Below are 56,049 nucleotides of genomic sequence, written 5' to 3' on the forward strand. Positions count from 1 at the left end.
ATGTCGACCTTGGGGATGACGGGATCGTCCCTGACCACGACAGGAGCAGCCGGACGGCGGCGCACGACCGGCGCGACACGCTGGCGCTGCGGCTGGGCGGCCGGCTGCTGCGGCTGCTGCCAGAACAGCTGGAACAGGCTGCGCTGCTGCGGGGCGCGCTGCTGGGGCGCCTGCGCGAGCGAGGACGGCCCGCCGGTCAGGAGGAGCAGGCCGGCCGCCGTCAGAAGCATGAGGAGGGAGCGCAAACGCATCGGGCTCTCGATCCCGCGCCGGAGTCCGGCATGCCGACCATATAGTGCAAAACGGCCCGAACGTCAGCGCCCGGCGCGCATCTTCGCGAGCAAGGCGGGTGTCGGCCAGCCATCGGCGATCTCGCCGTTGCGGAGCTGGTATTGCCGCACCGCCTCGCGCGTGCCAGTGCCGATGCGGCCGTCGGCGTCATGGTTGTAGAGGCCCTGTGCCTTCAGCCGGCGCTGGACGTCCTGCATGCCCGCCTTGTCGAGGCGCGGTGCCTGGATCGGCCAGTCGGCCTGGATCGCGGGGCGGCCCATGATCCGGTCGCCGAGATGGCCGACGGCCAGCGCATAGGCGTCGGAGGAGTTGTATTTCTTGATGACGTCGAAATTCTCGGTCAGCAGCATCACCGGGCCGCGATGGCCGGCGGGGTAGAACAGCCTTGCCTCTCCCGAGGAGGGCAGGCTGCGGCCGTCAGCGCGGCGGACACCGGCCGAGGCGAAGGCGGAGAAGCTCGCCTTGTGGAACTTGTGGTCGAAGCCTTCGGGCAAGGTCACTTCGAGACCCCAGGGCAGGCCCTGCACCCAGCCATAGCCCTTGAGGTAATTGGCTGTGGAGGCGAGCGCGTCGGCGGTCGAGCTCCAGATGTCTGCATGACCGTCGCCGGTGAAGTCGACAGCGTATTTCTTGTAGCTCGACGGCATGAACTGGGTGTGGCCCATGGCACCGGCCCAGGAGCCGCGCAGCTCGCGGCGCTCGACATGGCCTTCCTCGATCAGTTCGAGGGCGGTCAGCAATTCGTCGCGGAAGAAGTCGCCGCGATAGTGCAGATGGGCGAGCGTCGCGAGCGAGCGGATCGTATCCTTGTCGCCCTTGAACGAGCCGTAATTGGTCTCCATCCCCCAGACGCCGAGCACGATCTCGCGCGGCACGCCGTAGCGCGCCTCGACCTGCGCCAGAATGGCGGCATTGTCCGAAGCCGCGTCACGCCCGCGCGGGATGCGCGTGCCGCCGACGGCGCTGTTGAGATAGCCCCAGATCGGCGCGGTGAACTCGGACTGCTTGCGTGTCAGCGCGGCGATCTGGGGATCCGGCGTCACGCCGCGCAGCGCGGCGTCGAAGGTCGCGCGAGATACCCCGCGCGCCTGGGCCAGCGGCCAGAGCCGCTGCAGGAATGCGTCGAAGGAGGCATTGGCAGGTGTCGCGACATTGGCAGGGCGCGCGATGGGGGCCGGCTTGGCTTCCCTGGCGCGGGCGGCCGAACTGCTGATCGAGCCCGTGGTCTGCGCCAGCGCCGGCGCGAGGCTGATCAGGGCCGTGGCGGCGATGACGGACAGGCGCATGGGACACTCTGACAAGGCTGGAGAGAGGTCGCACCAGAGCGCCTGAACAAGATTAACCAAAGGTTAAGCGCGGCGGCAATGCCGACGACGCACCGGGCGCGCGAGCTGTCCGATTTGACAAAGCGGAGCGCTTGGCCGAGCCTTGCGGCCATGGACAGCCATCTCCGTTTCTGCCGCGGTCTGCACCGCTCGGGCAATCTCATCGCGGGCCACTAGCCCCGCGCCCGTCGCATCGCGCGCTCCGGGCTCGGGGCAGGCGCTTCGCGCTTTCGGCCGCTCAGCCTTTGTTACCCCCTAATCTCTTCGGACAGTCGCGCGACGCAGCGGTCGATGGACCCTGCCGCCGGCTGCCGTCTGCTTTTCAGGATATGTCATGACCCAGTCTTCGAAGCGCATGTCGCGCCCGGCCATCGTGCTCACGGCCGAGGATCACCTTCTGCTGAGCCGCACCGTCTCGGGTGCCGGCGACGGGCTGGCCGATCTCGCGGCCGAACTCGCCCGCGAACTCGACCGCGCCCGGATCCTGCCGGAGGGGCGCAGTTCGGCGGATCACGTCCGCATCGGGAGCCGCGTGAGCTTCCGGGACGAGGCGACCGGCAAGGCTTCCACGATCACGCTGGTCCGGCCGGAGGAGGCCGATGTCGATGCCGGCCGGATCTCGGTGATGACGCCGATCGGCGTGGCGCTGATCGGCATGGCGGCCCAGAAGTCGATCAACTGGGCGACACGCTCGGGCGAAATCCGCCGCCTGACGGTGACGGAGGTCACCGATCCGGCCAATCTCGTGCTGGCGGACTGAGGCGAGACCGCGATCAGACGGCGTTGCGCGTCCTGAGCTTGTCCTCCCAGTCGAGGGCCTGCTGGACGATCTGTTCGAGGTCGTCATGCTGGGGCTGCCAGGCGAGTTCGGCGCGGATGCGGTCTGCCCTGGCGACGAGGGCGGCCGGGTCTCCGGCGCGGCGACCGGAATAGACCACCGGGAAGTCGACGCCGGAGACCTTCTTCACCATGGCGACGACCTCGTTGACGGAATAGCCGCGGCCATAGCCGCAGTTCAGGGTCAGGCTGGCGCCGTCGGCGCGGAGATGGTCGAGGGCGGCCAGATGGGCGCGGGCGAGGTCGGTGACGTGGATGTAGTCGCGGATGCCGGTGCCGTCGGGCGTCGGATAGTCGGTGCCGAAGACCTCCAGCGCGGCGCGCTGGCCGAGCGCGGCCTGGCCGGCGACCTTGATCAGATGGGTGGCGTGGGGCGAGGACTGGCCGGAGCGGCCCTTGGGATCGGCGCCGGCGACGTTGAAGTAGCGCAGCACGACGAAGTTCAGGCCATGGGCGCGGGCGACGTCGGAGAGCATCCACTCGCTCATCAGCTTGGAGCGGCCATAGGGGTTGATCGGCTCGAGCGCGATCTCCTCCGGCACCGGGCTGACCGCGGGCTCGCCATAGACCGCCGCGGTCGAGGAGAAGATGATGCGCTTGACGCCGCCGCGCACGGCGCTCTCCAGCAGGCTGCGGGTCTTGACCGTGTTGTTGAGATAATAGCCGAGCGGGTCGGCAACCGATTCCGGAACCACGATCCGGGCGGCGAAATGCGCGATCTCGGTGATGGCGTGCTCGGCGATGATGCGTTCGACCAGCGCCTGGTCGCCGATGTCGCCCTGGATCAGAACCGCCTCCTTCGGAACAGCCCACCAGAACCCGGTCGAAAGATTGTCCAGAACCACCACGCTCTCGCCACGGTCCAGAAGTTCAAGCACCATGTGGCTGCCGATGTAACCCGCGCCACCCGAAACAAGTACAGCCATGGTCGAATATCCACTCCCGTCACCTGGAACTGCCGTTACGCAAAATGCGTTGACGGGTTCTCAAGGTCGTCCTGCTATTAGTACGTCGTGACCGGCTCCAGACAAGCCGCGAGCCGGCCGCTTTTCCACCCGCTCCGCCACAGGCATGCAAGGCCGAGGCGCCAATTGGACCTTCCATGACGAAACGTATCCGCAAGGCCGTCTTCCCCGTCGCCGGTCTCGGCACCCGCTTCCTGCCCGCGACCAAAGCGATTCCGAAGGAGATGCTGACCATCGTCGACCGCCCGGTCGTCCAGCATGTCGTCGATGAGGCGCGCGCCGCCGGGATCGAGCATTTCGTCTTCATCACCGGGCGCAACAAGACCGTGATCGAGGACCATTTCGACCTCGCCTACGAGCTCGACGACACGCTGCGCAAGCGCAACAAGACCAGGGAGCTCGAAGCGCTCCTGGCCGATCTGCCGGCCGCTGGTGCGACCAGCTTCACACGCCAGCAGGCTCCGCTCGGGCTTGGCCATGCGGTTTGGTGCGCGCGCGACATCATCGGCGACGACGAGCCCTTCGCGCTGCTGCTGCCCGACATGCTGCACCACACTCATGGCAGGGGCTGCCTCGCCGAGATGATGGACGCCTACAACAAGCATGGCGGCAACCATATCGCGGTCGCGCCGGTGCCTGAGGACCAGACACATCAATACGGCATCGTCGGCGTCGAGAACCGCGACGCCAAGGTCTCGAAGGTGACCAAGATGGTCGAGAAGCCGGCCAAGGGCACGGCGCCTTCGAACCTGCACATCACCGGCCGCTACATCCTGCAGCCGACGATCTTCAACCTGCTCGCCAACCAGGAGCCCGGCGCCGGCGGCGAGATCCAGCTGACGGATTCGATGATCGCGCTGTCGCGGCTCGAGCCGTTCCATGCCGTGCGCTTCGATGGCGACATCTACGACACCGGCTCAAAGATCGGCTTCCTGACAGCGAACATCGCCTATGCGCTCGATCGCAGCGATCTCGGTCCGCAGATTCGCCAGGAGATCGAGCGGCTGCTGGAACGCTGATGGGCTGCGCCGTGCGGGAGCCGCGCGGGTGAGCGAGGGCAGCATCGTCTTCGACCGCGCGCTCGGCCGACAGCGCCTGACGCGGGCGCTGGCGGCCGGCTATCCGGATTTCCTGCTCGAACGCGCGACGCAGGATCTGGATGAGCGGCTGTCGGCGGTGCTGCGGCAGTTCGGGGTGGCGGCCGATCTCGGCACGCCGCTGCCGCTGGCGGCGCCCGTGCTGCGCGCCAGGGCCGGCACCGCGCTGCGCATGGCCGAGACGGCGGGCGCGGCGGCCGATCTCGTCGGCGATCTCGAACGCCTGCCGCTGGGACCGGAAAGCCTCGACCTCGCAGCCTCGCTGCTCGCCTTGCAAGGCGTCAACGACCTGCCGGGCGCACTGATCCAGATCCGCCGGGCCTTGCGGCCAGACGGGCTCTTCATCGGCTGCCTGCTCGGCGGCCGAACGTTGCAGGAACTGAGGCAGGTTCTGCTCGAGGCGGAGGCCGAGACCGCGGGCGGCGCCAGTCCGCGCATCGCGCCCTTCGCCGATCTGCGCGACCTCGGCAGCCTCCTGCAGCGAGCGGGCTTCGCGCTGCCGGTCGTCGACAGCGAGGTCGTGATCGTGCGCTATCGCGACCTGTTCGGATTGCTGCGCGATCTGCGCGCTATGGGCTGGGGCAATGCGCTCACTGCCCGCCGCAGAGCCGGCATGAGGCGCGACACGCTGATGCGGGCGGCGGCGCTTTATGTCGAGCGCTTCGCCGACGCGGACGGGCGGCTGCGGGCGACTTTCGAGATCGTCTGGCTCTCGGGCTGGGCGCCGCATGAAAGCCAGCAGAAGCCGCTGAGGCCGGGCTCGGCCAAGGCCAGGCTGGCGGATGCGCTCGGCGTGGCGGAGCATGGCACGGGCGACAAGGCGGGCGGTTAGCGGGGGGACGGGTTGGTCTGCAACCCTGATCTTGATGGTCGAAACAGGGGACGGTTCGTGAGTGAGCGCAAGGAGCGGCTGGGCCGCGATGCCTTCGGCCTGTTCCGCACGGTGCCGACACGCTGGGCCGACAACGACGTCTACGGCCACGTCAACAATGTCGTCTATTATGCTTGGTTCGACACGGTGGTGAATGCTTGGCTGGTCGAACGCGGCTTTCTCGACATCGCGGGAAGCGCGATCGTCGGCCTCGTCGTCGAGACGACCTGCAGCTATTTCGAGAGCCTCGCCTTTCCCGAGCCCGTCGAGGTCGGGCTCGGTGTCGAGCGGCTGGGCAACAGCTCGGTGACCTACCGGATCGGCGTCTTCCGCGCGGGCGGCGAACGGGCGGCCGCACAGGGCCGCTTCACCCATGTCTATGTCGACCGCGCCACGCAGCGACCCGTGCCGATTCCAGCCGAGCTGCGCGCGGCGCTTCAGGCCCTCACATCGTCAGGCGGATCTGGCTGATCTCGCGGGCGATCTGCTGGAAGATCGGTGCGAGCTGCGAGGCGTTGGAGACCTCGTAATACATGCCGGTCTCGCTGGCGCAGCCGCGCAGCAGGTTGCGGTTACCGTCGATCACGCGGATCGAAAAGATGCGGATTCCCGCTACCTTGGCGTTGCTGCAGGCGGCCTCGGTGCGAGCGTCCATGGTGCTCTGGTTGTCGCTGAAGCGGTTCTGGGTGTTGTCGCCGTCGGTGAGCAGGATCATGTATTTCGTCAGGCGTGGCGTGTTGGCAGGGGCGGCTTCCGGGAGCGGCGCGATCGGGGTCAGGCTGGCCGTGCCCCAGGCGGCACCGATGGCGACGTTGGTGTTGCCGACAGGCGTCATGGCGTTGATCGTGCTCGTCAGCGCGGTCCAGTCGCTGGTCAGCGGGCGGATCGGCGTCAAAGTCGACTGGGCGCAGAAGTCGGCCGGGTAGAGCGTGGCGTTCTGGCCCGTCACCGCGCCGGCGTCGCTGACGTCATAGGGTTTGTCACGGTCGCTGATGCAGCCTTCCCAGGTCGCCTTGGTGATCGTCTTCTTGTTCGAGCCGGTGCCCTTGGTCAGGTCGTAGCGCAGCCAGGGCGCGTCCTTGTAGGTCGTCGGCAGGCGCACCTGCGTTGCGAAGGGCACGATCGAGATCCTGATCTGGTCGGTCGCGGTCGATGCGTCCTTCATGATCTTGAGGAGGTCGAGCGAGGCCTTCTTCAGCTCGGTCAGCTTGTCGGACGATGCCATCGAGCCGGTGTTGTCGAGCACGAGCGCGAGTTCGACCGTGTTGGTGCCCCAGGCGGACTGCGCGGTGGAGGAGACAGGGATCGTGTCGACGCCGATGACCTTGGTCAGACTGGTCTCGACCGCGGTGGTGGCGGTGACATTGACGGTGCGCGCCGTCCGGTTGATCGCGACCGTGTAGGTGCCGAGCTTGGCGTCGGAGTTGCCGGCGAGATTGGCGCGGATCAGCGATTCGGCCCGAACCTTGAGTTGCGCGTCCGTCAGCTTGGTGGCGTCGCGGGCGACCATCAGCGCGGCCGAATCGACCGCGGCGTTGAGGGTCGAGCGGGCCGAGCTGGCGCGGGCATAATCGACGCAGGCGCCGGCGATGCCGATCATCGGAACGGCGAGGAAGCCGAACATGATCGCGACATTGCCGGAGGTGTCCTTCCTGAAACGGGACAAAAGCGACATGGACTGTTCCTCCCTGGCACGGTCCGCCCCGTGCCGTGGAAAACAGCGCAGATCGCGTGCCAGCAGGGCGGCGTAGCACCGGAATGCGTTGTCTCGGGCGGTCAGGCGCGCTATGCCCCGCCCATCGAAGACGCGCGGCGATCGAAGATCTGCCGCGCCGCCAGAACGCCAGGGACCGTCGCCTGTGATTCCCAACGACATCAAGATCACGCCGCAGCTCGTGGCCGAGCATGGCCTGAAGCCGGACGAGTATCAGCGCTTCCTGCATCTGATCGGGCGCGAGCCCTCGATCACGGAACTCGGCATCGTCTCGGCGATGTGGAACGAGCACTGCTCTTACAAATCCTCGAAGATCCATCTCAAGACCCTGCCGACCAAGGCGCCCTGGGTGATCCAGGGGCCGGGCGAGAATGCCGGTGTGATCGACATCGGCGACGGTCTGGCGATCGTCTTCAAGATGGAGAGCCACAACCACCCGTCCTTCATCGAGCCCTATCAGGGCGCGACGACGGGCGTCGGCGGCATCCTGCGCGATGTCTTCACCATGGGTGCGCGGCCGATCGCGGTGCTGGATGCGCTGCGCTTCGGCTCGCCGGACCATCCGCGCACGCGCCATCTGGTCTCGGGCGTCGTCGCCGGCGTCGGCGGCTACGGCAATTCCTTCGGCGTGCCCAATGTGGGCGGCCTGACTGGGTTCCACAGCCGCTATGACGGCAACAACTTGGTCAACGCCATGGCGGTCGGCATCGCCCGCGCCGACGAGATCTTCTACGCCAAGGCCTCGGGCGTGGGGAAGGCGATCGTCTATCTCGGCTCCAAGACCGGCCGCGACGGCATCCATGGCGCGACCATGGCGTCGGCCGCCTTCGGCGAGGGCGCCGAGGAGAAGCGCCCGACCGTGCAGGTCGGCGACCCCTTCGCCGAGAAGCTGCTGCTCGAAGCCTGCCTCGAGATCATGGCGGCGGGCCATGTCGATGCGATCCAGGACATGGGCGCGGCCGGCCTGACCTGCTCGGCCGTCGAGATGGGCGCCAAGGGCGATCTCGGCGTCGAACTCAATCTCGATGCCGTGCCCTGCCGCGAGGACGGCATGAGCGCCTATGAGATGATGCTGTCGGAAAGCCAGGAGCGCATGCTCATGGTGATCAAGCCCGGCCACGAGGAGCCGGCCGAGGCAATTTTCAAGAAGTGGGGGCTGGATTTCGCCGTCGTCGGCCATACCACCGACAATCTGCGCTTCGTCGTGAAGCACCAGGGCGAGACCATGGCCGATCTGCCGATCAAGGAACTCGGCGACGAGGCGCCCGAATATGACCGGCCCTGGATCGAGACGCCGCCGCAGCAGCGGATCGCGCCGGAGAGCGTCGAAGCGCCTCTGACCAACACGCAGGCACTGTTGAAGCTGATCGGCTCGCCCGATCTATGCTCGAAGCGCTGGGTCTGGGAGCAGTACGATACCCTGATCCTCGGCAATTCCGTCGTGACGCCGGGCGGCGATGCCGGGCTGATCCGGATCGAGGACGGGCCGAAGGGGCTCGCCATGACCGCCGACGTCAACCCGCGCTATTGCGAGGCAGACCCGTTCGAGGGCGGCAAGCAGGCGGTCGCCGAGGCCTGGCGCAACCTGACGGCGACAGGCGCGATGCCGCTCGCCGTGACCGACAACCTGAACTTCGGCAATCCGGAGCGGCCCGAAGTGATGGGCCAGCTCGTCGGCTGCATCCGCGGCATCGGCGAGGCCTGCCGGGCGCTCGATTTCCCCGTCGTCTCGGGCAATGTCTCGCTCTACAACGAGACCAATGGCGTTTCGATCCTGCCGACCCCGACCATTGGCGGCGTCGGCCTGCTGGCCGACGTGACGAAGCATGCGACGATTGCCTTCAAGGCCGAGGGCGAGACGATCATCCTGATCGGCGAAACGCAGGGCTGGCTCGGCCAGTCGGCCTATCTCGCGACGGTCTGCGGCCGCGAGGCGGGTGCGCCGCCGCCGGTGGATCTTTCGGTCGAGCGCCGCAACGGCGATTTCGTCCGCGGCCTGATTACGGCGCAGCGGGTCAGCGCCTGCCACGATCTGTCGGATGGCGGGCTTGCGGTGGCGCTGGCCGAGATGGCGATGGCGGGCGGTGTCGGCGCGGTGGTCGAGCGGCTGCCGGCCGGGCCGGTCCATGCCGTGCTCTTCGGCGAGGACCAGGCGCGTTATCTCGTGACCGTGCCGAAGGCGGCGGCCGAGGCCGTCCTCTCCGAAGCAAAGGCTGCCGGCGTGCCGGCCCTGACGCTCGGCGATACGGCGGCCGGAGCGCTCACCCTGCCTGGCGAGGCCGCGATCCCGCTGGCGGATTTGCGCCAGGCGCATGAAGCCTGGTTGCCCGCCTATATGGCCGGCAAGGCCGCCTGAGGAGAGATGCCATGGCGATGGATGCGCACGACATCGAGGCGATGATCAAGGCGGCGTTGCCGGACGCGGTCGTCGAGATCAAGGACCTCGCCGGTGACGGCGACCATTATGCGGCGACGGTCACCTCGGCGGCTTTCGCGGGCAAGAGCCGGGTGCAGCAGCACCAGATGGTCTATGCCGCGCTGAAAGGGAATATGGGGGGCGTGCTGCACGCCCTTGCGCTGACGACCGGGGTTCCCCAAGATTAGGGCATCATATCCACGGAGGCTGTAATGCCTGCCGACACGCTTTATGAGGACGACATCGTCACCTGGGCCGAACAGCAGGCGCAGGCGATCCGCGATCTCGTGCGCTCACGGCCCGAATTGTCGAACACGATCGACTGGGAGAACATCGCCGAGGAGATCGAGACCTTGGGACGCAGCGAGTGGAAAGCCGTGGCGTCGAAACTTCGGGTGGCGCTGGAGCATATGCTGAAAGCCTATTGCGACCCCAATGCCTTGTCATGCCGGGTCTGGGAAGGCGAGACGAACCGCGCCCTCGTCGAGGCGCGCGAAGATTTTCGGCCATCGATGCGTCAGTATCTCGATATGCAGGCGATCTGGTCCAGTGCTTTCAGGTTTGCGACGGATTCGCTGCGGCCCTATGGAGTCCGGATTCCGCCCGGCCTTCCGAAAGAAAGTCCCTTCGGGCTCGACGAGCTTCTCAACGACAGGTTCGCGTATCAAAACGGCTTGGAAACGTTGGACCGGCTGTTTCCATCCAACCACTGACATTCAAAGGACAGCCTCAATGACCGACGTCAACGCCCGTATCGAGTCCGAAGTGAAGTCCGCCGACGTGGTGCTCTTCATGAAGGGCACGCCGCAATTCCCGATGTGCGGTTTCTCCGGCCAGGTCGTGCAAATCCTCAGCTACATCGGCGCGCCCTTCAAGGGCGTCAACGTGCTGGAGGACCAGGAGATCCGTGAGGGCATCAAGGCCTATTCCAACTGGCCGACGATCCCGCAGCTCTACGTCAAGGGCGAGTTCGTCGGCGGCTGCGACATCACCCGCGAGATGTTCCAGGCCGGCGAATTGCAGGCGCTCTTCGAGGAGAAGGGCATCACCGTGAAGCAGGCGAGTTGAGCTTCGCGCCCGCGCGGCGGGCTCACGCGGCCGCGCATTCCGGATGAGGTTTCAAGACCCGCTCTTTCGAGGGCGGGTTTTTTGCGAGCTTGCCTGCGGGCCGGACCGGGCGGAGGACGAGTTCGCCGCCGCAGTTCGGGCAGGCGCCCTTGAAGCGGGTGTCCGCGCAATCGGCGCAGAAGGTGCATTCGAAGGAACAGATCAGCGCGTCGCGTGCCTCGGGCGGCAGATCGCGGTCGCAGCATTCGCAGTTCGGGCGCAGTTGCAGCATGGCGGCTTCCTCAATGTCGGCCAAGCATGCCGCTGCGGTGGCGGCTTTGCCAATGCAAGCTGCTGATGATCGCCATCACTTCACCAGCAGCCAGTCATCGACCACGAGGGCGTCGAGTCCGCTCGTATAGAACATCAGGATCGCGTCCTCGGCCGTGTGCAGGATCGGCTTGCCCATGATGTTGAAGGAGGTGTTCAGGATCACCGGCACGCCGGTCAGGGCGTGAAAGGCGCAGATCAGCGCGTGATAGCGCGGGTTGCGCTCGGGCGTGACGCTCTGCAGGCGCCCCGTGCCGTCCTCGTGGACCACGGCCGGAACGTGATGGCGCACCGCCTCCTTCCAGACCAGGGTGCGCTCCATATAGGGCGCGTCCTGGTAGGCCTCGAACCAGGCCGGCCCATGCTCGGCCAGGATCGACGGCGCGAAGGGGCGAAAGGCCTCGCGATACTTGACCTTGGCGTTGAGGATGTCCTTGGCGTCGGCCGGGCGCGGATCGGCGAGGATCGAGCGATTGCCCAGCGCGCGGGGGCCGAATTCGGCGCGGCCCTGCACCCAGCCGATCAGCTTGCCCTCGGTCAGCAGCTTCGCCGTGACGGGGGCGATCTCGCCGGGCGCAAGCCGGCGCAGGCGCGGTTCCCAGGCCTGCATCCGTTCGAGCGCTTCGGTCGAGACGCCCGAGCCGAGATAGGGCGAGAGCGGTCCCTTGGGGGCACGCCAGTCCGGGTTGGCCTCGGCATGAGCGAGCCAGGCGGCGCCGATCGCATTGCCGTCATCGGCCGGGGCCGAGGGCACGAAAACCTCCCCGAAGCCGTGGCGGCCGGCAATTTTGCCATTGAAGGATGAGTTCAGCGCGCAGCCGCCGGCGAGGACGAGATTGGCGGACGGTACCCGCGCAGCGGTCTCGGAGAGCAAGGCCTCCATCATCTCGGCGAAGACGTCCTGCCCGCAGCGGGCAAGGTCGGCCCAGCCCTGGTCGAGCGCCTCGGCCGGGCGCAGGCGCAGGATCTCGGCCGAGACCTCGCGCACGACATCCGTCGTGGCGAAGGAGAGCTTGTGGCCCTCGATGCGGTAGAGCCGTCGCAGCAGCGCCATCAGGCGCTCGTCGCGGCGGCCATAGGGCGCCAGCCCCATGATCTTCCATTCCTCGCCCTTGGCCTGGTCGAAGCCGGCGAGGTCGGTGACGAGGCCGAAATAGAAGCCGATCGATTCGCGGCCGCGATGGCGCTTCACTTCGCGGATGCGGCGGCCTTCCAATGCGTAGATCGCAGAGGCGCCGGTCTCGCCCATGCCGTCGACGACGAGGCAGGCCGCATCCGTGAAGGGCGAGGACCAGCAGGCATAGGCCGCGTGGCTGAGATGGTGGCCGTAGCGCTTCAACCCCATGACGTTGGCCCGACCGAAGGCGCGGTCGAGGCCGAGCAGCGTGCCGATGCCGGCGCGCTGCTGGCCCTGATGCAAGGAAGCGATCAGCGCGCGTTCGGTGCGCTCGGGCACCAGCGAGCGGTTCAGTTCGGGCGAGAGCTTGAGCAGGGCATCGAGCGAAAAAGAGCCGGTGCGGCTCATCTGGTCGAGGAAGCCGGTGAAATCCTCGCCCCAGCTCGTCGCGATCCGGACCTCGGCCTCTCGGGGGACAAAGCGCTTCAGCAGTGCTTCCATCCGGGGCGCTGGGTCCGGTTCGCAGTTGGGCGCGCGCTTGTATTGCAGGTGCCGCTCCGTCGCCTCGGCGAAGAGCACGCCGCCATCGGGGCCGATGATCGCGACAGCAGGGTCGTGAAAGGTGGTGGCAAGGCCTATCGTATACGTCATGGCGGGCACCGTAGGGGTAGAGACCTTGCCGAGGCAACATGCCCCGCAGGGCTCCAGGGCAAACGCGCCGGCGCTGCGGATGTTGCGGGCGTGGACAATTTCGATGGCTCGCGCCGTCACCCCGAAAGCTGGTCGCGGCGCAATTCCTCCAGGATCGAGAGCCTTCCAAGTGCCTGTTTGAGGTCCGCCACATGCGCCTTGCCGAGGAGCGCGGGCGCGACGCGGTTCGACGGGGCGAGGCCCGCGGCGATATCGGCGAGCTGCTGGCGCAGGATGCAGTCGAGGATCAGCGCATGGTCCCGGTCGATCGTGGCGAGGTCCTGCGTCGCCCCGCTTCCAAGGCCCGCCACCGCTTCCAGCCGCGCCTGCGTCGGACGGTGAGGCACGCCGTGGTGCAGGGCGAGAAGCCGCGCCGTGGTGACGATATCCTTCAGGCCCGTCCGCTTGAGGTCGATGCGGCCGTCCTCGTCGGTGCGAAGCCCGCCAAAGAGACCGAGCCCGGCAGCGGGCGGGCCGGCATTCTCGGCGAGCAGTTTCAGAAAGGCGGTCTGGCCGCGCGCGGCTGCCCAGGCATCGCGCCAGAGCCGTTCGGCCATGGCCCGGTCGCCATGCACGGCCTGGAAATCGAAGACGATGTCGACGCTGAGGAGGTCTTTCGGGTTCGAGCGGCCGAGCCATTGGGCAATGCGGCTGCGCCAGGTTGCGACCGAGCCGCGGAAGTCCGGCTCCGAGGCCATGACGCCGCCCTTGCACAGCGGCACGCCGATTTCGTCGAGGATCGCGGCCATGCGGCTGCCGAGGCGCGCGAACCACCTGTCCTCCTCGCCACCCGGTTCCCCGTCCGCGAAGACCAGCGCATTGTCCTGGTCCATGGCGAGCAGGCTCTCGCCCCGCCCGGCCGAGCCGAGGACCAGCACGACATAGGCGCAGGGCGGGGGGGCGGCGCCGTCGGCCCTCAGTTCTGCCTCGGCGAGGATCGCCGCCCGGCGTGTGAGGGCGCCGACCTCGCGGGCGATGACCGCCGCGATCATCCGGGCCGGCACATCCTCCGCCAGCAGGGCGCGCGCCATCAGCGGCAGCCTGGCCCAGATCTGGCCGAGGGCTGGGATGTCCGGAGCGGTGTCGATATCGTCGCCGAGAGCGACGGCCGTGCTCGCGCGCAATTGCAGTAGCTTGAGCGGCGTGACGACCCCGACGACGTGGTCGTGCTCGTCCGTCACCGCGAGGTGGCGGATGTTGCGCGAACTCATCCGCCCGATGGCGCGGTAGAGGAAGGCATCGGCTGGAACGGCGACGACGGGGCGCGAGGCGAAGCGCACCGCCGACATGGCCAGCGCCCCGGCACCATGGCGCGCCATGGCCCGGAGCACGTCGCGTTCGGTCAGGATCGCCGTTCCGCCGGGGCTGGCATCGGCGTGCCCGAGAAAGACCGAGCTGAGGCGCTCACCCGCCATGACGGTCAGGACCTCGGAGATCGGGGTCGCGTCGGGGAGGATGACGGGGTTGGCGCGCATCACGTCGCGCACGCGGTGGCGATAGGGATAGCTGTCGAGCTTCGGCAGCGGGTCGCCCTCATGTGCCGGCGCCTGCAGCTCCCAGGCGGGCGGCACCGCCCCGGCCATGGCGTCGGCGATGCGGCGGCTGGCGGAGATGGCCTCGCCGACGGTGCGGATGCCCCTGTCGCGCAGGCGCGGCGCGAGCGCGAGGAAGACGAGCCCCGCGGCCATCGCGTCACCGAGGGCGCGATGCCGCTGCTGCGGAGCGATCTCGAGCCAGGCCCCAAGCGCCTCGAGCGAATAGGAGGGAAGGCCGGGCTCCGCCAACTGGGCGAGCAGGCGGACATCGAGGGCGATGGGCCTGACGAAGCGCTGGCCCAGCCGCTCGGCCTCGCGGGCCAGCATGGCGATGTCGAATCCGACGGTATGGCCGATCAGGATGCGGCCTTCGATGAAGGCCATGAGCCCGGGATGCAACACCTCGAAGGAGGGCGCTCCGGCGAGGGCCGTGCCGTCGATGCCGTGGACAGCCCAGGCGCTGGCCGGAATCTCGGCATCGCAGGCGATCAGGCTCTGGAAGGCGTTGTGCCGGTCGAGGCGGCCGCCGTCGAGATGGATCGCCGCGATCTCGATCATCCGTGCGCGCCGGATGTCGAGGCCGGTGGTCTCGGCGTCGAGCGCGACGCCGCGGATCGCGAAAAGCGGCGTGGCCTGCAGCAGCTTCGGCATGCGGTTGTCCCCGCCCTTTGCGAAGCAACCTAATGGCAGGCCCGAGGGCTGGCCAGAGACCTTTCGGCGAAGAGCCGGGCCGGCATGTTGCCGTTACGGGCGCTTCAGCGCTGCCCCGATCAGCGCCTTGGCGTCGTCGCTCGCCCAGTCGGCCGGGCCCTGGAGGATCGCGAGTTCGCAGCCCTCAGTATCGATGATCAGGCTGACCGGCATGCCCTCGACCTTGCGGGCGGCGCGCAGGTCCTGGAAGACCTTGGCCTGCGGGTCGGCGTAATAGGGCAGGGCAGCGATCTTGCGATCGGCCAGCCAGGCCTTCGGCTTGTCGAGGTTGCGGGTGTCGATGTTGATGGCGACCACCGCGAAGCCGGGGCCACCGAGCGCCGCCTGCAGCGCGTCGAGTGCCGGCATCTCCTTGAGGCAGGGCGGGCACCATGTCGCCCAGAGATTGACCAGCAGCGTGCGACCCTTGAAGGCCGACAGCGAGGTCGGCGTCCCGTCGGGGCCGTGGAAGGCGAGGTCCGGCGTCGGCATCGGCGTGGTATTGACCTGCACGGCGGCGACCTCACCGCGTGCGAGCGGCGCCATCCGTGCCGCTGTCGTGCGGGCAGCACTGCAAGAACCGGAATTGCCGGCATTGCCCGCGACGGAGTAGAAGGCCGCGACGCCGGCGACAGCGACGAGGGCAAGCGCTCCGAAGGCGGCGAAGATTTTCGATCGTGACGTCATCGCGCGTCCTCAAAGCAGGAAAGACCGTCGTGAGCAATCGCATGTGGGGTGGACGTTTCGCCACGGGTCCCGACGCCATCATGGAGGAGATCAACGCCTCCATCGATTTCGACCAGCGCCTTTGGCGACAGGACATCCGCGGCTCGCTCGCCCATGCAGCGATGCTGGGCGAGACCGGCATCCTGACGAAGCAGGATGTGGCCGCGATCAGCGCCGGGCTCAAGCAGGTCGAGGCCGATATCGAGGCCGGCAGCTTCACGTTCTCGCGCGCGCTCGAGGACGTCCACATGAACGTCGAGAGCAGCCTGAAGGATCGGATCGGCGCTGCCGCCGGGCGTCTCCACACCGGCCGCTCGCGCAACGACCAGGTCGCGACGGACATGAAGCTGTGGGTGCGCGACACGCTCGACCAGCTCGACGAGCAGATGGCCGACCTCCAGCTCGCGCTGGCCGAAAAGGCGGAGGCCCATGCCGGCTCGGTGATGCCGGGCTTCACCCATCTCCAGTCGGCGCAGCCCGTCACCTTCGGCCATCATCTGCTGGCCTATGTCGAGATGCTCGGTCGCGACCGCGGACGTGTCCGCGACGCGCGCGCCCGGCTGAACGAAAGCCCGCTCGGGGCGGCTGCGCTCGCCGGCACCTCCTTCCCGATCGACCGCGAGATGACGGCGAAGGCGCTGGGCTTCGATCGCCCGACCGCGAACTCGCTCGATTCGGTCTCGGATCGCGATTTCGTGCTGGAGACGCTGGCGGCGGCTTCCATCTGCGCGATGCATCTGTCGCGGCTGGCCGAGGAGATCGTGCTCTGGGCGACGCCGCAATTCGGCTTCGTGCGCCTCTCGGACGCCTTCTCGACCGGGTCCTCGATCATGCCGCAGAAGCGCAATCCGGACGCGGCGGAACTGGTGCGCGGCAAGGCGGGGCGCGTCTTCGGGACGCTGCAGTCGATGCTGACGATGATGAAGGGCCTGCCGCTGACCTATTCCAAGGACATGCAGGAGGACAAGGAAGGCACGTTCGACGCGCTGCAGACGCTGTCGCTGTGCCTTGCAGCCATGGCGGGCATGGTGCGCGACATGCAGCCCGACCTGAAGGTGATGAAGAAGGCCGCCGGCATGGGCTACGCGACGGCGACCGACCTCGCCGACTGGCTGGTGCGCGTGCTGAAGATGCCGTTCCGCGACGCCCATCACGCCACCGCCCGGCTGGTCGGTCTCGCCTCTGACAGGAAGATCGGGCTGGAGAAGCTGTCGCTGGCCGAGATGCAGGCGGTCGAGCCGCAGATCACGGAGGCCGTCTTCGCCGTGCTCGGCGTCGAGCAGTCGGTGAAGAGCCGCGTCAGCTATGGCGGGACCGCGCCGGCGAATGTCCGCCGCCAGGCGAAGCGCTGGCTGAAGAAGCTTGCGAAGGGCTGAGGATCGTCATGCCCGGGCTCGACCCGGGCATCTCCTGAAAGAGATTCTCGGGCTCGCGCTGCGCGTTGCCCGAGAATGACGGCCGCCAAAGCCTCGCATCTGCCGTCATCCTTCGCTACACTCTCCGCCACGCTTCGCCCAAGGGTTCGCTTACGTGCTGCACTCCCGCCTGAAACTCGGCCGCGCCGTCCTCGTCGCGGGCCTGCTTGCACTCGCGCTCGGGGCCTGTGGCCGCAAGGGTCCCCTCGAGGCACCGCCGAATGCCACAGGTGCCATCGACCTGCCGGATTCGCAGATCGGTGCGTCCGAGAAGGAGGCGGATTCGCTGACGCAGAGCTCGATTCTCGCCAAGCCGGTCAAGCCCAATCGTGCGATCGTCGTGCCGGAAAAGCCTTTCGTGCTCGACGCGATCCTCTAAGAGCATCCGATGCATCATTTCAGTTATCGCGACGGCTCCCTCTTCGCGGAGGACGTCGATCTGCGCCGGATCGCGGCGGAGGTCGGCACGCCGGTCTATGTCTATTCCTCGGCGACGATCGAGCGGCACTACAGGCTGTTTGCGGCAGCGGTGAAAGGGGCTGCGCCCAAGGGGCAGGCGCATGTCTTTTACGCCATGAAGGCCAACGGCAATCTCGGCGTGCTGAAGACGCTGGCTTCGCTCGGCGCGGGCGCCGACACCGTTTCGGAGGGCGAGGTGCGCAAGGCGCTCGCCGCCGGCTTCCCGCCGGAGCGGATCGTCTTTTCCGGCGTCGGCAAAAGCGAGCACGAGTTGCGCTTCGCAGTCGAGGCCGGCATCTATCAGGTCAATATCGAATCCGAGGGCGAACTCGACCTGCTGTCGCGGGTCGCGGCGTCGCTGGGCAAGCGCCAGGAGGCGGTGTTCCGCGTCAATCCCGATATCGGCGCCGGGGGCCACGCCAAGATCACCACGGGTTCGTCCGAGAACAAGTTCGGGGTCTCCTTCGAGGAAGTCGGGCGGCTCTACAGCCGCGCGGCGAATATGCCGGGCGTCCGGATGATGGGGCTCGCCGTGCATATCGGCAGCCAGATTCGCGAAACGGAGTCCTACGAGGCCGCCTATACCAAGATGGCGGCGCTGGTCGGGGCGCTGCGCGGCGAAGGCCATCGCGTCGACCGGCTCGACCTCGGCGGCGGCCTCGGTATCCCCTACGACATCCCCAAGGATTTCGATCACGGCCCGAGCCTGATCGAGGCTTATGCGGCGATGGTCGGGCGCGTCACCAAGGGGCTCGATGTCGAGCTGGGCTTCGAGCCGGGACGCCTGATCGTCGGCAATGCCGGCATCCTGCTGACGCGGGTGCTGCATCTCAATCCGCGCCCGACCAAGCAGTTCCTCGTCGTCGACGCGGCGATGAACGATCTCGTGCGGCCGGCGATGTACGAGGCCTATCACGAGATCTGGCCGGTGTCGGAGCCGGAAGCCGGGGCAGCCGAGGTGGCCTATGACGTGGTCGGGCCGATCTGCGAATCGGGCGATACCTTCACCGTGGGCCGTGTCCTGCCCGCGCTGCGGCCAGACGACCTGATCGTTTTCATGACCGCCGGGGCCTATGGCGCCAGCATGTCCTCGACCTACAACCAGCGCCTGCTGGTGGCGGAAGTGCTGGTGAAGGGCGCGGAATATGCGGTGACGCGGCCGCGCCAGAGCTATGAGGAGCTGCTCGGCACGGATCGTGCACCGCCCTGGCTGGCCTGAATTCGCGTTCACGAAACGTCGAGCAGGCCGCATGTGACCGGCTTCGCTCTGGCCTTGCCACATTCCCGTGCTAGCGTCGGGACGCGGCAGATGTCCAGGCGGAGATTTCCCAGCGGCATTGGGGGCGGCTCGGAGCGACGGCATGAATGAGGCGCAGCGCCGCAAGGCGCCGGATCGGATCGAAGGCGTGCGGCAGCGGCTGGCTCGCCTCGCCATGGCGTCGCGGGTCTCGCTGGGCTGGGAGCGCCTCTGGCCCCGTCTCTGGCTCCCCGTCGCGGTTCTGCTGAGTTTCCTCGCCGTTTCGTGGTTCGGCCTCTGGACGCATCTGCCCTGGCAGGGGCGCGCGATCGGGCTCGTGCTGTTCCTGGCGGCGCTCGCCGCGAGCCTCTGGCATGTCGTGATGATGACCCTGCCGACGCATCGCGATGCGCTGGCACGGCTCGACCAGTCGCTCGAGGGTGGGCATCGCCCGGCCTCCGCGCTGGAGGACAGTCTCGCGGTCGGCGCCAAGGACCCCGTCTCGCAGGCGCTCTGGGCCTTGCATGTCGAGCGTCAGAGCGCGCGCATTGCCGGCCTCCGCGTCGCTGCGCCGCAGCCGCGCATGGCGGGGCGGGACCGTTACGCGCTGCGCGCCGTGCCGCTGCTGGCTGCCGTCACCGCCGTCTTCGTCGCTGGCCATGAGGCCGTGCCGCGGTTGCGCGCCGCCTTCGACTGGCGCGGGCCGTCGCTGCCGGCGCCCGCGGTCCGGGTCGACGCCTGGATCGATCCGCCGTCCTATACGCGGCTGCCGCCGATATTGATCGACTTCGCCCGTCTGGCGAGCCCGCAGATCAACGCGCCCGAGAAGTCGACGATCGTCGTCCGTATCGCCGGCAAGACCGCGATGGATGTCGCGACGACAGGGCGGCTCGATGTGTTGCCTCCCGCCGAGGCCAAAACGGCGGACGGCAAGCCGACAGCGGTTGCCAAGCCGGCGGCCGGCGACGTCCCGGCCGTGCTGGAGAAGCGCTATACGCTCGTCGGCAATGGTACGCTGCGGCTGACCGGGGGCGGCGCGCCGGGCACGATGCTGTCGATCACCGCGATCGCCGACCAGCCGCCGCAGGCCAGTTTCATCGAGCCGCCCAAGCCTGTCACCGGCGCGCAGCCCGGCGGACTCTCGATTTCCTATCGCGCCAAGGACGATTACGGCCTCGCTTCGGTGGAGGCGGTCGTCGAGCGCAGCGGGCCGCCCTCGACCGGGCGTTCGCTGGTCGAGGCTCCGAAACAGAACCTCAGCGTGCCGTCCTCGCCGGACGGCGAGGAGGAGATGAAGAGCACCGTCGATTTCTCGGCCCATCCCTGGGCCGGTGCCCGGGTCAGGATGACGCTGGTGGCGCGCGACGAGGCCGGTCAGGAGGGCCGCAGCGAGGCCGTCGAGGTCGTCCTGCCGCAGCGGACCTTCGCCAAGCCGCTGCCCAAGGCCCTTGTCGAGCAGCGCCGCAAGCTCGTCATGGATGTCGATGACCGGCGCAAGGTGCAGCTTGCCATGGACGCGCTGCTGATCGAGCCCGACCTCTTCATGAAGGAGACCGGCGTCTATCTCGGCATGCGCATGATCAACGAGCGGCTGCGCCGGGCTTCCAGCGACGACCAGCTGCGCGAGGTCGCCGAGCTGATGTGGGCGCTGGCGCTCCAGCTCGAGGATGGCGACCTGTCCGATGCCGAACGGGCCCTGCGGGCGGCGCAGGAGAATTTGCAGCAGGCGCTGGAGCGCGGTGCGTCCGAGGAGGAGATCAAGAAGCTCACCGAGGAGATGCGCCGGGCACTCGACCAGTTCATGCGCCAGCTTGCCGAGCAGATGCAGCGACAGCAGCAGAACGCCGACCCCAACCAGATGTCGCAGCTGCCGGAGAACTTCCGATCGGTGACGCCACGCGACCTGCAGAACATGCTCAACCGCATCGAGGAGCTGTCGAAGCGCGGTGACATGGCCGAGGCGCAGCGCCTGATGGAAGAGCTCAACCAGATGCTCAACAATCTCCAGATGGCGCGCCCCGGCCAGCAGGACCCGCGCCAGCGCGAGATGAACCAGGCGCTGTCCGATCTCGACCGGATGACGCGCGAGCAGCAGGGGCTGCGCGACGAGACCTTCCAGCAGGAGCAGCAGCGCCAGAACCGGACGCAGCGCGGCCAGCGCCCCGGCCAGCAGCAGGCCCGCCCGGGCCAGCAAGGCCAGCGTCAGCAGGGGCAGCGCGGCCAGCAGGGCCAGCGCGGTCAGCAGCCGGGCCAGCAGCCCGGCGACCAGGGCGAGGACGGCGAGGAGGGCGAAGGCCAGCAGGGCCAGAACGGCCAAGGCGGGCAGGGCGGACAGAGCCTGGCGCAGCGCCAGCAGCAGTTGCGCGAGCGGCTGCAGGATCTGCAGCGGCGGATGCGCGGCATGGGCGCGCCGCAGCAGGGCGAACTCGGCGAAGCCGAGGACGCGATGGGCGAGGCCGGCGAGCAGCTCGGCCAGGGCCAGGGCGAAGGCGCGCTCGACGCCCAGGGCCGCGCGCTTGAGGCCTTGCGCAAGGGCGGACAGAACCTCGCCCAGCAGATGCAGGGCCAGCCCGGCGAGGGCGGCGAGCCCGGCGAGGGTGCCTTCGGCGAACCCGACGGGCAGCCGGCGGGACGGCCCTCGGCGCAGCAGCGCGGCCGCGAAGACCCTCTCGGCCGGCCGCAGCGCCAGCGCGACTGGGCCGATGGCCGCGTGCGCGTGCCGGGTGCCGACGAGAGCGCCACGCAGCGCGCGCGCCGCATCCTCGAAGAGTTGCGCCGCCGGCTCGGCGACCCGTCGCGCCCGATGGAAGAGCTCGATTATCTGGAGCGGCTGCTCCGGCGGAACTGAGCGGCGCTATGTATCCGGAAAGGCGCGGGGAACCCTCTCCCATAGGGAGAGGGCAGGGTGAGGGGTCGGCCGTTGGACGGTTTGCCGTGACCGTCGCCGCTGTTTTGTTACTATTCCTGCACCTAACTGGTCGAGGGGCCGACCCCTCACCCCTGCCCCTCTCCCTACGGGAGAGGGGTTCCCCGCGCTCTTATGTCGAGGGTGAGCGCTTTTCGTAGCTCGCCACCAACGCGCCGGCCATGATCAGCACACAGGAAATGGCCAGCAGCCAGCTCGGCTGGGCATAGCCCGCCAGCACCAGCACGATCGTCGAGAGGACCGGCGCGGCATAGGAGGCGACGCCCAGCAGCGCGACGTCGCCCTGCTTCATGCCGATGTCCCAGACCACGAAGGCGAGCCCGATCGAGCCCAGCCCCAAGCCCAGCACGCCTGCCCATTCGATCGCGCTCAGCTCCCACAGCGTCGTCTCGAAGGCGAGGTGGCAGGCGAAGGCGGGAATCGCGCAGCCGAGCATGGTGATGCAGAGGCTTTCCGAGGGTACCGTGGCGAAGCGGCGAGAGACCACGGAATAGCTCGCCCAGACGAAGGCGCCGAGTGCCGCCAGCAGATGGCCGGGCGCCAGCCCTGACCCTGAGCCGAGTCCGCCCGATACCAGCAGTGCGGTCGCGGCGAGGCCGATCAGCGCGCCGATCAGATGCCGAAGCTTCAGCCTGCCGCCCGGCAGCAGGGCGGCGAAGAGCACGATCAGCAGCGGCCAGAGATAATGGATCAGATTGGCTTCGGCGGCTGGCGCGGTCTTCACCGCAGCATAATAGAGCGCGGTGTCGCCGAAGGGGCCATAGAGCCCCAGCATGAAGGAGGCCGGCGTCGGCCGGATGCGCGCGAGCTGGCCGCGCGTAGCCGTGATGGCGAGGATCAGCAGACCGCCGATGACGAAGGTCATGCCGACGAGCTGGAAGGGCGGCACGCGGCCGCTCATCGCGGTGAACAGCGCCAGCGTCGACCAGAGCAGGATGGCGAGAGCGCCGATGCAGGTGGCGGTGCGGGAGGTCATGGAACGGGTTGTGGCGGGGCGAAAGCGCAGGAAGTGGGTGGCCTCGATAGCAGGCCTCGCGCCGATTGCAGCGGGCTTTTTGATGTCCGGGCCGGTTTTGTCGCATCGCAGCACGGCTTTCACGCCATGGATGCCATGATCTGGACGCCGTGCCGCGGCATTGACCGCGATGGAGCGAAGGATCAAGCGTCCCGGCCATGACAACGCTATCGCTGCCGGCCACCGAGCGCCGCCCCCTGATCCCGATCCTGGTCGCACTCAGCGTCGCGCATCTGCTGAACGACCTGCTTCAGTCGATGATCCCGGCGCTCTATCCGCTGATCAAGGAGACCTACCGGCTCGATTTCGTCCAGATCGGCCTGATCACGCTGGCCTTCCAGGTGACGTCGTCGCTGCTGCAGCCGCTGCTCGGCTATCTCACCGACAAGCGGCCCTGGCCCTATGCGATGGTCGCCGGCATGGGCGCGACGCTGGTCGGGCTGCTGACACTCGCCTATGCCGCGAGCTATGGGATGGTGCTGCTGGCTGCGGCGCTGGTCGGGCTCGGCTCGGCGGTGTTCCATCCTGAGGCGACGCGGATGGCGCGCCATGCCGCCGCCGGCCGTCAGGGGCTGGCGCAGGGGCTGTTCCAGGTCGGTGGCCATGCCGGCTACGCGATCGGCCCGCTGCTGGCGGCGGCGATTGTGGTGCCGCGCGGGCAGGCGAGCCTGGCCTGGTTCTCGATCGTCGTGCTGGTCGCGATGATGCTGATGTCCTGGACTGCTTCGCGCTACAGCGCCTTTCGGCGCAGCCAGGCGAAGGGGCATGGCGACGACGTCGCTACGCACGGCCTGTCGCGCGGACGCGTACTGTTTGCGATGACGATCCTGATCCTGCTGCTGGTCTCGAAGAACGGCTACAACGCCGCTTTCACCTCGTATTACACCTTCTACCTGATGACGCGGTTCGAGATCACCGTGCAGCTCTCGCAGATCATGCTGTTCCTCTATCTCGCGGTCAGCACCTTCGGCGTCATCATCGGCGGCATGGTCGGCGACCGGATCGGCCGCGACCGGGTGATCTGGCTTTCCATCGTAGGGTCTTTGCCATTCGCACTTCTGCTGCCCCATGCCGACCTGTTCTGGACCGGCGTGCTCAGCGTGATCATCAGCTTCGTCATGGCGAGCGCCTTCTCGGCGATCCTGATCTACGCGATCGACCTCGTGCCGCATCGCGTCGGTCTCGTCGGCGGGCTGTTCTACGGGCTCTCCTTCGGGCTCGCCGGCGTCGCGGCGGCGGTGCTCGGCGCTCTGGCCGACCGCATCGGCATCGTCGAGGTGTTCGCGATCACCGCCTGGCTGCCGGCGCTGGGGCTGCTGACCTTCCTGCTGCCGAAGGCGGCACGGCGGAGCTGAAAGCGGCCCCGCTCCATCGACGGACGCACTCAGCCCATATTTTGCACCTAGCGATCCTGCTTGATCTGGCCGTCACCCGGCGGCCGCTTGCGCAGGAGGCACGCCGTGCTGGTCCAGATCGGGACGCTCATCGCCGCAACCAGCCTGGTGCAGCTCGCCAACGGCTTCTTCAACACCTTCCTGTCGCTGCGACTGACCACCGAGAATTTCGGACCGACGGCGACGGGCATCGTTCTCAGCGCCTACTTCGTCGGCTTCACCATCGGGGCCGTCGGCTGCGGCAACGTGATCCAGCGCATCGGCCATATCCGCGCCTATGCGGCCTTTGCCGGGCTCGTCGTCGTCGGCGTCGCGCTGATGCCGCTCTTCGTCTCGCCCGCCGCCTGGATCGCCTGCCGCATGGCGATGGGCGTCGGCTGCGTCGGCCTGTTCATCACGACCGAGAGCTGGCTCAACGCCAAGGCCGAGCCCAGCCAGCGCGGCCGCGTCTTCTCGACCTATATGGTCGGCACCTTCCTGGCGCTGGCAGTCGGGCAGCTCGTCATCGCCAGGCTCGCCATCGAATCGGCCGCGGCGTTCCATGTCGTCGGCGCGCTCTTCGCGCTGGCGCTGGTGATGGTCTGCACGACGCGCGCCGAGGCGCCGAGCCTCGTCTCCGACGCCGGCGCGCTGCGCTATGGCGAGCTGACGCGGCATGCGCCGGTGGCGGTCGCCGGCTGCGTCGTCAGCGGCGTCATCAGCAGTGCATTCTATGCGCTGGTTCCGGCCTGGATGCTGAGCAACGGCATCCAGCAAGGGACGATCGCGCTGTTCATGTTGGTCGCGGTGCTCGGCGGGCTGGCGCTGCAGGTGCCGGTCGGGCGCCTGTCGGACCGGAACGATCGCCGGCTGGTGCTGGCGGGGCTCGCGGTCGGTTTCGCCGCGGCCGCCGTGCTGCTGGTGCTGCTGCCGGCGCGGTTGGCCGCGGTCCTGCCGGTCGCGGCCCTGCTCGGCGGCTTCATGTCGACGCTCTATCCGGTCTGCGTCGCGCATGCCTTCGACCGGATGCCGTCCGACCGCGTGGTCGCCGTCGCCGGCAGGCTGATCCTGGTCAGCGGCTTCGGCTCGGCGCTGGGGCCGATTCTCGGCGCGGCCATCATGGCGCGCTTCGACATCAACGGCCTGCTCTATTTCATGGCGCTGATGACGCTGCTGCTGGCGGCCATCGCCGGCCTGCGAATCCGGGTGCGGCAGGCGGCGGAGCGGGTCGAGCGCCCCTTCGACATCATTGACCCGATGACGGCGCCGATCTCGCAGGAGCCGGAGGCGACCGCGGAGGACGGAACCCCGCGGCCGGCAGTCGCGTGACGATCAGGCCATGTACTGGCCGCCATTGACCGCGAAGGTTGCCCCCGTTGCGAACGCCCCCTGCTCAGAGGCGAGGAAAACCACCATCGCGGCGATCTCCTCAGGCTTGCCGAGGCGTCCCACCGGGATGCCGGCGACGACGCGCTTGAGCGCCTCTTCCGGCATGGCCGCGACCATGTCGGTGCCGATATAACCCGGCGTGATCGCGTTGACCGTGATACCCTTGTTGGCGTTCTCCTGAGCCAGCGCCTTGACGAAACCGATGTCGCCGGCCTTGGCGGCGGAGTAGTTGACCTGGCCCATCTGGCCCTTCTGGCCGTTGATCGAGGAGATCACGATGATGCGGCCGAAGGTGCGGGCGCGCATGCCCTCGATCACCGGCCGCGTCATGTTGAACAGCGAATCGAGATTGGTGCGGATGACGTCCGACCAATGCTCCTTGGTCATCTTGTGGAAGAAGCCGTCGCGGGTGATGCCGGCATTGTTGACGAGAATGTCGATCGGCCCGAGTTCGGCCTCGACCTTGGCGATCCCGGCTGCGCAGGCGTCGTAATCGCCGACATCCCATTTGAACACCGGAATGCCGGTTTCGGCCTGGAACTTGGCAGCGGCCTCGTCATTGCCGGCATAGCTGGCCGCAACCTTGTGGCCGGCCTCCTGCAGGGCCCGGCTGATTGCCGCCCCGATGCCGCGCGTTCCCCCCGTGACCAGTGCCACCTTCGTCATGTTTCGTCCCTCCTCATGGCGGCGTTAGCGCCGCGCTTTGGCACCGGACCGAAAAATGGAGTGCACTTTTCGGAGAAATCCGATGCGATTGCAAAGTGATAGATCGCCGTTGCCGCGTCCGGACGGCCGCGTGGCAATCTATTGTTCCGACAGCTTCAGATCGGGCGTGTAGGGCCCGTCGATGTCCTTGATGATGGCCTGGCCGCAGATGACGCGGCCCGCGGCCGCGTCGAAGGCAAGGGTCGGGTGGCCGTACAAAACCCAGCCCTGGCTCAGGGCCGCCGAGACCCGATGGCAGAAGGAGGCGTCATCGGGGCCGGTCAAATAGCGGTAGAGCGTCGTCTGACGCGCCATGCCGGTCTCAGCGCTCCAGCGCCATGGCGACACCCATGCCGCCGCCGATGCAGAGCGTGGCGAGGCCCTTCTTGGCGTCGCGCTTGCCCATTTCGTGCAGCAGCGTCACCAGAACGCGCGCGCCGGACGCGCCGATCGGATGGCCGATCGCGATCGCGCCGCCATTGACGTTGACGATGCCGGGGTTCCAGCCGAGGTCCTTGTTGACCGCCAGCGCCTGCGCGGCGAAGGCCTCGTTGGCCTCGACGAGGTCGAGATCGGCAATCTTCCAGCCGGCCTTCTCCAGCGCCTTGCGCGTCGCGGGAATGGGCCCCGAGCCCATGATCGCCGGGTCGACGCCGGCGGTGGCCCAGGAGGCGATGCGGGCGAGCGGCGTCAGGCCACGCTTCGCGGCCTCCTTGGCGGTCATCACGACCAGCGCCGCGGCGCCGTCATTGATGCCCGAGGCGTTGCCGGCCGTCACCGTGCCGTCCTTCGAGAAGGCCGGGCGCAGCTTGGCCATGGCCTCGACCGTCGCGCCATGGCGGGGATATTCGTCAGTGTCGACGACGATGTCGCCCTTGCGGGTCGAGACGGTGAAGGGGACGATCTCGTCCTTGAAGCGCCCGGCCTTCTGGGCGGCCTCGGCCTTGTTCTGCGAACCGACGGCGAAAGCGTCCTGCTCCTCGCGGCTGATCTGCCATTTGGTCGCGACGTTCTCAGCGGTCGTGCCCATGTGGTAGCCGTGGAAGGCATCCCAGAGGCCATCCTTGATCATCGTGTCGATGAACTTCAGGTCACCCATCTTGGTGCCGTTGCGCAGATGCGCAGCATGCTGCGACATCGACATCGATTCCTGGCCGCCGGCGACGATGATGTCGGCATCGCCATTGGCGATCTGCTGCAGACCGATGGCGACGGTGCGCAGGCCGGAGCCGCAGAGCTGGTTCAGGCCCCAGGCGGTCGCCTCCTGGGGGATGCCGGCCGCCATCGCGGCCTGGCGGGCGGGGTTCTGGCCGTGACCGGCGGTCAGGATCTGGCCCATGATGACCTCGTCGACCTCGCCGGCCTCGACCTTGGCGCGGACCAGCGCCTCCTTGATCGCGGCGGCGCCCAGTTCATGGGCGGGGGTGTTGGCGAAGGCGCCGTTGAAGGCGCCGACCGCCGTGCGCGCCGCGCTGACGATCACGATATCCGTATCGGCCATGGGGGAAATCCTCGCTGTTGCCGCGACGGCCGGATCCGCGCCGGACGTCTTGTTCGAGGGGCACCTTCGAAGCCCGTCGCCCCGCCGTCAAGTGAGCCGAAAGAGATGGCTGCGTCGCCGGGGGCAAGGAGAGCAAATTTGAGTTGCCGCAAAGACGGGCAATCGCCGTCATGCTTTAGTCTCGTTTTTGCGCTGCGCGCTCAAAAAACTTGCGACGGGCTGCCGAGCGGCTACCATCGCTGTCGGGAAGACCGTCAGCCCGGCCGTCGCGCGATCTTCGCGGGAGGGTACGGGCCAACGTGATGCAGGATTCTGATGGCCAGCGACAAAGAACCGACCGTCATCAAGAAGTACGCCAATCGCCGTCTCTACCACACGGGCACGAGTTCCTATGTGACACTGGAGGATCTGGCCGGCCTCGTCCGCGGCGGCGAGGATTTCGTTGTCTACGACGCGAAGTCGGGTGAAGACATCACCCGCTCGGTGCTGGCGCAGATCATCTTCGACGAGGAGGCCAAGGACGGGCAGAACCTGCTGCCGATCGCCTTCCTGCGCCAGCTCATCCGCTTCTATGGCGACAGCATGCAGGCCCTGGTGCCGCGCTATCTCGAATTCTCGATGGACAACCTGACCAAGGACCAGGGTCAGTTCCGCGAGCAGATGGCGAAGACCTTCGCGGGCAGCGCCTTCGGCGGCGGGGCACTGGATGCGATCCAGGCGCAGACGCGGGCCAACATGACGATGTTCACCGATGCCTTCCGGATGTTCAACCCCTTCGCCGCGGCGGCTGCCGCGAAGGCGCAGGAGGAGAACGCGGCCGGTGGCGCGGCCAAGGGCGACGATCTCGGCGATCTCAAGCGCGAGCTGAGCGAGATGCGCGACCGGCTGGACAAGCTGTCGAAGGCGAAGTGAGGGCGGCGGCCAGCTTCTAGCCGGCGGCGACGACTCTGGCCTTCGCGCCCGTCGCCGGCCACAGCTCCGCCTTCCCCAGCAGGTGCCCCTGGAGATAGGTGACGCCCCAATCGGCGAGCATCGTCGCCTGGAGTTCGTCATCGACCCATTCGGCGACGGTCTCGACGTCGAGATGGCGCGCGAGGTCGATCAGGGTGCGCACATAGAAGCGGTCGTCGGTCGAGCGACGCAGGTTCTGCGTGAAGGTGCCGTCGATCTTCAGCACGTCGATCGGGAAGGCGCGCAGGTGCCGCAGCGAGGTGTGGCCCGCGCCGAAATCGTCGATCGCGATGCGCGCGCCGCGACTCTTGATCTGCCCGAGCAGCTTGGCGACCCGGGCGGGATTGTCGATCGTCGCAGTCTCGGTGACCTCCACGATCAGGCGCTCGGCGATGCCGCGCGCCGCGCTGGTGCAGGCGAGGAAAGCGTCCAGCCATTCCGGATCGGCGAGCGAGCGTGGCGAGACATTGATCGAGAGCGTCATTGCGGGCTGGCTGGCCAGCAGCTCGACCGCGAGTTCGAGCACGCGATGGTCGAAGAGCCGCACGAGACCGCGCCGCTCGAGCATCGGAATCAGCTCAGCCGTCGCGAAGAAAGCCCCTTCCTTGCCGAGCCCGACCCGCAGCAGAGCCTCATGGAAGCGGACCTCGCGCGACTTGGCCGCGACGATCGGCTGCAGCGCGAGCTCGATGCGTCTCTCGTTGAGTGCGGCCAGAGCGCGGACATCGAAGCCGGTGTGGCTGTCGAGCGGCTCGCGGCTCTCCTGCCGGCGGGCGATCACGGCGGCGTCGGCGGAGCCGGCCTTGGCGCCGGACAGCGCATTCTCGGCGGCTGAAAGCAGCGTGCCGGCATGGCTCGAAAGATCGGGCGCGACAGCGGCGCCGACGCGCAGCCGCACCAGGGCGATGCCGCGCGCGGTCTCGATCGCGGCCTGTGCCACCGCCTTGCTGAAGCGGCGTGCCGCGGCCTCGACCTGGCTATGCGGGCAGCCGGTCAGCAGGATGGCGAAGCGGTTGCCGGAGTAACGCACGAGATGGTCGCGCCGGCGGGTCACCGAGCGCAGCCTGTCCTGCACCACGCCGATGATCTCGTCGGTCGCCTCGTGGCCGAAATCATCGTTCAGCCTGGCGAGTTCGTCGATCGCCGCGACCAGCACGACGATGGGGCGCTCGGCCGGGAGATGCTCGGAGAGCGCGGAGGCGATGCGTTCGAGCAGGGCGGACCGATCGCCCAGTTCCCCGGTCTGCGCGACGAGTTCGTCCGGTCGCACCGGGCGCTCCAGCCTGAGCATGCCGCGCGCGCAGGCCGGGCGCCCATCGGTGCCGGCGAACCAGCGGCCGGCATCCTCGACCCACATCCGGCGGCCGGCGAGATCGGCGGCGTAGCGCGTGCGATAGATCACGCCCTCGCCCTGGTCGTGGCCGCTTGAGGAGAACACGGCATCGTAGCGGCTGCGGCCGCTGCCCGGCTCGACCAGCCCGGCAAAGCCGAGCCCGCGGGCGAGCGCACCCTGGGGAATCGGCCCCAGCACGTCGCCGGCATTCGGGCCCCAGGTGAGGGCATCGCTCTGGATGTCCCAGCTGTAGACGACCTCGCCGATCGAGGAGAGCAGGTTGCGCGGATCCACGCGGCCGTCGTCACGAGAATTGAAGATCGACGGCACGGGCATCGCGAGGCGGCCTCGATGGAACAGGACGCCCGGCGGCGGGAACCGTGCCGGACCGTCCGGTCGGGACGGATGGAAAATGTTCCGAAACGATGCAATGAGCACGCTTAATGCACCGTTAAGTCTGGCCGGCCGATTGCAACTTTGCCTTCCGACGCTGAGTCTCGCGTCTCGGAGTGGCACATGTCGGATTCGGCATCTCGGGAGCAGGTCGGCGAGCGCGCGGCGGCGGGTTCTGCAATCCTGCTGCTGCAACTGGCGGCGAGCCAGGCCGAGATCGGCCCCTTCGCCCGCCGCGAACGCGAGACGCCGCAGGCGGCGGCGAGGCTCTATCGCGCCGCCGCGACGCGGGTGCGCATCGGCGGGTTGATGCGCGCCTGAGCGTGCGGAGAACCGTCCCGGGTCAGGCCGGTGCTGGGTTTCGCGCAACACGACGTTCAGCTCAAAGAAAAAGCCGGCCTCGCGGCCGGCTTGTTTCATTCGCGTCCGACGCAAGGGCCCCCTCAGGACCCGGGGCGAATCACGCTTCGGTCTTGGCCTTCAGCACCTGGCGACCGCGATACATGCCCGACTTCAGGTCGACATGGTGCGGGCGGCGCAGTTCGCCGGAGTTCTTGTCTTCGATATAGGTGGGCTGCTTCAGCGCGTCGGCCGAGCGGCGCATGCCACGCTTCGACGGCGACGTTTTTCTCTTCGGAACGGCCATGATACTCTCCATCGTGCCGCCGCTCGGAAGCGCTGCCATCAAGGCCACGCCACCGCCACGACGACGGATCAATCTCGTGAGGCGTTGCCCATACACGCTGCGGCGATGGATGGCTAGAGCATTGCGCGAAAAAGTGGGAGCCGGTTTTTCGCAGGAGCAACGCTCTGAGGTGATTCACTGCTGAATCGCGTTCGACGCATCATCCGGTCGAATAGGCTAGCCCGGCACGGCGCAATCGCCCAGCGACCCCAACTGCCCGACGCGGCGCTGGACCCGGCCTGCGGCGGCCTGCAGGCCCCGGCTCGGCCTCGCCGGGTTGCGGAGGATCGGGTTGGGCAACGCGCCGGCGAGCCGCGCTGCCTCGGCGGCGGTCAGGCGCGAGGCCGGCTTGCCGAAATAGCGCTGGGCCGCGGCTTCCGCGCCGAACAGGCCGTCGCCCCATTCGGCGACGTTGAGATAGACCTCCATGATCCGCTGCTTCGGCCAGGCGAGGTCGATCGCCATCGCGAGCGGAATCTCCAGCGCCTTGCGAGCATAAGAGCGTCCGGGCCAGAGGAAGACGTTCTTGGCGGTCTGCATGGTCAGGGTCGAGGCGCCGCGCGAGGGGCCGTCCTCGTCCTCCAGCACCGCATTGAGCTCGATCCAATCGACGCCGCGATGGCTGCAGAAGCGCTGGTCCTCGGCGGCGATCACAGCCCGCGCAAGGGCCGGCGAGATCGCGGTGAGCGGCACCCATTGGCGCTCGACGGGCTGGAGCGTCAGCCAGCGGCCGAGCATCAGCGTCGAGGGCACGGGCACGATACGGTAGAGGACGAGGCCGAGAATCAGCGCCGCGAGCAGCGCCAGCGCAGCAAGCACGATCCAGCGCAGGGCGCGGGCCAACAGGCCCCGCCGCGTGGTCGCCCGCTCTGTCGCCATTGCTGTCATCCCCCCAAGGCTTGACGGTTCGGTCCTGCTCCGGCAAGTCCCGGCCGCTCCGGCCCTGTTCCTCTCCGGAATCGGCCGCCGGTCAGCGAACGCGAGGCCCCCGCATGAGTTCCGCCCCGTCTTGCGATGGTGATGCCCGCCATGGCGATGATGACCTCGCTTCGCGGCTGGCGCAAACCGCCACCGAGATCGAGACCCTGCTGGATGGGCTGCTCGTCGGCGAGGTGCGCGAGGGCGAGATCGTCCGTCCGGCCCGGCTGCTCGCCGCCATGCGCCATGGCGCGCTCGGCGGCGGCAAGAGGCTTCGGCCCTTCCTGACCGTCGAGACGGCCCGGCTGTTCGGCATAGCGGCCGGTCAGGCGCTGCGAGCGGGCGCCGCGGTCGAACTCGTCCATTGCTATTCGCTGGTGCATGACGACCTGCCGGCGATGGACGACGACGACACCCGCCGGGGCCGACCGACCGTGCACAGGGCCTATGACGAGGCGACCGCGATGCTGGCCGGCGACACGCTGCTGACGCTTGCCTTCGAGGTCCTGGCCGACCCTGCGACCCATCCCACCGGCGAGGTCCGCGCCGCCATGGTGCTGGCGCTCGCCCGCGCCTCGGGGCTCGGCGGCATGGCCGGCGGCCAGATGCTCGACCTCGCGGCGGAGGGACGCTTCGACGATGGTGCTGCCGCAACGCTTTCCGATGCCGAGATTCGCCGTCTGCAAGCGATGAAGACCGGCGCGCTGCTGGCGGCGAGTGTCGAGATCGGCGCGCTGCTCGGCGGAGCCTCGGTCGCCCAGCGTGGGGCGCTGGCGGCTTACGGGCGGGCGCTCGGCGCCGCCTTCCAGGTCGCCGACGACATTCTCGACGTCGAGGCGAGCCCGGAGCAGCTCGGCAAGGCCACCGCCAAGGATCAGGACAGGGGCAAGGCGACGCTGGTGCAGGCGCTGGGGCTCTCGGAGGCCAAGCGCGAGCGGGATCGTCTCAGTTCCGAGGCTGTCGCGGCGCTGGAGGGGTTCGGCGCCGAGGCCGACGTATTGCGCGCGGCGGCGCGGTTTGCGGCCGAGCGGAGGAGCTGAGCTGAGGGGCGTGGTTCCGAGGTTCGTACTCGGCCTCAGCGCCATCGTCCGAAGGCATCCGCCAGCGTCTGGCTGCCGGGCACGCCCTTCTCGAAGGTGATGATGCCGCGGCGGCCCGAGGCGAAGCGGACGGGCACGTCGATCCAGCTCCGGTTCAGGATCAGGTCGAGATTGCGCTCGACCTCGACCGGCACGTTCGAGAGGGCTGCGACGAAGAGGTTCTCGCCCAGCGCCGAATTGATCGCCGAGAGCGGCGCGCCGCGCTCGCCCTCCTCGGTCTTGAACTGCGGCACGCCGACCTCGCGCACCGACTCCGTCGCCGGGTCGCCGGTCGAGGTGAAGCGCATGCCGATGATGTGCGAGGCCGGGAAGGCGGTGTCGGTGTTGCGCCGGATCGTGAAGTCGAGCGCGAGCCCGATCTCCGTGATCTCGACGGTGGCGCGCACGATCGTCTCGACCGGGCGGCCCTGACCGACGCTTTCGCTGTCGAGCCGCCAGAAGACGCGGCCGTTCACGGCCCGCGGCGCCTGCGGGCTGTCGGGGATCTCGGTGTAGAGGATGGCGCGTTGCGCGACCGCGATCTCCTGCGAGGGAGCCGTCGACGCCGCGTTGCCCGGGCGTGTGCCTCCGGCGGGAGCGGTGGCCTCGCCGACGCGGTCGTTGATCTTGCCGGCATTGTCGGCCTGGGCCGGCTGGGCCGGGGTCTCGACGCGCGGACGCGTCGCCGTCTCCGGCGGCTTGACCTTGTTGACGTAGTAGGCCGCGACGGCGATGGCCGCGACGGCGACCGCGACGCCTGTCGCGACGACCGCCGTGCGCAGATGTCCGGGCCTGACCCGCTTCTCGCGAGGTGGCGCGACTCGCGGGCGCATCGCCTGCGGCTCGGCAGGCTCGGGCAGCGCTTCGTCTAAGCGCCCGTCATCGGGCGGCGCATCGCCCTGAGCCTGCGGAGCGGCCGGGGCACGGGGCTGGGCCTGCACAGGCTCGCCTGCGGCGGCCGCCTCCGTTTCCGGCTCCAGCGGGCGCAGGAGCGGCTCCATCTCCGGCTGGTGGGGGGCGTCGTCGTAATCCGCCTCGATCCGGGCCACGGCTTCGTCGAGCGCAAGACGCTCGCGCATGATCTCGGCCTCGCCGAGTGGCGGGTCGAGACTGCGAAGCTGCGTCACGAGGGCGGTCCGGGCACGGTCGTAGATGGCGTTGCGCGCCGCTGGCGATGTGTCGGGCAGCCCGGCGACCGCTCGTGCCAGGATGGGATAGAAGTCGGCCATTGGCCTCACTTGTCGCTGTTGAATGCCTGCGTCAACCCTTGACGGGCCAGACGTGTTTCAAAGGCCGGGCAACTTTCGAAGGGCAGGCTGACGTTCGAAGGCGGGTCAACCTTCGACGGCAGCTCAGCTTTCGAACGGATTATGGACGAGAATCGTGTCGTCGCGCTCGGGGCTGGTGGAGAGCACCGCCACGGTCGCGCCGATCAGTTCCTCGATGCGGCGGACATATTTGATCGCCTGCGCGGGGAGATCCGCCCAGGAGCGGGCGCCCGCGGTCGAGCCTTCCCAGCCTTCGATTGTCTCGTAGACCGGCTCGACCCGGGCCTGGTCGCTCTGACCGGCCGGCAGATGCTCGAGGATCTCGCCATCGAGCCTGTATCCCGTGCAGACCTTGATCTCCTCGAAGCCGTCGAGGATGTCGAGCTTGGTCAGGGCGATGCCGTCGATGCCCGAGGTCTTGACGGTCTGGCGCACGAGGCAGGCGTCAAACCAGCCGCAGCGGCGCTTGCGCCCGGTGACGACGCCGAACTCCTTGCCCTTCTGGCCGATCAATTCGCCGATCTCGTCGAACAGTTCGGTCGGGAAGGGGCCTTCTCCGACGCGGGTCGTATAGGCCTTGGCGATGCCGAGCACATAGCCAACGGCCGAGGGGCCGAGGCCGGAGCCCGTCGCGGCCTGGCCGGCGACGATGTTGGACGAGGTCACATAGGGGTAGGTGCCGTGGTCGACGTCCAGCAGCGCGCCCTGCGCGCCCTCGAACAGGATGCGCTTGCCGGCGCGACGCTCGGCGTCGAGCAGCGCCCAGACCGTGTCGGCATAGGGCAGGACCTGCGGCGCGATCTCCTTGAGCTGGCCGAGAAGCTCGCCACCGTTCACTTCGGAGATGCCGAGGCCGCGGCGCAAGGCGTTGTGATGCGCCAGCAGCCGCTCGATCTTGGCTTCGAGGATCGCGGGATCCTTCAGGTCGATGACGCGGATGGCGCGGCGGCCGACCTTGTCCTCATAGGCCGGGCCGATGCCGCGCTTGGTCGTGCCGATCTTCAGGCCGGCATTGGAGGTCTCGCGGAAGTGGTCGAGTTCGCGATGCAGGGGCAGGATCAGCGTCGCATTGTCGGCGACGCGCAGGTTCTCGGGGCTGATCGCGACGCCCTGCGCCCGCAGCCGGGCGATCTCCTCGACGAGGTGCCAGGGGTCGACGACGACGCCGTTGCCGATGACCGAGAGCTTGCCGCCGCGCACGATGCCTGAGGGCAAAAGCGAGAGCTTGTAAACGTTGCCGTCGATGACGAGCGTATGGCCGGCATTATGCCCGCCCTGGAAACGGACGACGACGTCCGCCTGGCTCGACAGCCAGTCGACGATCTTGCCCTTGCCCTCGTCGCCCCACTGGGCGCCGACCACCACCACATTTGCCATGGTTCAGGTGTTCCTGCTTGTCTTGCTCGTGTCGTTTCGGGCAAGCGCCGCACATGAAAAACCCCGGCGCAAGACCGGGGTTCCGAGGCAGGTTCTTGCAGGTCCTCATGAGCCAAGAGCGCGCGAAGGTCAAGCTTTGCGCGCATGGAAGCCGGGCGCGCCAGCGTGTAGAAGAGGCGGCGGCGGCCATGAAGGCGCCTCGCTGGCAGGCTTCATGCTTGCCTCGCGCGGCCGGGCCCGCAGCCCGAATCACGGATGTGCGCGGTGCGCGCGAAGGGGACAGACGATGACGACGACGGACTTCGACACCTGGCTCGAACGCCACCATGCCGCGTTCACCGCGATCCGTCGCGACATCCATGCCCATCCCGAACTCGGGCTCGAAGAACACCGCACGGCGGCGCTCGTCGCGCAGAACCTGCGCGAATGGGGCGTCGAGGTCACCGAGAATGTCGGCGGGACCGGCGTCGTCGGCGTGATCCGCGGCAAGCGTCCGGGCCAACGGGCGATCGGCCTGCGCGCCGACATGGACTGCCTGGCGCTGGAGGAGATGACGGGGCTGCCCCACGCCTCGCAGCACCCGGGCAAGATGCACGCCTGCGGCCATGACGGCCACACCACCATGCTGCTCGGCGCCGCACGCTACCTCGCCGAGCATCCCGATTTCGCCGGCACGGCGATCATGATCTTCCAGCCGGCGGAGGAGGGGCGCGGCGGCGCCAACGCCATGCTGGCCGACGGTCTGTTCGAGCGCTTCCCCTGCGATGCGATCTATGGCCTGCACAACACGCCGGGCCTGGCCGCGTCGCATTTCGGCACCACGGTCGGGCCATTTTTGGCCTCGGCCGATAGCTGGGAGGTCACCTTCCGCGGCGTCGGCGGCCATGGCGGCTCGCAGCCGCATCTCTCGACCGACATCACCTATGCGCAGGCGCAGTTCGTGCTCGGCCTGCAGGGCATCGTCGGGCGCAACGTGCCGCCGCTCGACACGGCGGTGATCAGCGTCGGCTACATCCATGGCGGCTCGACCGAGGCCTCCAACGTGATCCCCTCCGAGCTGGTGCTCGGCGGCACGGCGCGGACCTATTCGGCCGAAATCCGCGACACCATCGAACGCCGCATCGCCGAGCTGGCGGCCGCGACCGCCCTGGCCTGGGGCTGCAAGGCGGAAGCGCATTACCATCGCGGCACCAGCCCGCTGATCAACAAGGCCGAGCAGGTCGAGGTCGCGGTCGCCGCGGCGTCGGCGTCCGTCGGCGCCGCCCATGTCGATGCCAAGCTTCGGCCCGGCACCGGCGGCGAGGATTTCGCCGAGATGATGCTGATCAAGCCCGGCGCCTTCATGCGGATCGGCAACGGCGTCGAGGCGGACGGCTCGTTCAAGGGGCTGCACACGCCGCTCTACGACTTCAACGACGCGATCATCCCGGACGGCATCCGCTACTGGGTCAATGTCGTCTCCGAAGAGCTGGGTATGCAGCCGCAGGCGGTCGCGGCGTAACGCCTCATTCGCAAACGCATCCGTCATCCCAGGCCAAGCCCGGGATGACGCGGTCCGGCGACGGAGCGGCGCAGTGTTCTGCAGGGCTGACCCTCATTCCTGCCCGTTGCGCCGTCCCGCCCTTGCCCTGTAAGCGGCTGGTTCCCGAACCCCGCCGGTCACGCTCATGCAATCGCTTTCGATCTCGACCCTGACGATCTGCGGCATCGAGGAGCTGCCGGCGCACAGCATCCGCCGCGTCACCCATGTGCTCTCGGTGCTCGACCCCGACCTGCCGGAGATCGACACCTTCGGCACCTATGGCGAGCATCACCGCGTGACGCTGCGTTTCCACGACATCATCGATCCAGCCGCGGGCAAGATCCATCCGGAGCCGCGTCATGTCGAACAGATTTTGCAGTTCGGCGAGAGCCTGCGCGACGGGCTGGCCGAGCGTGTCGAGGGCCATCTCCTGGTCCACTGCCATATGGGCATCTCGCGCTCGACGGCGGCGATGCTGACCCTGATGGCGCAGAACGATGCGGTGGCGGACGAGGACGAGTTGTTCGAGCGCTTGCGCGGCGTGCGCCCGCAGGCCTGGCCGAATTCGGTGATGATCGGCTTCGCCGATGCGCAGCTCGGGCGCGGCGGGCGGCTGGTCGAGGCGCTGCGTCGCCACTACGGCCGGCAGCTCGCGCTGCAGCCGCAGTTCACCGACTGGATGGCGCGGCTGGGGCGCGGGCGCGAACTCGCGATGGCGGTGTGAGGCGTCGCGATTTGCCGAGCGCTTGAACCTTCACGCGCGTCGTCCCGGACAAGCCGCGAAGCGGCGCCGATCCTGGACCCGTTCCAGAGCACGGATCGGAAAGGCTCCGGAATGGGTCCCGGGTCTCCCTGCGGTCGCCCGGTACGACGGCCTTGCTTCCATGAGCACAAAGCCTGCTCGGATTGCGCTCCCGCTCAGTTCACCGGCCGGGGCAGCGGCAGGGGACCGGGCGCCGGCTGCGGGGCGAAGGTGACCTCGCGGTCGCCCGGCCATTTGATGCGGTAGGCGACCTTGATCTCCTTCTCCGTGCCGGGCGCGAGATCGAAGGTCCAGGCCGAAACGCCGCGCTTGTCGCCGACCTGCTTTTCGGTCGGCGGCGTGGTCTGGGCGGCGATCGTCTCGACCGTGATCGCTGTGCTTTCCGAGAAGGGGATGCGCTCGCTGACCGTCACCTTGACCGGCTGCGCGTGCAGGCTCTTCACCACGGTCCTGAACTCGCGCAGGTCGGTGCGAGTCTGGCCGAGCCAGGTCGGCTCGTTCTCGCGGCGGCGGACTGGCGCGCGCGTGACCTTGAGCTTGTCGTCGGCGCCGAAGCCGAGCTCGACCTTGTCGCCGGGCGCCACCAGCCCAAGCCGGCCGCGCCCGATATAGCTGCCATCGCGATGCAGTGCGACCGTGCCCGGCAGCAGGGCCGCCGCCTCCTCATGCGTGAAGGCGGCTTCGAGATAGGCGGTCTCCTCGAGCTCCGGCGTGACGCGGGCGGTCAGCGTCGGCTCGACCCTGCCCTGGCTCAGCAGCACCGTCTTGGACGAGCCGTCCTGCGGGATGCTGACGCGGCCGGGCACCTGGAAGCTCGCCTGATAGGCGCCTGCCTCGACCTGCGCGGTCTGCATCTGGGCGGCCTGAGCCTGGGGCTGGCCGCCGCCGGGGGCCGCCTTCTGGGTCTGCTCGGCCATGGCGTCGGCCTCCGCCCTGGCGCGCGCTGCGGCCATCGGGGCGGGGGCGGCGGCCGAACGCCGGGTCTCGTAAAGCACGGGTGGCTCGAAGAACATCACCTGCATCGGTGCCAGCTCCGGGGCGCGGGTGCCGCCGGCCGAGCGCGTGGTCGAGAGGGTGAGCGCGACGTCGCCCCAGTCCTCGCCGGTGCGCTGGCGCAATTCGGCACGCCGGACGAGGTCGATCGAGGGCTTGGCCGTGCCGCTGCCGGTGGTCAGCCGGGCCTCGTATTGCGGCGTCCAACCGGCACCGCCGACGCGGTAGGTCACCGCAAATTCGGCCGCGACGGGGGCGGCGGCCTCGACCGCGATGGCGATGTCGCGCTTCGGCGCGCCGGGCTTGCCGGCCTGCGGCCTGGCCCGCTCCAGCGCCGCGATTTCAGCATCGACGTCGCTGCTGCGGGCCCGGGCGCCGCGCAATTCGTCATGGACCTTGACCAGCGAGACGCCGATGGCGTCGAACACGGCCGGCCAGTCGGCGACCGGCAGCGCCTTGCCGTCAGGGCCGAGCTTGTCGGGGCCGACCTGCGCAAAGCGCTCGATGGTGGCGCGCTTGGCCTCGATCGCGCTGACGCGGCCGGCCAGCGCCTCCTTTTCCTCGCGCAACGCCTTGAGCTTGCCCTCGATCACCGTGTCGAGCACGGGGCGGGCCTCGCCGGGCGTCAGGCGGACATCGACGGCGCCGACAGAAAAGGCGCCGCTGCCCGAGCCATCCGAAAAGCCCTTGCCCTCGACGCGGATCGAAGCGGGATCGATCGTCGCCGGCAGGCCGCGCAGCACGATCTGGGAGGCGCCCTGCAGCAGCTCCGCCTTGCCGAGCCGCGTCACGACGGCGCCGTCCGGATAGACGGTGACGCGGTCGATCCGCGAGGACAGCTCAGTCTCTGCCGCGACGGCGAGGCCGGGTGCGAGAACCAGAGCGGCGGCAAGTCGGGTCATCATGCTGTGCTATCCCCTCAGACGATCACGAGGCCGTGATAGGCGGGTTCGAATTCGGCGCGGCCAAGGCGGAATTGGGCCGGACTGCGGACAGCCTTGCGCGGGGGGCGCCTCGCGGCATCCTGCATTCGGGGGAGACAGGGTCCGAGCGGCCGGTCTTCGGACCTGCCGAAGCGAAAAACCCTGCCCGAAGGGGGCAGGGCTTCGTGTCCGATGCCGTCCGGGATATGCCCGGGAAGGTCAGAATTCCTCCCAGCCGGCGTCGCTGGCGCGGGCGTTGACGACCTTGCGGGCTGGAGCGCTTTGCTGGACGAAGGCAGCCTCGGCTATCTGGCGCAGCCGGGCCGGTTCGGAGGCCGGAGCCGCGGCGCGGACCGGGGCCGGCTGGCGATAGGCGACGATCGTTCCCGCGCCATCGTGCCCCGTCCTGAAGGCTGCGACGAGGTCGTTGAGCTGGGCGATCCGGCCCGTCAGCGAACCGGCGGATGCGGCGCTCTGTTCGGCCAGGGCTGCGTTCGCCTGCGTCATTTCGTCGAGATGGGCGACGGCCTGGCTCATCTCGTCGATGCCGCTGGCCTGTTCGCCGGAGGCCGCCGAAATCTCGGCGATCGTCGCCGCGACCTTTTCCGATGCGGCGAGAATCTGGCTGAGCTGTTCGCCGGCCTGGCGGACCAGCTTCACACCTTCGCCGACCTCGCTGTTCGAGGACGAGATCAGCGCCGAGATGTCCTTGGCGGCCTCGCTCGAGCGCTGGGCAAGCGTGCGGACCTCCGAGGCGACGACGGCGAAGCCCTTGCCGGCATCGCCGGCCCGGGCTGCCTCGACGGCGGCGTTCAGCGCCAGCAGATTGGTCTGGAAGGCGATGTCGTCGATCACCCGGATGATGTCGGAGATCTTGGTCGACGCGGTTTCGATGCGCGCCATCGCATCGACCGCCTGGCCCGCAATCACACCGCCGCTCTGGGCCGCCTGCATCGCCTCGTCGGCGACCGAGGCCGCCTGGCGCGACGCCTGCGCCGTCGCCTTGACCGAAGCCGCGAGCTGCTCGGTCGTGGCCGCCGTCTCTTCGAGGCTCGAAGCCTGTTCCTCGGTGCGCTTCGACAGGTCGTCGGCGCCCATATTGATCTCGCGTGCGGCCAGCCCGACATCGGCGGTCGTCGTCTGGATCGTCTTCACCGTCGAGGACAGGCGTTCGACGGTCTCGTTGATGGCGTTCTTGAGGTCGGCGAAGCGGCCGTGATAGGCCCTGTCGACACGATGCGTCAGGTCACCCGCCGCGATCGCCTGCAGCGCGCTCGAGAAGTCGCCGGTGGCGCCGTCGACGACGGCGTTGATCTCGTTGATGCCGCCGACGAGCTTCTGCATCTGCTCGTCGGCCTGGTCGATCTGGAGGCGGGCCGAGAAGTCGCCGGCCGCAGCCGCTGCCACGACCTCGCCGACATCGGAGACCACAGCCTCCATCGACTGCGCCCGCGCCAGACGCGCCGCGGCTGCCGCCTGTTCCTGCTGCTGCAGCAACGCGACCTGCTCGCTGCTGTCGCGCAGCACCGAGACCGCCTGCGCCATCGCGCCGATCTCGTCCTTGCGGTCGAGATGCGGCACCGAGACCTTGAGGTCGCCATGCGTCAGCGCCGCCATCACGGCGCTGAGATCGAGGATCGGCTGCGTCAGCGAGCGCTGCGCGAAGAAGATGGCGATCAGGAGCGAACCGAGCAGTGTCACGCCCAGCACGATCGGCAGCGCGATCTGCGCCATCCGGGTGAAGTTCGCGGCATCCTGCGCGAGCGCGTCACCGGTCGCCTCGTTGCTCTTGGCGAAGGCCAGCAGCAGGTCGTTCAGCGCCTTCCGGTTGAGCCGGTTGGCGTCGTTGTTGCCCTGGGCATTGGCGGCTGCCGGAGATACCTCGCGACCGAGGCGCACCGTTTCGGAGCGGAAGGTGATGAAGTCGGCGATGGCCTTCTCGATCTCGCGGGTCCGGCCGCGTTCCGCCTCGGGAGCGATCCGGGTCAGTTCGGCGGCCAGCGCGCGCAATTGCGGGAAGCGTGCCTCCACGCCCTTCGCGAAGGGCTCGGCATCTGCCGCCGCCTTCGACATGTAGATGCCGCGGGCGTCCATCACGACGCCGAGGACATGACCGTTGATCCGGTCGGTGGCGAGTGCGAGATCGGCCTGGACGGAGGAGCGTTTGCTGAGATCGCCGGAGCGCGACAGGGCCCACATGCCGAGGCCCGAGGAGAACAGGGCGCCGAGCGAGATGATCGCCAGGATCGCGATGATTTTGATGCGGATCGATTTCAAGATTTCTTGCCTTTGACTGCGGCGCGAAGCGGGCGTCGTTCTGAAGGGAGACGGGCAGGCATCGGCGGTGCCGCAGCGGAGGGCGAAGGTTCGATGCCTTCGTTATGGTCTGCGGTAGACCCCACTTCCGGAGATTTTGCTTAAAATTGAATTAAGCCGAATAATGATTTGCTGACCGAATAGGCATTTGCAGAGACATGCATACGAGCGTGCGGGATCGACCGCGTGGGACGTCCGGGCGACGGGACTGCCTCTTGGTCAGAATCGGCCTGGGAAATCCGATGCGGCGCGCCGGGCGTGAATTGGCTGCCGCGTCCGGTTTGCTTTGCGCCGGTCAGGCTAGCCGACGTCGTGCGACGGGGTTCCGTCGGCAGCGGCGAGTCAGGCACATCCTCGTCGCCGCGCGGTTTTCGGAAGATGCGCCCGGCGTGCTTCGGGCCGTTCTCAGACCCGGCCGCGAATGCTCGCGTGCGGCTGGACCCGGTGGGTCAGGAAGTTGCGCAGTTCGGTGACGCGGCGCTGTTCGTCCAGCACCTCGGCATCGAGACCATGCGCCCAGGCGAGATCATGCCGCGCCGGTTCGGCGTCGAGCGCGCGCAGATCGGCGAGCCAGCCATGGGCGGCGGCCTCGTCGGCGCGAAAGCCTTCCTCGATCAGGATCGGGACCATCCGCCCGAGGATGGAGGCGACCTGGCGCAGCGGGAATTCGGGATGGTACTGGACACCCCAGAAGACGCCGCCGTCATGGCGGATTTCTGCGGCCTGAACCTGGCTGCAGGCGTTCGAGGCCAGGATCGTGGTGTCGCTGGGCGGCAGGGCGACGGTGTCGAGATGGATCGCGGGCGCGTCGAAGGCGGTCGGCCGGCCGGCCAGAAGCGGGTGGGCGCGGCCTGCCGCGTTGACGGTGATCTTGCGCGCGAAGCCAATCTCGCGGCCGTTGGGATTGCGCGTGACGCTGCCGCCGGCCGCGACCGCGCCCATCTGGATGCCCCAGCAGGAGCCGAAGCAGGGCGTGCCGCTGGCATAGATCGCGCGCATCAGCTCGATCTGCCGGGTCACTGCCGGTTCGATCTGGTAGATGTGCAGGGCCGAGCCGGTCAGGAAGATGCCGTCATAGGATTGCAGCCCGGCGCCGTCCGGGAGGTTTGCGCCCTCGTCGGCGGGCAGGCAGATGTCGGCGACCGCGCCCGGCACGATCACGGAGACCTCGTTCGCATAGGCCTGCGCCGGTTGCGTGCCGTAGCCGGTGGCATGGCTCTCGCGCTGCTCGCGGGTGTTGCCGTCCACGAAGAGAAGGCGGAGCGGGCGGGCTGAGACGTCGATCATGGGGATTGGCCGGGAGGTGTGTTCTGCACAGGGATGCGCCGGGCGCCGGGCAACCTTGCGCCTCATCCCACATGACGGGAACCGCGCGCAAGGCTATTGCAGGCATCCCCGTTCCGGAGAGGCGCGCGCTCTTGCCCCCGACCCAGACCCTGCCGCAGCGAGTCTGGGCCAACGCCTATCTCCTGCTGACACTGACGATGCTGATGTGGGCCGGCAACGCCATCGCCAGCAGGCTGTCGGTCGGCAACATCTCGCCGATGACGATGACGACGCTGCGCTGGGGCTGCGTCTGCCTGGTGCTGCCGCTGCTGCTGCGCCGTGAACTCGCCGAGCATGCCCCGGTGCTGCGCCAGCGCTGGCGCTTCATCGCGCTGATGGGCATCTGCGGCTTCACGATGTTCAACCTGCTCCTGTATCTCGCAGGCTATTCGACCACCGCCATCAATATCGGCATTCTCCAGGGCTCGATCCCGATCTTCGTGCTGATCGGCGCCTTCCTGGTCTATCGCACGCCGATCGCCCCTCTCCAGGCGCTGGGCGTGGCCGTCACCATGCTCGGCATCGCCGTCACCGCCAGCCGCGGCGACATCCATATTCTCGCTGGCCTCCGTTTCGCGATCGGCGACATCTACATGATCGTCGCGTCGATGCTTTATGCCGGATACACGGTCGCGATCCGCAACCGCCCACCGATGCCGGCGCTGGTCTTCTTCGCGGCTGCGGGCTTTGCGGCGTTCGTCGGTTCCCTGCCGCTGCTCGCGATCGAGATCGCGACCGGCCATACCTACTGGCCGACCGTCACGGGCTGGCTCATTTTGATCTTCGTGGTGCTCGGCCCCTCGATGATCGCGCAGCTCACCTTCCTGCGTGCGGTCGAACTGATCGGCCCCGGCCGGGCCGGGGTCTTCGCCAATCTCGTGCCGGTGTTCGCGCCGATCATGGCCGTGTTCATCCTCGGCGAACAGCTCGCGCTGTATCACGGGCTGGCGCTGGCGCTCGTGCTGGGCGGCATCTTCATTGCCGAGCGGCTGGGGCGGCGCTGAGTTCGAGGCTTCTCGACGGATTCGGGGGCACGCCCGGGATGACGCTGCGTTTCCGAGGCCCGGCCCGGGAGCGTCTAGCGCAAGGCAGCGACAGCCAATTTCGCCACGGCGGCGTGGGCGGCTTCGCGAGTCCTGGCATCCGCCGTCGAGCCCGCGAGATAGACGGCAATGGCAAAGACGCGGCCGTTCGGCAGGTTGACGAGGCCGATGTCATTGGTGGCGTGGTTGATGCCGTCCATGGTCAGGCCCAGCCCGGTCTTGTGGGCGAAGCGGGCGCCTTCGGGCAGGCCGGCGCGGATGCGGTCCGCGCCGCTTTTCGTTTCCGTGACGATCCTGTCGATCAGGGCATTATGGGCGGGCCCGCGCAGCCAGTTGCCCCTGGCCTGCGCCTCGACAAAGAGCACGCTGGCCTCGGGCGTCGCACTGTCGCGGCGGTCCTTAAGTGCAGTCTGCAGGGCGGCCTTGCGCTTTGCCGGATCGAGCGCGGCGAGCTTCGCCCGGTAGGCCGGCTCGTCGATCACATCGTTCCAGCCGAAGCCCGGCAGGCCGAAGACCTCGGGTTGGAACTGCCGCTCGTAGCGGTCGACCGTGATGCCCTGGATGCCGCCCGCAGCCAGCATCGCACGGACGACGCGCGGCCCGCCGATCTCGCGCATCAGGATGTCGGCGGCGGTGTTGTCGCTCTCTCCGGCGGCGAGCGCGATCAGCTCGCGCAGCGGATAGGCGTTGCTCTCGCCTTCGAAGGCCTTGGCGAGGGGGCTGTGATAGAGCGAGAACTCGCTGCGCCTGATCGTGATCTTCTCGTCGAGCTTGAAACGGCCGGCTTCGACCGCCTGCAACACGGCAATCGCCAGCGGCCATTTGAAGACGCTCTGCATCGGGAAGGACTCGGTGCCGCGATGCGACCAGGTCCTGCTGTCCTTCAGGTCGAGCAGGGCGACGCCGAGCCGCCCTTTCGACTGCCGCTCGATCGCGACGATCTCCCTGTCCAGCTTCGCCTTGTCCCAGTCGGCGCGGGCGGGGTTCGTCGACACGGCCTGTGAGGCAGCAAGGCAGGCGAGGGCGATAGCGGCGAAGCGAAGCATGGGCATCTCCTGTGAGCGGCGCGCACGGGAGAGGGTGATTGCGGCGTGGGTGGGGCGAGTCAGAAAGCCTTGGGAAGGCCGGCGTCCTTCATGATCTTGTTGGCCGTGTGCCGAGACTTGATCTTGGAATCGACCGGAACGGCCACGCGCGTCTAGGGATGGCGCCAGATTTCATGGTCGCCCTTGCCTGAGCGGATACGCTCATAACCGGCCGCGGCGAGCCTTTCTCGAACAGCAGATGTAAAGTTGTTCACGTGCGCCCCTTACGGAGTTTCATGAACAGGAATACCTCCTGATTCGCATTCAACTACAACCAAGAAATTCACTTCATGTGAAAGTTCATACTCAAATATGCCAATAAGCATATTTGAGTATGAACTTTCACAGGCGAGTATGAAGTTTGGCACGTGAAGGCGCATCTTCATCGCATGCATCAACTCTTATGCAGCGGTCCGCACCCGTTCATGCGCGTGAGCGATGATGTCGACCTCGATCTCGTCCGGGCGGTCCACCGCATCTTGCAGAAGATCAGGAATGATGTCGCGGATACGCTGGCGCAAGCCCTCCAGCGTCTCGCTTTCGGTCGCGAGGCTGGGAATATCCGATTCTTCGACATACCAGACGCCGGCTTCGTCATCCCATGCCGCTCTGACGATCGCGTGCCGCTTCATGCCTGCTACCTGACCTCGTGAACCGTCATGATGATGCGTGATGGCATGGCCGGCTCCAAGCGATTTTTCCGCATGCGGGCTCATCTCGCTTTCGCGCTGGTCTCTAAGCCTCGATCAGCGCGGCGGCAGCTCGCAAGAGCCGAAGGCCAGCTCGTCGCTGCACATCTCCAGCTCGATCGGGCAGTCGCAGTCGAGCTCGAGGAAATCCGGCACGAGCTGCTTCAGTCGCTCGCGCAGGGCGTCCAGCGTCTCGGCTTCGGTGACGATGCCGCTCTCGTCGGTGGCGACGGCGTACCAGACGCCGGCCTCCTCGTCGCGACGGACCTCGAATTTCAGTGGCGCCATGGCCGTGTCCTTGCGGGAGGCGACCATGGCGCGCAGGCCTGCGAAGCGCATGGGGGTCTAAAACCTCAGCCGCCGCGCCCGCTTGACCATCGGGATCTCGTGGATCTTGGCCAGCAGCTCGTCCGAGATCGCCTCGTCGACGGCGACATAGCAGATCGCGTCGCCGCCGGGCTTGTCGCGGCCGAGCGAGAAGGTCGCGACATTGACGCCGGCGGCGCCCAGCAGCGAGCCGAACTGGCCGATGAAGCCCGGCTTGTCGGCGTTGCGGACATAAAGCATGTGCGGTGCGAATTCGGCATCGACCTGGATGTCGCGGATCTCGACGATGCGCGGCTTGCCGTCCTGGAAGACGGTGCCTGCGGCATGGCGCGGCATGTCCTCGGCCTCGACGACGATGCGGATGACGCTTTCGAGATTGCCGGCGACCTCGCGCGTCATCTCCTCGACGACGATGCCCTTCTCCTTGGCGACCATGGCGGCGTTGACCATGTTGATCTCGGGCAGGAAGGGCCGCAGCACGCCGGTGATCGCGGCGGCCGAGATCGCCTTCAGGTTGAGGCTCGCGACCGCGCCCTCATACTCGATGCGGATGCCCTTGACCGGCGCCTCGGTGAGCTGGCCGAGGAAGGAGCCGAGCTTTTCGGCGAGCGCCACGAAGGGCTTGATGCGCGGGGCTTCCTCGGCTGAGATCGAGGGGAAGTTCACCGCGTTGGTGATCGCGCCCTTGAGCAGATAGTCCGACATCTGCTCGGCGACCTGCAGGGCGACATTCTCCTGCGCCTCGTTGGTGGCGGCGCCGAGATGAGGCGTGCAGACGACGTTCTCCAGCCCGAACAGCGGGTTCGATTCCGCTGGCTCGACCGAGAACACGTCGAAGGCCGCACCCGCGACATGGCCGGACTTGATCAGGTCGGCCAGCGCCTGCTCGTCGACGAGCCCGCCGCGGGCGCAGTTGATGATGCGCACGCCCTTCTTGGTCTTGGCGAGGTTCTCGGCCGAGAGGATGTTCTTGGTCATCGCCGTCATCGGGACGTGCAGCGTGATGAAGTCGGCGCGCTTGAGCAGCTCTTCCAGCTCGACCTTCTCGACGCCGAGTGCGACCGCGCGCTCGGGCGAGAGATAGGGGTCATAGGCGATGACGCGCATCTTCAAGCCGATGCCGCGCTCGGCGACGATCGCGCCGATATTGCCGCAGCCGATCAGCCCGAGCGTCTTGGCGGTGATCTCCACGCCCATGAAGCGGTTCTTCTCCCACTTTCCGGCCTGGGTCGAGACGTCGGCGGAGGGGATCTGGCGGGCGAGCGCGAACATCATCGCGATGGCGTGCTCGGCGGTGGTGATCGAATTGCCGAAGGGCGTGTTCATCACGATGATGCCGCGCGCCGTGGCGGCGGGAATCTCGACATTGTCGACGCCGATGCCGGCGCGGCCGATGACCTTGAGGTTCTTGGCCGCTTCCAGCAGCTTGGCCGTCGCCTTGGTGGCCGAGCGGATGGCGAGGCCGTCATAGTCGCCGATGATCGCGGCGAGCTTGTCCTTGTCCTTGCCGAGATTGGGATCGAAGGTCACGTCGATGCCGCGATCCTTGAAGATCTGCACGGCGGCGGGGGAAAGGGCGTCCGAGATCAGGACCTTGGGGGCTGTCATGAGGATGGCTCCGGCTGGCGCGGCGCTGAGGCGCTCTGCGCGTGCGTGAATTCAGGAAACGGGGAAACGCGCGGGTCGTCCCGGGCGACCGAAGGGAGACCCGGGACCCATTCCGGAACGGTTCAGGAATGGGTCCCGGATCGGCGCGGCTTTCAGCCGCTTGTCCGGGACGACGTCGCGTTTGTGGGAAGCAGGCGCCTTACGCCGCCTTCTTGCTCAACCCCGCCTTGGCCTCGGCGAAGGCGTACTCGATCCAGGGCAGCAGCGCCTTGAGGTCGCGCGACTGCACCGTCGCGCCGCACCAGATGCGCAGGCCGGGAGGAGCGTCGCGGTAATGGCCGAGGTCGAAGCCGGCGCCGGCCTTCTCGATGATGCCGACGACCTGCTTGGCGAAGGCCGCCTGCGCGTCCGCCGGCAGCGCCGTCACGGCCGGGTCGGAGAACTTCAGGCAAACGCTCGTGTTCGAGCGCGTCTTCGGCTTCACGGCGAGGAAGTCGATCCAGTCGTTCTCGCGCACGAATTTGGCGATGACGCGGAAATTGCCGTCGGCCCGCTTCACCAGCCCGTCGAGCCCGCCGACCTTCTTCGCCCAGGCCAGCGCATCGAGATAATCCTCGACCGCGAGCATGGAGGGCGTGTTGATGGTCTCGCCCTGGAAGATGCCCTCGATCAGCTTGCCGCCCGAGGTCATGCGGAAGATCTTCGGCAGCGGCCAGGACGGCTTGTAGGTCACCAGACGCTCGACCGCGCGGGGCGAGAGAATGATCATGCCATGGGCTGCCTCGCCGCCGAGCACCTTCTGCCAGGAGAAGGTGGTGACATCGAGCTTTTGCCAGTCGAGGCGCTGCGCGAAGGCGGCCGAGGTCGCGTCGCAGATGGTCAGCCCCTCGCGGTCGTCGGCGATCCAGCTCGCATCGACGACGCGCACGCCTGAGGTCGTGCCGTTCCAGGTGAAGACGACGTCGCGGGTCTTGGTGTCGAGCTTCTTCAGGTTCGGCAATTCGCCATAGGGCGCGTCAAGCGTGCGGACATCGGCGAGCTTGAGCTGCTTGACGACATCGGTGACCCAGCCGGCGCCGAAGCTCTCCCAGCTGACCATGTCGACGCCGCGGGCGCCCAACAAGGACCACAGCGCCATCTCGACGGCGCCGGTGTCGGAGGCCGGCACGATGCCGATGCGGTAATCGGCCGGCACCTGCAGCACCTCGCGGGTCAGGTCGATGGCAGCTTTTAGCTTGTCCTTGCCGACCTTGGCGCGGTGCGAGCGGCCGAGTGCTGCGTCACTGAGAGCCTTGAGGGACCAGCCGGGGCGCTTGGCGCAGGGGCCGGACGAGAAATGCGGCACGCGCGGACGCGTGGCCGGAACGGTATTCGCCATCGATGTCTCCATCCTTACAGATGGGCGCGCCACGGTGGGGTGGCGTGTCCCGAGGCGGGGGTTAGGACGGAGGGGTGGGGGGAGTCAAGGGATGGGGGAGTTTAGCTCTTTGTACGCAGTATTGATATGTAGGAGCGCTGGTGTCCTCGCTCTTCCCAAGTTGCTCGAATTTTTCCTTCGAGCCTCGGTATATCAGTTTTTAGGCTGCTCTGCCATAAATTCGGGCTATACTCGAATACTCTGAGCATATTGTCGACGTCAAAAATCCGACCGGTGTCTGATGATTTGATTATAGCTACCGGCTTTTCTTGCGACATTCGAATTCCAAGTTCGAACAGCACATTAGGATTATGATCTGTGAGGTCGGCGATCACCATATCCGAATCAATGAGCTCATTTATGATCGTGGACTGAATAACGTCGCTACCATCTTTATTGGCAGTCGCGACGTCAAAGCCGGCCGCTTCGGCCGCGGGTTTGATTAAACTTTCAAAAACCTCGTCGAAAAAGCCGCGCGACCTAGGCCGTAAACCCATAAGCGCGTCCAGCCGATTCCAGCGGCGGCGATTTTGTGATTCAAGCTCCGAAAGAGGAGCTTGGCGATGGGACGCTACGAACTCAGCGATTTTGAATGGACGGCGATCGAGCCGCATCTTCCCAACAAGCCGCGCGGCGTGCCGCGGGTCGATGATCGGCGCGTCCTGAACGGTATCTTCTGGGTGCTTCGCTCGGGCGCGCCCTGGGCGGATGTGCCAGCGCGCTATGGCCCACCGACGACGATCTACAATCGCTTCAACCGCTGGCGCAAAGCCGGCGTCTGGGATCGGCTGATGGACGCGATCACAAAGGCTTACGACGGCGACGTCCAGATGATCGACACCTCGGTCGTGCGGGTCCACCAGCAGGGTGCAACCGGAAAAAGGGGGGTCGAGATCGTTGTCTCGGTCGCTCGCGCGGCGGGCTCACCACCAAAATCCATGCCCTCGTCGACGCGCAAGGGCGCCCGATCCAGCTCAAGCTGACGGCAGGGCAAGCCAGCGACATCGCCAGTGCCGCCGACCTGATCGGCCATCTCGCTCCCGGCGCGATGCTGATGGCCGACAAGGGCTACGACGCCAACGCCTTGCGCGCGCTCGTCGGCGAACGTGGAGCCTGGGCCAACATTCCGCCCAAGAGCAATCGGAAGGACCCGATCTGCTTCAGCCGCCACCTCTACAGGGACAGGAACCTGATCGAGCGCTTCTTCAACAAGATCAAACAGTTCCGCCGCGTCGCCACACGCTACGACAAGCTCGCGGAGAACTTCCTCGCAACCCTCAAGCTCGCATGCGTAAGGATCTGGCTACGCGGTAATGAGTCCACGGCCTAGCCGGATTTCTTTCTGTGAAAGGCATAATAACAAAGCATTTTTTGCCGTCTGTGTTGTGCTCCGCCGCGATTGTCCTGACCGCCGGTATGCTTGGTGTAGGAAACCGGCGTTCTATAGTGCCTTCCAACGCACTCGATGCGCCCCAATTCGGTCCGATTTGTACGAAATCGCAATTCTCTAAGAAAATCTCTCTGAACACTCCGTGAAATTCTTTTGGCAGAGAAAATTCAGATACTAGTGTATTCGAAAGGAATTCAATTTCCGGAAGTCTATTTCCTTTATAGTACTCAAGTACTTTTGAGAATAATTCGACATTCAGAAATGCTCTGCGACGTGCATTTGTTACGGCGTCGGGGCTTGGTGCGTAGACAATGTCTCTGCCGATCTTCTCGATCGAGATCGCTGATGCGCCCCTGGTGCCGCTTGTCAATCCATATAAATTAGATGCTCTGTAGAGAGTGTCGATCGAGCTTGATTTTTCGCCTATGCCGAGAGCTTTCGCAACTTGTGTTGGCGCCCAAGGGTTTCCGGCATTCTTCTCTTTTATCGCATTTGCTATGCTCAGTGCCTTTTCTAATGAAACAGTTGGAAAAGGTCGCGGAGTAGGATGTTTTCGTATTTTTGGTGAGGCAGGCGTGGTGGCTTGAATATTCGCGTGTGCGCCAGTCGCCTTTTCTTGCCTCTTTTGATCAGCTTGATCTGACATTGATGTTCCCCACCGTTTCCGTTTGAGCGTGCATGGTTTGTTCGCCTTTGTCCAGTATCGGCACGGCGTCCTCATTATCCTCTTCAATGCCGTGCAGAGTCTGGCGGGCGCTGGAAGAACCCCTCTCCTGTAAGGAGAGGGGCAGGGGTGAGGTGTCGGCCCCTGGACCAGCGGGGCGCAAACCTCACCGCTGCTCACGCGAGCCTTATGCGGATAACGGCCGACACCTCTCCCTGCCCTCTCCTTACAGGAGAGGGTTCTGCGGCGTGGTTTCGAGCGCTTCCGGATGCGAGGGGAGAGGCGTCGCGGTTGCGGCGAAGGGCGCGGGGAACCCCTCTCCTGTAAGGAGAGGGGCAGGGGAGAGGTGTCGGCCCCTTGACCAGCGGGGCGCGAACCTCACCGCTGCCGACCACAGCCTCTTGCGGAAAACGGCTGACACCTCACCCCTGCCCTCTCCTTACAGGAGAGGGTTCTGCGGCGTGGTTCCGAGCGCTTCCGGATGCGAGGGAAGAAGCATCTCGGCTGTGACGAAGGGCGCGGGGAACCCCTCTCCTGTAAGGAGAGGGGCAGGGGTGCGGTGTCGGCCCCTGGACCAGCGGGGCGCAAACCTCACCGCTGCCGACACGCGAGCCTCATGCGGGGAACGGCCGACACCTCTCCCTGCCCTCTCCTTACAGGAGAGGGTTCTATCGCGAGGTTCCCGCCGCTTCGCGGATGCGGGCGATGACGGCGTCGCGGTCGTTGAGCACAAGATCGTTGCGGAAGCGGATCACCATGAAGCCATGGCGCTCGATCTCCTGCGTGCGCGCCGCGTCGTAGTCTTGCTCGGCCTCATGCTGCCTGCCGTCGAGTTCGATGACGAGTTTGTGCTGGAAGCAGAGGAAATCGACGGTGTAGCTGAGCAGCGGCGCTTGTCGCTGGAACTTCAGCCCGTCGAGACGATGGGCGCGCAGGAGGCTCCAGAGGATGTCTTCCGACTTTGTCGATTGCTTGCGGAGTTTTCGGGCGAAGTCCTGTCGCTCGGTTGCCATCGCGCCTCACTCGTTCAAGGGCCGACACCTCTCCCTTGCCCCTCTCCTTACAGGAGAAGGGTTCCCCGCGCTTCATCGTCGAAGGGATAGGGGATCATTCTTATCCCCGCCTCCCAAATCCTCCCCATAATCGGCCCCACCTCATCCCCGAGGGGCAGCCATCCGGAGGTGTGCCGTTGGTGGGGATGGGGGCGGCGCCTGCGGGTGGAGTCACGATCCACTCCCGGGAGGCTTCGGGAACCGCCCTGGGGACACTACGGTCCCTGTGCGAGGAGCTCGCTGGAACGGTCGGCGGCATCAGGCCTTCGCCCCATGCCGGAGTAGACGCGACGAGGCGATGAGCCGAACTGGCGTCGGAACGGCTCGCGGCGCCGGCTCGCCATCGACCCGCTAAGCGCGGCCCGGAGTCGTCAAATCGCCGATGAGCGGAGCGCCACGGGGCGTGCGGAGGGTGGCTCAATCCCTCCGCGCCGCGACCTGGCTCAATGGAAGCGGCCCGATACCCCCGCGCCTCGCGGCGCTCCGCTGCCCCTCATCATCACCCGACGCGGAGACGCGGGCGGGGGTTTGTCATGCGCGGGAAACGCGACGGAGAACCCCTCCCCACAAGGGGGGTTGTGTTGCGGTTCGCGCGCCCTCTGGAGGAGAGTCGCGCACCGGCTGGACGCCGGACAGGCAAGGGCTTGATCCAGCACAATGGCGCTCGTTGGCGGACTTGTTTAGAAAGGTTCCAAGGCGACGCGACCCGAAAGCTCTTCACCATGGCTCTCAAGCCCTATTGGCTGCGGTTCCACCGCTGGATCACGCTCGTCTTCGCCCTGCCGCTGATCGCATTGATCCTGAGCGGGCTCGTGCTCTCGGTCGAGCCGCTGGCGCAGCGCACGCGGCCGGCCGCGCCTGTGACCGAGGCTTCGGTGCTGGCGGCGCTGGCGCGGTTCGATCCCGAAGGCAAGGCGACCGGCCTGTCGATCCGGACCTATGACCAGCTCATGACGCTGAACGGGGCCGGGCCCGACGGTGCGGTCGATGTCAGCCTGCGGACCGGCGCGGAGATCGACGAGCCGGGCTGGGCCGACTGGTTCGGCACCGCCCGCCAGCTCCATGAGCGGCTGCTGCTCGATCTCGGCTGGCTGGTCAGCGCCTCGACCATCGCCATGCTGGTGCTGGCGGCGCTCGGTGTGCTGATGGGCTGGCCGCGCCTGCGCAACACGCTGGGCGGCTGGCACAGCGTCGGTGCCTGGCTGTTCCTGCCGCTGATCGTGCTCTCGCCGCTGACCGGGCTCGCCATCGCCTTCGGCATCAGCTTCATTCCGGCGCCGGGCGCGGCGCGGGCGCCGCGGATTCCGCTGGTCGAGGCCGTGCCGCTCGTCGCCCGCACGCATGATCTCGCCGGGCTGACCTCGATGCGGGTGCGCGGCGGCCGGCTTTTGGCGCGCGTCTATGTCGGCGACCGGCTGGCCAGTTTCGTCGTGGCGCAGGAGGGGTTGCAGGAGGCGCCGACGAACTGGCCGCGGGCGCTGCACGAGGGCAACTGGCACGCGCTCTGGGGCAGCGGGCTCAATCTGGCGCTTTCCGTGGTGCTGGCCGGGCTCTGGGGCACCGGGCTGGTGATCTGGGCGAAGCGCCGCTTCCGCAAGCGCAATCCGCGCCGCCGCGCGATGGCGGTGCCGGCGGAATGACGGGCGGCAGCCGTGCGGCGCACGCACTTGCCGCGCAGGCGGCACTGCCGTAACCCGGAGATCCCGCGCCGCAGCATCGATCCTTCCGCTCGCATGATCTTCCCGCCCGCATGACCGCCTCGATCACAGAACGCTACGCCGCCCTGGTCGAGGCCGGCGCCATCGAGCGCGATCCGGCTCAGATCGCCGTGGTGAGGCGGCTCGAGGTCCTGGCGGAGGCGCTGGCGCAGCGGCGGCTGGCGCGCAAGAGCAGCGCGCTGGGCTGGCTCTTCGGCAAGAAGGCCGATCCGAAGGACCCGCCCAAGGGGCTCTATGTCTGGGGCTCGGTCGGCCGCGGGAAGACCATGCTGATGGATCTGTTCTACGAGTCCGTCGCGGAGCCGAAGCGGCGGCGGGTGCATTTCCACGAATTCCTGGCCGATGTGCATGGCCGCATCCATGCCTATCGCCAGCGCCTCAAGGCCGGCGAGGTCAAGGAGCCAGACCCGATCGGCCCGGTCGCGGCGGAACTGGCGGCGGAGGCTGGCCTGCTCTGCTTCGACGAGTTCACGGTGACCGATATCGCCGATGCGATGATTCTCGGGCGGCTGTTCACGGCGCTGTTTGCCGCCGGCGTCATCGTGGTCGCGACCTCGAATGTCGAGCCGTCGCGGCTCTATGAGGGCGGGCTGAACCGCTCGCTGTTTCTCCCCTTCGTCGCGCTGCTGAGCGAGAAGGTCGAGGTGGTGAAGCTCGAGGCGCGGACCGATTTCCGGCTGGAGAAGCTCGGCGGCGCGCCGGTCTATCGGGTTCCGGCCGATGCCGCCGCGCAGGCCGCGCTCGACGACGCCTTCCGCAAGCTCACGGGCACCGCGCAGGGGCATGAGGTGGTGCTGGAGGTCAAGGGTCACGATCTCGTCGTGCCGCGGGCGGCAGGCGGCGTGGCGCGGGCGAGCTTCGCCGATCTCTGCTCGAAGGCCTATGGCGCGGCCGACTACATCGCGCTGGCGCAGCGCTTCCATACGCTGGTGCTGGACGACATCCCGGTGCTGGCGGACGAGCGCCGCAACGAGACCAAGCGCTTCATCATCCTGATCGATACGCTCTACGAACATCATGTGAAGCTGGTCGCCTCGGCGGAAGCCGAGCCGCACGAGCTGTACCGGGCGAAATCCGGCCGCGAGGCGTTCGAGTTCGACCGCACCGTGTCGCGGCTGATCGAGATGCGCTCGGACGACTATCTCGGCCTGCCGCATGGCCGCATCGACTCGGCCGCGAGCGGCGACAGCGGCGGGCTGGTGGAGACCTGAGCACCATGCCGATGCGCGAGCCGAGCGAGACCCGTATCCTGACGGTCGCCAGCGAGCATCTGCGCCAATACGGGCTGAAGCGCTTCACGGTGGTCGCGGTCGCCGAAGAAGCGGGCATGACCCATGCCAATGTCTACCGCTATTTCCCCTCCCGCGCGGCGCTGGTCGATGCGGTGGTGGATGTCTGGCTGAAGGCGACGGAGCGGCGCCTCGCCGATATCGCCGACGGCCCCGACCCCGCCGACGACAAGCTGGAGCGGTTGATCCTGGCCCTGGCCAAGGCCAATCGCGACCTGCTGACCGAGGAGCCGCATCTGTTTTCGGCCC

At 67.6% G+C, this 56,049-nt stretch carries 51 protein-coding genes (2 of these 51 running past the window's edge); 24 read left to right on the top strand and 27 right to left on the bottom strand.

Annotation, left to right across the window (positions count from 1 at the left end):
• A protein-coding gene (locus C8D03_RS13525) for an SGNH/GDSL hydrolase family protein (protein ID WP_108046778.1) crosses the window boundary here: on the bottom strand, positions 1-251 show its start. It extends 961 nt beyond the left edge of the window; only the first 251 of its 1,212 coding nucleotides appear in the window; it begins with the start codon at positions 249-251; its stop codon lies beyond the left edge, outside the window.
• Positions 252-314: 63 nt separating this feature from the next.
• Positions 315-1,577, bottom strand: coding sequence for a lytic murein transglycosylase (locus C8D03_RS13530; protein ID WP_108046780.1), 1,263 nt, complete (start codon positions 1,575-1,577; stop codon positions 315-317).
• Positions 1,578-1,950: 373 nt separating this feature from the next.
• On the opposite strand from C8D03_RS13530, the gene rnk reads away from it, so the two are divergent.
• Positions 1,951-2,376 (top strand): nucleoside diphosphate kinase regulator, encoded by a 426-nt coding sequence (gene rnk / locus C8D03_RS13535; RefSeq protein ID WP_108046782.1) that lies wholly within the window; start codon positions 1,951-1,953, stop codon positions 2,374-2,376.
• A gap of 13 nt (positions 2,377-2,389) precedes the next feature.
• On the opposite strand, the gene galE is transcribed toward rnk, so the two are convergent.
• Positions 2,390-3,379, bottom strand: coding sequence for a UDP-glucose 4-epimerase GalE (gene galE / locus C8D03_RS13540; protein WP_108046784.1), 990 nt, complete (start codon positions 3,377-3,379; stop codon positions 2,390-2,392).
• Positions 3,380-3,555: 176 nt separating this feature from the next.
• On the opposite strand from galE, the gene C8D03_RS13545 reads away from it, so the two are divergent.
• The 3 genes from C8D03_RS13545 to C8D03_RS13555 are packed head-to-tail and all read left to right on the top strand — an operon-like array spanning position 3,556 to position 5,857.
• Positions 3,556-4,437: a UTP--glucose-1-phosphate uridylyltransferase gene (locus tag C8D03_RS13545; RefSeq protein WP_108046786.1), complete on the top strand. Its 882-nt coding sequence runs from the start codon at positions 3,556-3,558 to the stop codon at positions 4,435-4,437.
• Between the two features lie 28 nt (positions 4,438-4,465).
• Positions 4,466-5,347 carry a methyltransferase domain-containing protein gene (locus C8D03_RS13550; protein WP_181300961.1) on the top strand — a complete coding sequence of 294 codons (882 nt, stop codon included), beginning with the start codon at positions 4,466-4,468 and terminating at the stop codon, positions 5,345-5,347.
• A 57-nt stretch (positions 5,348-5,404) separates the two neighbouring features.
• Complete coding sequence (locus tag C8D03_RS13555; RefSeq protein WP_108046790.1) at positions 5,405-5,857, top strand: acyl-CoA thioesterase; 453 nt, start codon at positions 5,405-5,407, stop codon at positions 5,855-5,857.
• Here C8D03_RS13555 and C8D03_RS13560 read toward each other — a convergent pair.
• The gene (locus C8D03_RS13560; protein ID WP_181300962.1) at positions 5,832-7,061 is read right to left on the bottom strand and encodes a vWA domain-containing protein; all 1,230 of its coding nucleotides are present in this window, start codon (positions 7,059-7,061) and stop codon (positions 5,832-5,834) included. The genes C8D03_RS13555 and C8D03_RS13560 overlap by 26 nt on opposite strands.
• A 184-nt stretch (positions 7,062-7,245) precedes the next feature.
• Here C8D03_RS13560 and purL point away from each other — a divergent pair, with 184 nt between their 5' ends.
• The 4 genes from purL to grxD are packed head-to-tail and all read left to right on the top strand — an operon-like array spanning position 7,246 to position 10,584.
• The gene (gene purL, locus C8D03_RS13565) at positions 7,246-9,456 is read left to right on the top strand and encodes a phosphoribosylformylglycinamidine synthase subunit PurL (protein WP_108046794.1); all 2,211 of its coding nucleotides are present in this window, start codon (positions 7,246-7,248) and stop codon (positions 9,454-9,456) included.
• Positions 9,457-9,467: 11 nt separating this feature from the next.
• The gene (locus C8D03_RS13570) at positions 9,468-9,704 is read left to right on the top strand and encodes a BolA family protein (protein WP_108046796.1); all 237 of its coding nucleotides are present in this window, start codon (positions 9,468-9,470) and stop codon (positions 9,702-9,704) included.
• A gap of 24 nt (positions 9,705-9,728) precedes the next feature.
• Positions 9,729-10,229, top strand: coding sequence for a DUF29 domain-containing protein (locus C8D03_RS13575; protein ID WP_108046798.1), 501 nt, complete (start codon positions 9,729-9,731; stop codon positions 10,227-10,229).
• Between the two features lie 19 nt (positions 10,230-10,248).
• Positions 10,249-10,584, top strand: coding sequence for a Grx4 family monothiol glutaredoxin (gene grxD, locus C8D03_RS13580; protein ID WP_108046800.1), 336 nt, complete (start codon positions 10,249-10,251; stop codon positions 10,582-10,584).
• A gap of 22 nt (positions 10,585-10,606) precedes the next feature.
• On the opposite strand, the gene C8D03_RS13585 is transcribed toward grxD, so the two are convergent.
• The 4 genes from C8D03_RS13585 to tlpA all read right to left on the bottom strand — a co-directional run bounded on the left by C8D03_RS13585 (position 10,607) and on the right by tlpA (position 15,612).
• Positions 10,607-10,855 (bottom strand): DUF1272 domain-containing protein, encoded by a 249-nt coding sequence (locus C8D03_RS13585; protein ID WP_108051627.1) that lies wholly within the window; start codon positions 10,853-10,855, stop codon positions 10,607-10,609.
• Between the two features lie 75 nt (positions 10,856-10,930).
• On the bottom strand, positions 10,931-12,661 hold the full coding sequence (locus C8D03_RS13590; RefSeq protein ID WP_108046802.1) for a carbamoyltransferase family protein: 1,731 nt from the start codon (positions 12,659-12,661) through the stop codon (positions 10,931-10,933).
• A gap of 116 nt (positions 12,662-12,777) precedes the next feature.
• Entirely contained in the window at positions 12,778-14,886 is a 2,109-nt protein-coding gene (locus C8D03_RS13595) for a DUF294 nucleotidyltransferase-like domain-containing protein (protein ID WP_108046804.1), read from the bottom strand.
• 93 nt (positions 14,887-14,979) lie between these two features.
• A complete protein-coding gene (tlpA, locus tag C8D03_RS13600; protein WP_108046806.1) occupies positions 14,980-15,612 on the bottom strand; it encodes a thiol:disulfide interchange protein TlpA in 633 nt (210 codons plus the stop codon).
• Between the two features lie 29 nt (positions 15,613-15,641).
• Here tlpA and argH point away from each other — a divergent pair, with 29 nt between their 5' ends.
• The 4 genes from argH to C8D03_RS13620 all read left to right on the top strand — a co-directional run bounded on the left by argH (position 15,642) and on the right by C8D03_RS13620 (position 21,610).
• Positions 15,642-17,027: an argininosuccinate lyase gene (gene argH, locus C8D03_RS13605; RefSeq protein WP_108046808.1), complete on the top strand. Its 1,386-nt coding sequence runs from the start codon at positions 15,642-15,644 to the stop codon at positions 17,025-17,027.
• Positions 17,028-17,181: 154 nt separating this feature from the next.
• The gene (gene lptM, locus C8D03_RS13610; RefSeq protein WP_248308458.1) at positions 17,182-17,445 is read left to right on the top strand and encodes an LPS translocon maturation chaperone LptM; all 264 of its coding nucleotides are present in this window, start codon (positions 17,182-17,184) and stop codon (positions 17,443-17,445) included.
• Positions 17,446-17,454: 9 nt separating this feature from the next.
• Positions 17,455-18,744, top strand: a complete 1,290-nt coding sequence (gene lysA / locus C8D03_RS13615) for a diaminopimelate decarboxylase (protein ID WP_108046810.1) — start codon at positions 17,455-17,457, stop codon at positions 18,742-18,744.
• 142 nt (positions 18,745-18,886) lie between these two features.
• On the top strand, positions 18,887-21,610 hold the full coding sequence (locus C8D03_RS13620; RefSeq protein WP_108046812.1) for a TIGR02302 family protein: 2,724 nt from the start codon (positions 18,887-18,889) through the stop codon (positions 21,608-21,610).
• A gap of 190 nt (positions 21,611-21,800) precedes the next feature.
• Here C8D03_RS13620 and yddG read toward each other — a convergent pair whose 3' ends face one another.
• Complete coding sequence (gene yddG / locus C8D03_RS13625) at positions 21,801-22,664, bottom strand: aromatic amino acid exporter YddG (RefSeq protein WP_108051631.1); 864 nt, start codon at positions 22,662-22,664, stop codon at positions 21,801-21,803.
• A 197-nt stretch (positions 22,665-22,861) separates the two neighbouring features.
• On the opposite strand from yddG, the gene C8D03_RS13630 reads away from it, so the two are divergent.
• Positions 22,862-24,058, top strand: a complete 1,197-nt coding sequence (locus tag C8D03_RS13630; RefSeq protein WP_108046814.1) for an MFS transporter — start codon at positions 22,862-22,864, stop codon at positions 24,056-24,058.
• Between the two features lie 105 nt (positions 24,059-24,163).
• Positions 24,164-25,405, top strand: coding sequence for an MFS transporter (locus tag C8D03_RS13635; protein WP_108046816.1), 1,242 nt, complete (start codon positions 24,164-24,166; stop codon positions 25,403-25,405).
• A gap of 3 nt (positions 25,406-25,408) precedes the next feature.
• On the opposite strand, the gene phbB is transcribed toward C8D03_RS13635, so the two are convergent.
• The 3 genes from phbB to C8D03_RS13650 form a co-directional block, all read right to left on the bottom strand.
• On the bottom strand, positions 25,409-26,131 hold the full coding sequence (gene phbB, locus C8D03_RS13640; protein ID WP_108046818.1) for an acetoacetyl-CoA reductase: 723 nt from the start codon (positions 26,129-26,131) through the stop codon (positions 25,409-25,411).
• A 138-nt stretch (positions 26,132-26,269) separates the two neighbouring features.
• Positions 26,270-26,485: a DUF1737 domain-containing protein gene (locus C8D03_RS13645; RefSeq protein ID WP_108046820.1), complete on the bottom strand. Its 216-nt coding sequence runs from the start codon at positions 26,483-26,485 to the stop codon at positions 26,270-26,272.
• A gap of 7 nt (positions 26,486-26,492) precedes the next feature.
• On the bottom strand, positions 26,493-27,671 hold the full coding sequence (locus C8D03_RS13650) for an acetyl-CoA C-acetyltransferase (RefSeq protein WP_108046822.1): 1,179 nt from the start codon (positions 27,669-27,671) through the stop codon (positions 26,493-26,495).
• A 315-nt stretch (positions 27,672-27,986) separates the two neighbouring features.
• Here C8D03_RS13650 and phaR point away from each other — a divergent pair, with 315 nt between their 5' ends.
• Entirely contained in the window at positions 27,987-28,583 is a 597-nt protein-coding gene (gene phaR, locus C8D03_RS13655) for a polyhydroxyalkanoate synthesis repressor PhaR (protein ID WP_108046824.1), read from the top strand.
• A gap of 16 nt (positions 28,584-28,599) precedes the next feature.
• On the opposite strand, the gene C8D03_RS13660 is transcribed toward phaR, so the two are convergent.
• Positions 28,600-30,249, bottom strand: a complete 1,650-nt coding sequence (locus C8D03_RS13660; RefSeq protein WP_181300963.1) for a bifunctional diguanylate cyclase/phosphodiesterase — start codon at positions 30,247-30,249, stop codon at positions 28,600-28,602.
• 222 nt (positions 30,250-30,471) lie between these two features.
• Between C8D03_RS13660 and C8D03_RS13665 the strand changes: the two genes are divergently transcribed.
• Positions 30,472-30,669, top strand: a complete 198-nt coding sequence (locus tag C8D03_RS13665) for a hypothetical protein (RefSeq protein WP_108046828.1) — start codon at positions 30,472-30,474, stop codon at positions 30,667-30,669.
• Positions 30,670-30,808: 139 nt separating this feature from the next.
• Here the strand turns inward: C8D03_RS13665 and rpmF are convergent, their stop codons facing one another.
• Positions 30,809-30,994, bottom strand: a complete 186-nt coding sequence (gene rpmF / locus C8D03_RS13670) for a 50S ribosomal protein L32 (protein ID WP_043233137.1) — start codon at positions 30,992-30,994, stop codon at positions 30,809-30,811.
• A gap of 216 nt (positions 30,995-31,210) precedes the next feature.
• Complete coding sequence (gene mtgA / locus C8D03_RS13675; protein WP_248308459.1) at positions 31,211-31,912, bottom strand: monofunctional biosynthetic peptidoglycan transglycosylase; 702 nt, start codon at positions 31,910-31,912, stop codon at positions 31,211-31,213.
• 113 nt (positions 31,913-32,025) lie between these two features.
• Between mtgA and C8D03_RS13680 the strand changes: the two genes are divergently transcribed.
• The gene (locus C8D03_RS13680) at positions 32,026-32,991 is read left to right on the top strand and encodes a polyprenyl synthetase family protein (RefSeq protein WP_108046832.1); all 966 of its coding nucleotides are present in this window, start codon (positions 32,026-32,028) and stop codon (positions 32,989-32,991) included.
• Between the two features lie 35 nt (positions 32,992-33,026).
• Here the strand turns inward: C8D03_RS13680 and C8D03_RS13685 are convergent, their stop codons facing one another.
• Positions 33,027-34,259: a histidine kinase gene (locus tag C8D03_RS13685; RefSeq protein WP_108046835.1), complete on the bottom strand. Its 1,233-nt coding sequence runs from the start codon at positions 34,257-34,259 to the stop codon at positions 33,027-33,029.
• A 123-nt stretch (positions 34,260-34,382) separates the two neighbouring features.
• Positions 34,383-35,675, bottom strand: a complete 1,293-nt coding sequence (locus C8D03_RS13690) for an adenylosuccinate synthase (RefSeq protein ID WP_108046837.1) — start codon at positions 35,673-35,675, stop codon at positions 34,383-34,385.
• Positions 35,676-35,961: 286 nt separating this feature from the next.
• Between C8D03_RS13690 and C8D03_RS13695 the strand changes: the two genes are divergently transcribed.
• On the top strand, positions 35,962-37,176 hold the full coding sequence (locus tag C8D03_RS13695) for an amidohydrolase (protein ID WP_108046839.1): 1,215 nt from the start codon (positions 35,962-35,964) through the stop codon (positions 37,174-37,176).
• A 166-nt stretch (positions 37,177-37,342) separates the two neighbouring features.
• On the top strand, positions 37,343-37,921 hold the full coding sequence (locus C8D03_RS13700; protein ID WP_108046841.1) for a tyrosine phosphatase family protein: 579 nt from the start codon (positions 37,343-37,345) through the stop codon (positions 37,919-37,921).
• Positions 37,922-38,115: 194 nt separating this feature from the next.
• Here the strand turns inward: C8D03_RS13700 and C8D03_RS13705 are convergent, their stop codons facing one another.
• The 3 genes from C8D03_RS13705 to C8D03_RS13715 all read right to left on the bottom strand — a co-directional run bounded on the left by C8D03_RS13705 (position 38,116) and on the right by C8D03_RS13715 (position 43,479).
• The gene (locus tag C8D03_RS13705; protein ID WP_108046843.1) at positions 38,116-39,858 is read right to left on the bottom strand and encodes a mucoidy inhibitor MuiA family protein; all 1,743 of its coding nucleotides are present in this window, start codon (positions 39,856-39,858) and stop codon (positions 38,116-38,118) included.
• A 237-nt stretch (positions 39,859-40,095) separates the two neighbouring features.
• Positions 40,096-42,153, bottom strand: a complete 2,058-nt coding sequence (locus tag C8D03_RS13710; RefSeq protein ID WP_108046845.1) for a methyl-accepting chemotaxis protein — start codon at positions 42,151-42,153, stop codon at positions 40,096-40,098.
• 444 nt (positions 42,154-42,597) lie between these two features.
• The gene (locus tag C8D03_RS13715) at positions 42,598-43,479 is read right to left on the bottom strand and encodes a type 1 glutamine amidotransferase (RefSeq protein WP_108046847.1); all 882 of its coding nucleotides are present in this window, start codon (positions 43,477-43,479) and stop codon (positions 42,598-42,600) included.
• Between the two features lie 131 nt (positions 43,480-43,610).
• Here C8D03_RS13715 and C8D03_RS13720 point away from each other — a divergent pair, with 131 nt between their 5' ends.
• Complete coding sequence (locus tag C8D03_RS13720) at positions 43,611-44,522, top strand: DMT family transporter (RefSeq protein ID WP_248308460.1); 912 nt, start codon at positions 43,611-43,613, stop codon at positions 44,520-44,522.
• Positions 44,523-44,596: 74 nt separating this feature from the next.
• Here the strand turns inward: C8D03_RS13720 and bla are convergent, their stop codons facing one another.
• From bla to C8D03_RS13750, 5 genes are all read right to left on the bottom strand, one after another.
• Entirely contained in the window at positions 44,597-45,607 is a 1,011-nt protein-coding gene (bla, locus tag C8D03_RS13725) for a class A beta-lactamase (protein WP_181300964.1), read from the bottom strand.
• A gap of 440 nt (positions 45,608-46,047) precedes the next feature.
• Positions 46,048-46,362, bottom strand: coding sequence for a DUF1902 domain-containing protein (locus C8D03_RS13735; RefSeq protein ID WP_248308461.1), 315 nt, complete (start codon positions 46,360-46,362; stop codon positions 46,048-46,050).
• 30 nt (positions 46,363-46,392) lie between these two features.
• Positions 46,393-46,674: a DUF1902 domain-containing protein gene (locus tag C8D03_RS13740; RefSeq protein WP_108046855.1), complete on the bottom strand. Its 282-nt coding sequence runs from the start codon at positions 46,672-46,674 to the stop codon at positions 46,393-46,395.
• Positions 46,675-46,680: 6 nt separating this feature from the next.
• Positions 46,681-48,270, bottom strand: coding sequence for a phosphoglycerate dehydrogenase (gene serA, locus C8D03_RS13745; protein ID WP_108046857.1), 1,590 nt, complete (start codon positions 48,268-48,270; stop codon positions 46,681-46,683).
• A 199-nt stretch (positions 48,271-48,469) separates the two neighbouring features.
• On the bottom strand, positions 48,470-49,648 hold the full coding sequence (locus C8D03_RS13750) for a phosphoserine transaminase (RefSeq protein ID WP_108051633.1): 1,179 nt from the start codon (positions 49,646-49,648) through the stop codon (positions 48,470-48,472).
• Positions 49,649-50,250: 602 nt separating this feature from the next.
• Between C8D03_RS13750 and C8D03_RS13755 the strand changes: the two genes are divergently transcribed.
• Positions 50,251-51,017 (top strand): IS5 family transposase gene (locus C8D03_RS13755; RefSeq protein ID WP_181300966.1). Its coding sequence is split into 2 segments (ribosomal slippage): positions 50,251-50,563 and positions 50,563-51,017, totalling 768 coding nucleotides; the frame shifts between segments, so codons are not numbered across the junction.
• Here the strand turns inward: C8D03_RS13755 and C8D03_RS26165 are convergent.
• Positions 50,965-51,723, bottom strand: coding sequence for a hypothetical protein (locus C8D03_RS26165; protein WP_146170173.1), 759 nt, complete (start codon positions 51,721-51,723; stop codon positions 50,965-50,967). The two genes, C8D03_RS13755 and C8D03_RS26165, sit on opposite strands and share 53 nt — an antisense overlap.
• A 686-nt stretch (positions 51,724-52,409) precedes the next feature.
• Entirely contained in the window at positions 52,410-52,754 is a 345-nt protein-coding gene (locus tag C8D03_RS13760; RefSeq protein WP_108046859.1) for an endonuclease domain-containing protein, read from the bottom strand.
• Positions 52,755-53,515: 761 nt separating this feature from the next.
• On the opposite strand from C8D03_RS13760, the gene C8D03_RS13765 reads away from it, so the two are divergent.
• From C8D03_RS13765 to C8D03_RS13775, 3 genes are all read left to right on the top strand, one after another.
• Positions 53,516-54,433 carry a PepSY-associated TM helix domain-containing protein gene (locus C8D03_RS13765; RefSeq protein ID WP_108046861.1) on the top strand — a complete coding sequence of 306 codons (918 nt, stop codon included), beginning with the start codon at positions 53,516-53,518 and terminating at the stop codon, positions 54,431-54,433.
• Positions 54,434-54,543: 110 nt separating this feature from the next.
• Positions 54,544-55,722 (top strand): cell division protein ZapE, encoded by a 1,179-nt coding sequence (gene zapE, locus C8D03_RS13770; RefSeq protein WP_108046863.1) that lies wholly within the window; start codon positions 54,544-54,546, stop codon positions 55,720-55,722.
• Between the two features lie 5 nt (positions 55,723-55,727).
• A protein-coding gene (locus C8D03_RS13775) for a TetR/AcrR family transcriptional regulator (RefSeq protein WP_248308463.1) crosses the window boundary here: on the top strand, positions 55,728-56,049 show its 5' portion. The gene runs 278 nt beyond the window's last position; the window shows 322 of its 600 coding nt (coding positions 1-322); the start codon lies at positions 55,728-55,730; its stop codon lies beyond the right edge, outside the window.

It is taken from the genome of Bosea sp. 124, assembly GCF_003046175.1.
Taxonomy (GTDB): Bacteria; Pseudomonadota; Alphaproteobacteria; order Rhizobiales; family Beijerinckiaceae; genus Allobosea.

What these genes read in the sequence shown, in the direction of transcription:
- C8D03_RS13590 (WP_108046802.1), bottom strand. Translation starts at nt 12,661, where the DNA reads ATGACGTATACGATAGGCCTTGCCACCACCTTTCACGACCCTGCTGTC.
- bla (WP_181300964.1), bottom strand. Translation starts at nt 45,607, where the DNA reads ATGCTTCGCTTCGCCGCTATCGCCCTCGCCTGCCTTGCTGCCTCACAG.
- C8D03_RS13545 (WP_108046786.1), top strand. Translation starts at nt 3,556, where the DNA reads ATGACGAAACGTATCCGCAAGGCCGTCTTCCCCGTCGCCGGTCTCGGC.
- C8D03_RS13695 (WP_108046839.1), top strand. Translation starts at nt 35,962, where the DNA reads ATGACGACGACGGACTTCGACACCTGGCTCGAACGCCACCATGCCGCG.
- C8D03_RS13530 (WP_108046780.1), bottom strand. Translation starts at nt 1,577, where the DNA reads ATGCGCCTGTCCGTCATCGCCGCCACGGCCCTGATCAGCCTCGCGCCG.
- C8D03_RS13765 (WP_108046861.1), top strand. Translation starts at nt 53,516, where the DNA reads ATGGCTCTCAAGCCCTATTGGCTGCGGTTCCACCGCTGGATCACGCTC.
- C8D03_RS13620 (WP_108046812.1), top strand. Translation starts at nt 18,887, where the DNA reads ATGAATGAGGCGCAGCGCCGCAAGGCGCCGGATCGGATCGAAGGCGTG.
- C8D03_RS13595 (WP_108046804.1), bottom strand. Translation starts at nt 14,886, where the DNA reads ATGCCGAAGCTGCTGCAGGCCACGCCGCTTTTCGCGATCCGCGGCGTC.
- galE (WP_108046784.1), bottom strand. Translation starts at nt 3,379, where the DNA reads ATGGCTGTACTTGTTTCGGGTGGCGCGGGTTACATCGGCAGCCACATG.
- C8D03_RS13560 (WP_181300962.1), bottom strand. Translation starts at nt 7,061, where the DNA reads ATGTCGCTTTTGTCCCGTTTCAGGAAGGACACCTCCGGCAATGTCGCG.
- serA (WP_108046857.1), bottom strand. Translation starts at nt 48,270, where the DNA reads ATGACAGCCCCCAAGGTCCTGATCTCGGACGCCCTTTCCCCCGCCGCC.
- C8D03_RS13575 (WP_108046798.1), top strand. Translation starts at nt 9,729, where the DNA reads ATGCCTGCCGACACGCTTTATGAGGACGACATCGTCACCTGGGCCGAA.
- rpmF (WP_043233137.1), bottom strand. Translation starts at nt 30,994, where the DNA reads ATGGCCGTTCCGAAGAGAAAAACGTCGCCGTCGAAGCGTGGCATGCGC.
- C8D03_RS13705 (WP_108046843.1), bottom strand. Translation starts at nt 39,858, where the DNA reads ATGATGACCCGACTTGCCGCCGCTCTGGTTCTCGCACCCGGCCTCGCC.
- C8D03_RS13735 (WP_248308461.1), bottom strand. Translation starts at nt 46,362, where the DNA reads ATGAGCCCGCATGCGGAAAAATCGCTTGGAGCCGGCCATGCCATCACG.
- C8D03_RS13680 (WP_108046832.1), top strand. Translation starts at nt 32,026, where the DNA reads ATGAGTTCCGCCCCGTCTTGCGATGGTGATGCCCGCCATGGCGATGAT.
- C8D03_RS13585 (WP_108051627.1), bottom strand. Translation starts at nt 10,855, where the DNA reads ATGCTGCAACTGCGCCCGAACTGCGAATGCTGCGACCGCGATCTGCCG.
- C8D03_RS13740 (WP_108046855.1), bottom strand. Translation starts at nt 46,674, where the DNA reads ATGCGCTTCGCAGGCCTGCGCGCCATGGTCGCCTCCCGCAAGGACACG.
- C8D03_RS13645 (WP_108046820.1), bottom strand. Translation starts at nt 26,485, where the DNA reads ATGGCGCGTCAGACGACGCTCTACCGCTATTTGACCGGCCCCGATGAC.
- mtgA (WP_248308459.1), bottom strand. Translation starts at nt 31,912, where the DNA reads ATGGCGACAGAGCGGGCGACCACGCGGCGGGGCCTGTTGGCCCGCGCC.
- C8D03_RS13700 (WP_108046841.1), top strand. Translation starts at nt 37,343, where the DNA reads ATGCAATCGCTTTCGATCTCGACCCTGACGATCTGCGGCATCGAGGAG.
- tlpA (WP_108046806.1), bottom strand. Translation starts at nt 15,612, where the DNA reads ATGACGTCACGATCGAAAATCTTCGCCGCCTTCGGAGCGCTTGCCCTC.
- C8D03_RS13570 (WP_108046796.1), top strand. Translation starts at nt 9,468, where the DNA reads ATGGCGATGGATGCGCACGACATCGAGGCGATGATCAAGGCGGCGTTG.
- C8D03_RS13690 (WP_108046837.1), bottom strand. Translation starts at nt 35,675, where the DNA reads ATGGCAAATGTGGTGGTGGTCGGCGCCCAGTGGGGCGACGAGGGCAAG.
- C8D03_RS13650 (WP_108046822.1), bottom strand. Translation starts at nt 27,671, where the DNA reads ATGGCCGATACGGATATCGTGATCGTCAGCGCGGCGCGCACGGCGGTC.
- grxD (WP_108046800.1), top strand. Translation starts at nt 10,249, where the DNA reads ATGACCGACGTCAACGCCCGTATCGAGTCCGAAGTGAAGTCCGCCGAC.
- C8D03_RS13715 (WP_108046847.1), bottom strand. Translation starts at nt 43,479, where the DNA reads ATGATCGACGTCTCAGCCCGCCCGCTCCGCCTTCTCTTCGTGGACGGC.
- yddG (WP_108051631.1), bottom strand. Translation starts at nt 22,664, where the DNA reads ATGACCTCCCGCACCGCCACCTGCATCGGCGCTCTCGCCATCCTGCTC.
- C8D03_RS13760 (WP_108046859.1), bottom strand. Translation starts at nt 52,754, where the DNA reads ATGGCAACCGAGCGACAGGACTTCGCCCGAAAACTCCGCAAGCAATCG.
- phaR (WP_108046824.1), top strand. Translation starts at nt 27,987, where the DNA reads ATGGCCAGCGACAAAGAACCGACCGTCATCAAGAAGTACGCCAATCGC.
- C8D03_RS13630 (WP_108046814.1), top strand. Translation starts at nt 22,862, where the DNA reads ATGACAACGCTATCGCTGCCGGCCACCGAGCGCCGCCCCCTGATCCCG.
- rnk (WP_108046782.1), top strand. Translation starts at nt 1,951, where the DNA reads ATGACCCAGTCTTCGAAGCGCATGTCGCGCCCGGCCATCGTGCTCACG.
- C8D03_RS13685 (WP_108046835.1), bottom strand. Translation starts at nt 34,259, where the DNA reads ATGGCCGACTTCTATCCCATCCTGGCACGAGCGGTCGCCGGGCTGCCC.
- C8D03_RS26165 (WP_146170173.1), bottom strand. Translation starts at nt 51,723, where the DNA reads ATGTCAGATCAAGCTGATCAAAAGAGGCAAGAAAAGGCGACTGGCGCA.
- phbB (WP_108046818.1), bottom strand. Translation starts at nt 26,131, where the DNA reads ATGACGAAGGTGGCACTGGTCACGGGGGGAACGCGCGGCATCGGGGCG.
- lysA (WP_108046810.1), top strand. Translation starts at nt 17,455, where the DNA reads ATGCATCATTTCAGTTATCGCGACGGCTCCCTCTTCGCGGAGGACGTC.
- zapE (WP_108046863.1), top strand. Translation starts at nt 54,544, where the DNA reads ATGACCGCCTCGATCACAGAACGCTACGCCGCCCTGGTCGAGGCCGGC.
- C8D03_RS13665 (WP_108046828.1), top strand. Translation starts at nt 30,472, where the DNA reads ATGTCGGATTCGGCATCTCGGGAGCAGGTCGGCGAGCGCGCGGCGGCG.
- C8D03_RS13750 (WP_108051633.1), bottom strand. Translation starts at nt 49,648, where the DNA reads ATGGCGAATACCGTTCCGGCCACGCGTCCGCGCGTGCCGCATTTCTCG.